54 protein-coding genes (1 of these 54 only partly in view) are annotated in these 57,318 nt (G+C 68.5%); 21 read left to right on the forward strand and 33 right to left on the reverse strand.

The genetic code is table 11. The features are described from left to right. Window positions 1-415 precede the first annotated feature (415 nt). From EBN03_RS33925 to EBN03_RS31665, 3 genes are all read right to left on the reverse strand, one after another. Window positions 416-1,120: a hypothetical protein gene (locus EBN03_RS33925; protein ID WP_147471781.1), complete on the reverse strand. Its 705-nt coding sequence runs from the start codon at window positions 1,118-1,120 to the stop codon at window positions 416-418. 529 nt (window positions 1,121-1,649) lie between these two features. Further along, window positions 1,650-3,563: an RHS repeat-associated core domain-containing protein gene (locus tag EBN03_RS31660; RefSeq protein ID WP_158675799.1), complete on the reverse strand. Its 1,914-nt coding sequence runs from the start codon at window positions 3,561-3,563 to the stop codon at window positions 1,650-1,652. After that, on the reverse strand, window positions 3,560-4,792 hold the full coding sequence (locus tag EBN03_RS31665; RefSeq protein WP_158675800.1) for a HEAT repeat domain-containing protein: 1,233 nt from the start codon (window positions 4,790-4,792) through the stop codon (window positions 3,560-3,562). Before EBN03_RS31665 ends, EBN03_RS31660 begins: the two co-directional genes overlap by 4 nt. Before the next feature lie 314 nt (window positions 4,793-5,106). On the opposite strand from EBN03_RS31665, the gene EBN03_RS31670 reads away from it, so the two are divergent. Next, window positions 5,107-6,060, forward strand: coding sequence for a hypothetical protein (locus tag EBN03_RS31670; RefSeq protein WP_147471782.1), 954 nt, complete (start codon window positions 5,107-5,109; stop codon window positions 6,058-6,060). A 92-nt stretch (window positions 6,061-6,152) separates the two neighbouring features. Continuing rightward, window positions 6,153-6,767: a hypothetical protein gene (locus EBN03_RS31675; RefSeq protein ID WP_199743057.1), complete on the forward strand. Its 615-nt coding sequence runs from the start codon at window positions 6,153-6,155 to the stop codon at window positions 6,765-6,767. A 22-nt stretch (window positions 6,768-6,789) separates the two neighbouring features. Here the strand turns inward: EBN03_RS31675 and EBN03_RS31680 are convergent, their stop codons facing one another. Next, window positions 6,790-7,269, reverse strand: a complete 480-nt coding sequence (locus tag EBN03_RS31680) for a DUF4265 domain-containing protein (protein WP_233608770.1) — start codon at window positions 7,267-7,269, stop codon at window positions 6,790-6,792. A 169-nt stretch (window positions 7,270-7,438) separates the two neighbouring features. After that, window positions 7,439-8,824, reverse strand: a complete 1,386-nt coding sequence (locus EBN03_RS31685; RefSeq protein ID WP_122191856.1) for a hypothetical protein — start codon at window positions 8,822-8,824, stop codon at window positions 7,439-7,441. 631 nt (window positions 8,825-9,455) lie between these two features. On the opposite strand from EBN03_RS31685, the gene EBN03_RS34385 reads away from it, so the two are divergent. After that, window positions 9,456-9,620 (forward strand): hypothetical protein, encoded by a 165-nt coding sequence (locus tag EBN03_RS34385; protein ID WP_158675801.1) that lies wholly within the window; start codon window positions 9,456-9,458, stop codon window positions 9,618-9,620. 36 nt (window positions 9,621-9,656) lie between these two features. Here EBN03_RS34385 and EBN03_RS31690 read toward each other — a convergent pair whose 3' ends face one another. The 3 genes from EBN03_RS31690 to EBN03_RS35370 form a co-directional block, all read right to left on the reverse strand. Further along, entirely contained in the window at window positions 9,657-10,076 is a 420-nt protein-coding gene (locus EBN03_RS31690; protein ID WP_122191857.1) for a hypothetical protein, read from the reverse strand. 38 nt (window positions 10,077-10,114) lie between these two features. Then, window positions 10,115-10,483, reverse strand: a complete 369-nt coding sequence (locus tag EBN03_RS31695) for a hypothetical protein (protein ID WP_147471783.1) — start codon at window positions 10,481-10,483, stop codon at window positions 10,115-10,117. A 229-nt stretch (window positions 10,484-10,712) separates the two neighbouring features. After that, window positions 10,713-11,042 (reverse strand): ATP dependent DNA ligase, encoded by a 330-nt coding sequence (locus EBN03_RS35370; RefSeq protein WP_122191859.1) that lies wholly within the window; start codon window positions 11,040-11,042, stop codon window positions 10,713-10,715. A gap of 95 nt (window positions 11,043-11,137) precedes the next feature. Here EBN03_RS35370 and EBN03_RS31705 point away from each other — a divergent pair, with 95 nt between their 5' ends. The 3 genes from EBN03_RS31705 (at window position 11,138) to EBN03_RS31715 (ending at window position 14,847) form a co-directional block, all read left to right on the forward strand. Then, on the forward strand, window positions 11,138-12,664 hold the full coding sequence (locus EBN03_RS31705) for an ISL3 family transposase (RefSeq protein WP_122191860.1): 1,527 nt from the start codon (window positions 11,138-11,140) through the stop codon (window positions 12,662-12,664). 107 nt (window positions 12,665-12,771) lie between these two features. Beyond that, window positions 12,772-13,029, forward strand: coding sequence for a helix-turn-helix domain-containing protein (locus EBN03_RS31710; protein ID WP_122191861.1), 258 nt, complete (start codon window positions 12,772-12,774; stop codon window positions 13,027-13,029). Window positions 13,030-13,428: 399 nt separating this feature from the next. Continuing rightward, window positions 13,429-14,847, forward strand: coding sequence for a tyrosine-type recombinase/integrase (locus EBN03_RS31715; RefSeq protein ID WP_122191862.1), 1,419 nt, complete (start codon window positions 13,429-13,431; stop codon window positions 14,845-14,847). Between the two features lie 83 nt (window positions 14,848-14,930). On the opposite strand, the gene adh is transcribed toward EBN03_RS31715, so the two are convergent. Beyond that, window positions 14,931-16,448, reverse strand: a complete 1,518-nt coding sequence (gene adh, locus EBN03_RS31720; protein ID WP_122191863.1) for an aldehyde dehydrogenase — start codon at window positions 16,446-16,448, stop codon at window positions 14,931-14,933. Window positions 16,449-16,669: 221 nt separating this feature from the next. After that, window positions 16,670-16,906 carry a preprotein translocase subunit SecG gene (gene secG, locus EBN03_RS31725; protein ID WP_122191864.1) on the reverse strand — a complete coding sequence of 79 codons (237 nt, stop codon included), beginning with the start codon at window positions 16,904-16,906 and terminating at the stop codon, window positions 16,670-16,672. 169 nt (window positions 16,907-17,075) lie between these two features. Here secG and EBN03_RS31730 point away from each other — a divergent pair, with 169 nt between their 5' ends. Next, the gene (locus EBN03_RS31730; RefSeq protein ID WP_122191865.1) at window positions 17,076-17,642 is read left to right on the forward strand and encodes an META domain-containing protein; all 567 of its coding nucleotides are present in this window, start codon (window positions 17,076-17,078) and stop codon (window positions 17,640-17,642) included. A gap of 15 nt (window positions 17,643-17,657) precedes the next feature. Continuing rightward, window positions 17,658-20,117: a thiamine pyrophosphate-dependent enzyme gene (locus EBN03_RS31735; RefSeq protein WP_233608771.1), complete on the forward strand. Its 2,460-nt coding sequence runs from the start codon at window positions 17,658-17,660 to the stop codon at window positions 20,115-20,117. A 1-nt stretch (window position 20,118) separates the two neighbouring features. Here the strand turns inward: EBN03_RS31735 and EBN03_RS31740 are convergent, their stop codons facing one another. The 10 genes from EBN03_RS31740 to EBN03_RS31785 form a co-directional block, all read right to left on the reverse strand. Then, entirely contained in the window at window positions 20,119-20,325 is a 207-nt protein-coding gene (locus EBN03_RS31740) for a hypothetical protein (protein WP_122191866.1), read from the reverse strand. 141 nt (window positions 20,326-20,466) lie between these two features. Then, entirely contained in the window at window positions 20,467-21,252 is a 786-nt protein-coding gene (gene tpiA / locus EBN03_RS31745) for a triose-phosphate isomerase (RefSeq protein ID WP_122191867.1), read from the reverse strand. 1 nt (window position 21,253) lies between these two features. Continuing rightward, the gene (locus EBN03_RS31750; RefSeq protein ID WP_122191868.1) at window positions 21,254-22,468 is read right to left on the reverse strand and encodes a phosphoglycerate kinase; all 1,215 of its coding nucleotides are present in this window, start codon (window positions 22,466-22,468) and stop codon (window positions 21,254-21,256) included. Window positions 22,469-22,473: 5 nt separating this feature from the next. Continuing rightward, window positions 22,474-23,490 (reverse strand): type I glyceraldehyde-3-phosphate dehydrogenase, encoded by a 1,017-nt coding sequence (gap, locus tag EBN03_RS31755; RefSeq protein ID WP_122191869.1) that lies wholly within the window; start codon window positions 23,488-23,490, stop codon window positions 22,474-22,476. A 372-nt stretch (window positions 23,491-23,862) separates the two neighbouring features. After that, window positions 23,863-24,846 (reverse strand): DNA-binding protein WhiA, encoded by a 984-nt coding sequence (gene whiA, locus EBN03_RS31760; RefSeq protein ID WP_122191870.1) that lies wholly within the window; start codon window positions 24,844-24,846, stop codon window positions 23,863-23,865. Continuing rightward, the gene (locus tag EBN03_RS31765; RefSeq protein WP_122191871.1) at window positions 24,837-25,919 is read right to left on the reverse strand and encodes a gluconeogenesis factor YvcK family protein; all 1,083 of its coding nucleotides are present in this window, start codon (window positions 25,917-25,919) and stop codon (window positions 24,837-24,839) included. The genes whiA and EBN03_RS31765 overlap by 10 nt, the downstream gene beginning before the upstream one ends. Next, complete coding sequence (gene rapZ / locus EBN03_RS31770; RefSeq protein ID WP_122191872.1) at window positions 25,916-26,788, reverse strand: RNase adapter RapZ; 873 nt, start codon at window positions 26,786-26,788, stop codon at window positions 25,916-25,918. The genes EBN03_RS31765 and rapZ overlap by 4 nt, the downstream gene beginning before the upstream one ends. A gap of 101 nt (window positions 26,789-26,889) precedes the next feature. Further along, window positions 26,890-28,902, reverse strand: a complete 2,013-nt coding sequence (uvrC, locus tag EBN03_RS31775) for an excinuclease ABC subunit UvrC (protein WP_122191873.1) — start codon at window positions 28,900-28,902, stop codon at window positions 26,890-26,892. 67 nt (window positions 28,903-28,969) lie between these two features. Further along, a complete protein-coding gene (locus EBN03_RS31780) occupies window positions 28,970-29,341 on the reverse strand; it encodes a DUF4189 domain-containing protein (protein ID WP_122191874.1) in 372 nt (123 codons plus the stop codon). Window positions 29,342-29,470: 129 nt separating this feature from the next. Beyond that, window positions 29,471-30,673, reverse strand: a complete 1,203-nt coding sequence (locus tag EBN03_RS31785; RefSeq protein ID WP_122191902.1) for a winged helix-turn-helix domain-containing protein — start codon at window positions 30,671-30,673, stop codon at window positions 29,471-29,473. 156 nt (window positions 30,674-30,829) lie between these two features. Between EBN03_RS31785 and EBN03_RS31790 the strand changes: the two genes are divergently transcribed. Beyond that, the gene (locus EBN03_RS31790) at window positions 30,830-32,518 is read left to right on the forward strand and encodes an FAD-binding dehydrogenase (RefSeq protein WP_233608772.1); all 1,689 of its coding nucleotides are present in this window, start codon (window positions 30,830-30,832) and stop codon (window positions 32,516-32,518) included. Between the two features lie 82 nt (window positions 32,519-32,600). Here EBN03_RS31790 and EBN03_RS31795 read toward each other — a convergent pair whose 3' ends face one another. The 7 genes from EBN03_RS31795 to EBN03_RS31825 form a co-directional block, all read right to left on the reverse strand. Beyond that, the gene (locus tag EBN03_RS31795) at window positions 32,601-34,025 is read right to left on the reverse strand and encodes an amino acid permease (protein WP_122191876.1); all 1,425 of its coding nucleotides are present in this window, start codon (window positions 34,023-34,025) and stop codon (window positions 32,601-32,603) included. A 107-nt stretch (window positions 34,026-34,132) separates the two neighbouring features. Continuing rightward, window positions 34,133-34,669 carry a DUF4333 domain-containing protein gene (locus EBN03_RS31800; protein WP_158675802.1) on the reverse strand — a complete coding sequence of 179 codons (537 nt, stop codon included), beginning with the start codon at window positions 34,667-34,669 and terminating at the stop codon, window positions 34,133-34,135. 108 nt (window positions 34,670-34,777) lie between these two features. Continuing rightward, the gene (locus EBN03_RS31805; protein WP_233608773.1) at window positions 34,778-35,239 is read right to left on the reverse strand and encodes a PH domain-containing protein; all 462 of its coding nucleotides are present in this window, start codon (window positions 35,237-35,239) and stop codon (window positions 34,778-34,780) included. A 5-nt stretch (window positions 35,240-35,244) separates the two neighbouring features. Next, complete coding sequence (gene ribH / locus EBN03_RS31810; RefSeq protein ID WP_122191879.1) at window positions 35,245-35,724, reverse strand: 6,7-dimethyl-8-ribityllumazine synthase; 480 nt, start codon at window positions 35,722-35,724, stop codon at window positions 35,245-35,247. Between the two features lie 34 nt (window positions 35,725-35,758). Continuing rightward, window positions 35,759-37,015: a bifunctional 3,4-dihydroxy-2-butanone-4-phosphate synthase/GTP cyclohydrolase II gene (locus EBN03_RS31815; RefSeq protein ID WP_122191880.1), complete on the reverse strand. Its 1,257-nt coding sequence runs from the start codon at window positions 37,013-37,015 to the stop codon at window positions 35,759-35,761. 126 nt (window positions 37,016-37,141) lie between these two features. Then, window positions 37,142-37,768 (reverse strand): riboflavin synthase, encoded by a 627-nt coding sequence (locus EBN03_RS31820; RefSeq protein ID WP_122191881.1) that lies wholly within the window; start codon window positions 37,766-37,768, stop codon window positions 37,142-37,144. 161 nt (window positions 37,769-37,929) lie between these two features. Then, a complete protein-coding gene (locus EBN03_RS31825) occupies window positions 37,930-38,616 on the reverse strand; it encodes a type 1 glutamine amidotransferase domain-containing protein (RefSeq protein ID WP_122191882.1) in 687 nt (228 codons plus the stop codon). Between the two features lie 623 nt (window positions 38,617-39,239). On the opposite strand from EBN03_RS31825, the gene EBN03_RS31830 reads away from it, so the two are divergent. Next, complete coding sequence (locus EBN03_RS31830; RefSeq protein ID WP_233608774.1) at window positions 39,240-39,575, forward strand: hypothetical protein; 336 nt, start codon at window positions 39,240-39,242, stop codon at window positions 39,573-39,575. A 43-nt stretch (window positions 39,576-39,618) separates the two neighbouring features. Here EBN03_RS31830 and rpe read toward each other — a convergent pair whose 3' ends face one another. Beyond that, window positions 39,619-40,281 (reverse strand): ribulose-phosphate 3-epimerase, encoded by a 663-nt coding sequence (gene rpe / locus EBN03_RS31835; RefSeq protein WP_122191903.1) that lies wholly within the window; start codon window positions 40,279-40,281, stop codon window positions 39,619-39,621. A gap of 121 nt (window positions 40,282-40,402) precedes the next feature. On the opposite strand from rpe, the gene EBN03_RS31840 reads away from it, so the two are divergent. The 4 genes from EBN03_RS31840 to EBN03_RS31855 all read left to right on the forward strand — a co-directional run bounded on the left by EBN03_RS31840 (window position 40,403) and on the right by EBN03_RS31855 (window position 44,620). After that, the gene (locus EBN03_RS31840) at window positions 40,403-40,816 is read left to right on the forward strand and encodes an ATP-binding protein (protein WP_233608775.1); all 414 of its coding nucleotides are present in this window, start codon (window positions 40,403-40,405) and stop codon (window positions 40,814-40,816) included. 149 nt (window positions 40,817-40,965) lie between these two features. Then, the gene (locus tag EBN03_RS31845) at window positions 40,966-41,733 is read left to right on the forward strand and encodes an RNA polymerase sigma factor SigF (RefSeq protein WP_199743060.1); all 768 of its coding nucleotides are present in this window, start codon (window positions 40,966-40,968) and stop codon (window positions 41,731-41,733) included. Window positions 41,734-41,832: 99 nt separating this feature from the next. Beyond that, complete coding sequence (locus EBN03_RS31850; RefSeq protein ID WP_199743061.1) at window positions 41,833-43,899, forward strand: NAD(+) synthase; 2,067 nt, start codon at window positions 41,833-41,835, stop codon at window positions 43,897-43,899. A 31-nt stretch (window positions 43,900-43,930) separates the two neighbouring features. After that, entirely contained in the window at window positions 43,931-44,620 is a 690-nt protein-coding gene (locus EBN03_RS31855; RefSeq protein WP_122191886.1) for a class I SAM-dependent methyltransferase, read from the forward strand. 22 nt (window positions 44,621-44,642) lie between these two features. Here EBN03_RS31855 and EBN03_RS31860 read toward each other — a convergent pair whose 3' ends face one another. Both EBN03_RS31860 and EBN03_RS31865 read right to left on the reverse strand, forming a co-directional pair. Further along, window positions 44,643-44,984, reverse strand: coding sequence for an MmcQ/YjbR family DNA-binding protein (locus EBN03_RS31860; RefSeq protein ID WP_122191887.1), 342 nt, complete (start codon window positions 44,982-44,984; stop codon window positions 44,643-44,645). Between the two features lie 83 nt (window positions 44,985-45,067). Next, window positions 45,068-45,769, reverse strand: coding sequence for a helix-turn-helix domain-containing protein (locus EBN03_RS31865; protein ID WP_122191888.1), 702 nt, complete (start codon window positions 45,767-45,769; stop codon window positions 45,068-45,070). A 227-nt stretch (window positions 45,770-45,996) separates the two neighbouring features. On the opposite strand from EBN03_RS31865, the gene EBN03_RS31870 reads away from it, so the two are divergent. Genes EBN03_RS31870 through EBN03_RS31900 form a run of 7 tightly spaced genes read left to right on the forward strand, consistent with a single transcriptional unit; the run spans window position 45,997 to window position 54,150 of the window. Further along, entirely contained in the window at window positions 45,997-48,042 is a 2,046-nt protein-coding gene (locus EBN03_RS31870; RefSeq protein WP_122191889.1) for a dipeptide ABC transporter ATP-binding protein, read from the forward strand. 1 nt (window position 48,043) lies between these two features. Continuing rightward, window positions 48,044-48,907 (forward strand): ABC transporter permease, encoded by an 864-nt coding sequence (locus EBN03_RS31875; RefSeq protein WP_122191890.1) that lies wholly within the window; start codon window positions 48,044-48,046, stop codon window positions 48,905-48,907. Between the two features lie 7 nt (window positions 48,908-48,914). Further along, window positions 48,915-49,913: an ABC transporter permease gene (locus tag EBN03_RS31880; RefSeq protein WP_122191891.1), complete on the forward strand. Its 999-nt coding sequence runs from the start codon at window positions 48,915-48,917 to the stop codon at window positions 49,911-49,913. Between the two features lie 41 nt (window positions 49,914-49,954). Then, window positions 49,955-51,529, forward strand: coding sequence for an ABC transporter substrate-binding protein (locus EBN03_RS31885; RefSeq protein ID WP_199743059.1), 1,575 nt, complete (start codon window positions 49,955-49,957; stop codon window positions 51,527-51,529). Between the two features lie 4 nt (window positions 51,530-51,533). Beyond that, window positions 51,534-52,361, forward strand: a complete 828-nt coding sequence (locus tag EBN03_RS31890) for an N-acyl homoserine lactonase family protein (RefSeq protein WP_122191892.1) — start codon at window positions 51,534-51,536, stop codon at window positions 52,359-52,361. Further along, on the forward strand, window positions 52,358-53,068 hold the full coding sequence (locus EBN03_RS31895) for a hypothetical protein (RefSeq protein WP_122191893.1): 711 nt from the start codon (window positions 52,358-52,360) through the stop codon (window positions 53,066-53,068). Before EBN03_RS31890 ends, EBN03_RS31895 begins: the two co-directional genes overlap by 4 nt. Next, on the forward strand, window positions 53,065-54,150 hold the full coding sequence (locus EBN03_RS31900; protein WP_122191894.1) for an isopenicillin N synthase family dioxygenase: 1,086 nt from the start codon (window positions 53,065-53,067) through the stop codon (window positions 54,148-54,150). Before EBN03_RS31895 ends, EBN03_RS31900 begins: the two co-directional genes overlap by 4 nt. Here the strand turns inward: EBN03_RS31900 and EBN03_RS31905 are convergent. The 3 genes from EBN03_RS31905 to def all read right to left on the reverse strand — a co-directional run. Then, entirely contained in the window at window positions 54,122-55,864 is a 1,743-nt protein-coding gene (locus EBN03_RS31905) for an RsmB/NOP family class I SAM-dependent RNA methyltransferase (protein WP_267899324.1), read from the reverse strand. The genes EBN03_RS31900 and EBN03_RS31905 overlap by 29 nt on opposite strands. Before the next feature lie 144 nt (window positions 55,865-56,008). Beyond that, a complete protein-coding gene (gene fmt / locus EBN03_RS31910) occupies window positions 56,009-56,932 on the reverse strand; it encodes a methionyl-tRNA formyltransferase (RefSeq protein WP_122191896.1) in 924 nt (307 codons plus the stop codon). Continuing rightward, window positions 56,932-57,318, reverse strand: the 3' portion of a protein-coding gene (def, locus tag EBN03_RS31915) for a peptide deformylase (protein ID WP_122191897.1). Its footprint extends 195 nt past the window's final position; only the last 387 of its 582 coding nucleotides appear in the window; the start codon falls outside the window, past its right edge; the stop codon is at window positions 56,932-56,934. Before def ends, fmt begins: the two co-directional genes overlap by 1 nt.

Here is a 57,318-nt window from a genome sequence, read left to right on the forward strand (position 1 = left end):
GAACAGCCAAAGCGTGTACAACCCGTGTACAAAGAACCGAAACGACGAACAGGCAGGGCCAGTGAAACCGGCCCCACCTGCGTCGATACGTCGGGCTGACAGGATTCGAACCTGCGACCCCTTGACCTAGAAACAGATTCCCGGCGTATATCCCAACGATTCTCAATATGCACCACCAACTGTGATTATAATGGAATTGCATGGCTTCCCGTTTCCCGTTGCAGCCCATCGATTCTCCGTCAAACCGTGTACTGCCCGTGTACTTGGGCATGTGCGCATCGGTGTCACGCCGCACCGTGATGACGCAGAACCAGGCAGCAGCCGCGGCACCGGCGCCTAAAATGAGGACGACATCTATGCGGCGCTCTTGAGCACCCTGGATCTCCAGGCTCACGGACCCGAACGCGGACCGGGATCAGCAGTGCCACGCCTCACGGCCGGTCACCGAAGGAGCGAGGCAGCCAAAGGGCACGACGCCTACATCGCTGATTCGATAGGCGGACTTGGCATCCGGATTCAGGCAATAGAGGCCTACCTGGTCCATGCGGCAAGTCGGTCCGTTTCGGGTCGTCACCGTGCTTCCGTAGGGGAGCCGGTTGCCTGGGCCGTCCACCTCCCAGGGGGCTGGGCTGCCACTGTACTCGCCGATCTCGACTTTGCTATTCACCGCTTCGACGACGTTGGCCTGCCAAGGCAGGCGGGACTGTTCCTGGGGGTCCGGTGGGGGCTTCTGCAGGTCGACCCCGCACAGGAGGCCTGCGAGCGCAATGCATTTAATCTTGCCGCTGGGGCTCTGGAAGGCGATGCCGCTGGGGACTATCTGCACCGCGCCGGCCGGGTCGTAACCCCCAGTGTCCGTTGCGGTATCCGGGACTACTGCCTTCAGCGCACCTTTCTGATAGCCAGTTGGGTCGACTTGGATTCCAGCGTTGATCCAGGTAGTCACATCCGCGAGTGATGTTCCGGGTCCGGGTGCTGCGACGGGATCCGCACTACCGCTGAGCGAGGGTACCGACGCCACCGTCACCGGACTGCCAGTCGGCGTACCGTCCGGGCGGCAGGCCGCAAGTGTAGCCAACGTCAATAACCCGAACATCCCTGCCCGCAGTTGCTTCCACATACCATGATCCCCTGTCTGATTTGACATCACCTTACCGGACCTAACTGCCGTCGACCTCGAATTGATGCGCCAGATGGGTGACCCCTTGGGCATCAAGCCTATTGCTCAACTCGAACATTCCAGGCGCCTATGGATTTCGACAGCGCCAGCAGCTCGCCACCTGACATACGCCCCCGGCCATCCATCGAGCTTGCACCACCATTCGAATCGCATCACAAATAGAATCGGCGGGGTGGCGTCACAGTCCTGAATGCACTAGAACCGGGCACCAAGTTCAGATATGCGTATATCGAATCCAAATTACCCAACCCACTCCTTCGAGAGAGCCACACCTTCCAACAGCTCGAATTAGTCGAACCCTGCAGAATAAGGGTCATCCCGCCCTGGAAAGCCTGCCGAGGCGAGAGCGCCATATCTGCACACTCGATGACGCAGCAACAGCCCCGCCAGCTCAGGCCTGGACACTTGCCACTCGTGCCCCCGCAACGACGCAACCAATCCTGGCTATCACAGATAACCAATTACGAACCTACTCTGTAATAATCTCGTACCCAACCAAAGGCAAGTTCATTCCGAGTATCCTACCCATGCCGACAACGATTTTGAGCCAGGTTAATTGATTGAGGATGTTTTTTTCATCCGTAAAAGTCATCAAATACCGAGTCCACAACGGGCCGTCCCCCGGAAGGAATGCATCGTAAACAGGAATACCGTTCGAGACAGCTTCGTCCAGTGTGTTATGAGCAAGCCCGTAAAGCCCGCCACCATACGATGGTTCGGCCATCGCAACGTCTGCAGCGTCTCCCGGAAGAGCGCCCGCGCTGGCGGCTGCGGCGGCTGCGGATGCCATTTGCGCCAGTGCAGCCACCCCGGAGTACACGCTGAGAGCACCCATCGCCATTTCGACGATATCGCCCAGAACCTCCAAAGGACTGTTCGCCTTGGGGAGTGCCAGCAGCCCGTGGAAGAACGCCGCGGCCCCGCCGATGATTTCGAAACCTGCTGCTATCGCGGGCTGTCCAGCCAGCGTCGCCACGAGAGCGCCGATACCGCAGGCGAACGAGATGATGCCGAGCCAGTCGGTGTCGCGTCCGGTGGGGTCGTTGGCGTTGATCGGGTCGCCGTAGGTGTACTGGTAGCCGTTGGCAGACCCACCGGCGACGGGATCGGCCTGCAGGAACCGGCCCAGACTTGGCAGATAGGTACGTGCCCCCATCTCGATGTATTGCTGGCCACCACTGTGTTCGATCGGCAAGCCGTTGCCGCCCTGCCAGCCCAGGTCCATGCCACCCTGCTCGGTTTGCGGCATCGCGATGTCACCGATAACACCGGTGGTCGGGTTGATGTCCTGACCGTACGGGTCGTACACGTGGATCGGGCTGACCGTTCCACCCGAATTATCCGTAGTGAACAGGACATTGCCGCGGATGTCGGGGTAGGACCAGTTGCGGACCTGGCCGACGGCGTAGGACTTCGACAACACCACGCCACCGGGCAACGGCAGCACACGCTGCACGTTGTCGCTGAGACCGTTCGGGACCAGCACCAGTGACGGGCTGCCACCACCATCGGTGTAGCCGTAACGGGTCGTACCGGTCGTCGAGCCCGTCAGGGTTCGCTGCAGGATCCGGCCGCCGGCGTCACGGGTGTAGGTGATGGTGGTCCCCGACGCGGTCGTGGTGCTCAGGTGACGACTGGCCGCATCGTAGGCGAGGGTGTCGCCGCCGATCTTGGTGGTGTCACCGTAGGCATCGTAGGTCGGTGTTCCCCCGCTGCTCGACGACACCAAACGGTCGGTGTTGTCGTAGCAGTACGTCGTCGTGGTCGCGGCGGCGCCGTCCTGGCTGTCGCTGAACGACGTCCGGTTCGTGTCGGCACCGGCGGCAGTGTTCTGCCCGCATCCGCCGGTGGGGGCGAACCCGTAGGTCAACTGGTGGTGCGGTACCGTCGCCGCGACGAGCCGGCCGCCGGCGTCGTAGGTGTAGGAGTCCGATGCCAGCTGGGTTTGGGTTGTGCCGCCGGTGTAGATCCCTTCGTCGGTGATGCGGTTGTTCTGCGACCGGGTCGCCTTCGACAGGTAGTCGAACGCCGGGCCCTTCCACTCCAGGCTGGTCAGCGCTCCGGTGTTGTTACGCTGCGGCGCCGTTGCCGATGTGCCGTTGCTGTAGGTGATCCCATTAGCCTGACCGGCGGCGTCGTAGGTCACGGTGGCTGCGGTGGAGTAGTCCAGCGCGACCGTCTTGAGACGGCTGGCGTTGTCGAAGGTGTATTCGACCTCGCTGCTCAAGCCGGAGCTGTTCGTGGTCGCCGCCCGGATCAGACGACCGGACGTGTCGAACGTGTTGGCGGTCTTGATTCCGTTGGCGTCCTGATAGTTGGAGACCTGGCCCTGCAGGTTGCTCGTGGCAACCGTCGTGCCGCTGGTGCCGGCACCGTCGGTCACCGAGGAGCTCTGAGAGCTGGGCTGAGTGGGAAGGACCGGATCAGTACCGTAACGGCCTGTCCCAGACTGCAGCCGCCGGTCCGGTCCACCGCACATTCCCGATGTCCGGATTCGACTTCCCGACGGAGCGCGGCCAGGGCCTCGGACTCCGTTACAGGGGGCCGGTGAATCCGGCGGTCACCGATCCGGCCCAACGCCATTGACACCACTTCGCGGAACCGAGGCACCTCCAACAGTTCGGCTAGTTCGTCCGCATGCGCCCCGGTCAGTTCGAGGCTTGCGCATATCACGGCGGCGGCGGCCGATCCGACCTCCGCCACGTCGTCACCGAGCGCAGCCGCCAGAGGGCAGGACAGCCGCGAGGCTGCCGCGCGCCAGCGACGGATCGCTTGATGTGCCATCTCGACCGCGGCGTGTCGGCAGACCGGTTCGGGGCGGGCGAGTAACTGGGCAACCCACCGATAGCAATCCGATTCCCTGTCCTGCACGACCAAGGCACTCGCCCACAACTCGCCTGCCGACCATCGCAGCCTGCTACCAGGGCCGGCCAAACGCGCGCCGGCTGCGACCAGGTCTTGGACCAGGGCAGCCTCGGTAGGAACGAGTTCCGCAGCGCTGGCTGAGCGGGCGAAGGCAAGGCCCGCGCGCAAACGTACCGCCGGATCCGAGTCCTTCATGAGTGTCTGGACCAGGACCTGGCACGGGCATTCCTGGTGCGGGCAGCGAGTGCCGATCACAGCTTCGACAAGAGCAAGCCGCACAACCGGCTCGCAATCGGAACTACACACCAAGAGCAGATGTCTCGCACGATCGTGATCGGCAGCGGCGACCAGCCACACAGCCCGGCGCCGCACCTGCATGTCGCTGTCCGTGAAGCAGCTCTCGGCTGCCTCGACGAGGGCGCTTCGCCTGGAGTTCAGCGGCGCAAGATCGGCCAGCAACTGAAGCACGATGGAACGGACCCCAGGATCGGGATGTTCGACGAGCGCGAGCAAGTGTTCGGCGATCGGATGGGTCGGGTCGGAACGAAGCGCCTCGAAGATCCCGGATCTCGCGGACCCGTAGCCCTCACCGGAGGAGCTCTTCAGAGCAGTAGCGAGCCACGACTCGACAAGGTCGGTCGGCGACTGCGCCGACTCGCGGGCCGTCAACGGCCCTGGGCGAATCCGCCCTTCCGTGTATTCATGCCCTGGATACTCGCCGATCCGGTACCTGAAACGCAAGGGCAATCTACGGATCCAAGAGTCGGCGCCCGGAAAGCGTGCCCATGCACCCGATCCTGATACAGGCGGACACGCGGTAGCTATCGGGCAGCACAGCACGAGACGAGCGCGCGGCCCAGGGCTCGGATCGGCCGGCCCGGACTCCCGCACGGCGGCAATATTGCTCACTGTATCTAAGGGTAGTCAGGTGGTGTGAGGAGTGACTGGCGCCGCACTCGCGACGAACGCAGGGCTCAGCACGCGCGCGCACCGTGTCGACTGTTCCGGTGCGGCCAGGGGAAAGGCGTTCGGGCAGTGGTGTTTTCCTTTACGTTGTGGTGGTGAGCAACGAACGTCCGAAGTACGCGGTGATACCGGCGCCCAAGGGGCGTCTCGAGCCGACGGATCTTGTTATCGCCAAGTTCTTGGGCGCACCGTCGCGGCGGTGGACTGAATTTGTCGCGGAGAACTTCGTTTACATTGCCGCAGAACCAGGTTCGCGAATATGGGTCGACGAGTGCTGGGTCGACAACGAGTGGGCACTGTGCGCGCGGTACCGCGACCAAGCCGACGAAGCCTTCGGGATGCGGGTGGTCGACCTGCACGTTCCTCGGGAGCCGAGCACACTGTCGGACCCGCTCGTCCGGGGTGGGCGACATGCTTCGGCGCGGTCGCAGGCCAGGCACCTGCTCGACGGGGTACCGGATGACGGCCAGGACGTGGTTGTCGGATGGACCGAGCAAGACGGTCGCCGCTGGTGGGGAATACCACCGGCGGCGGGCTGGCCCAGCGTACTCGAGCCGGCCAACAACGTGGCCGCCTTCAGCTGGCCCCCGCCGCGCCATCCGCACCGCAGGACCACCGATGCGCATCGGCGCCTCGCGCAGACTTTCGCTGCGATCGAGTCTCCCCGCTGGTCCGAACGTGCCTTGTCGGCCTGTCTGAATTCTCTCTTGATCAGCCACACGGCAGCGCGCATCGCCGTCGAAGACGCTTGGGCCGAGGACGAGTGGACCTTCGCCGTCGTCTACCAGGACCCGTGGCACGATGTTGCCCGCCGTATCGGGTTACGTCGCTCGACCTACGAGCGCGACAGCAACACGTTCTACAAGATGCAGTATGGAGGCGGGCTTACCTGTCCTCCGGACCCGACGCGTTTCGGTCAAGACGTCGCGGAATGCGACATCGGCGAGCCGCTCGGCACGATCGCTGAACATCTGCGAGCCGACGCCAACGGCATCCACTGGTGGGGAGACCGCCCATTACAACCTCCCCAAGGTCCTGTGGCACACTGATCCGCCCACATCCGCAGTGCGCCCCGCCGAACACGAACTCGCGCGCATCAACGACCGGATTCCACACGACATCACCTTGTCCGCACATCGGCATGAGCGGACGTTCTACGACGGGCAACTTGCCCGTTTTGGAGGGGCGCCGGTACGGCCAGGCGCCGGGTTCCGCAGATGAGGAGGACAGGGTGGCAATCGGGCGACTGGTCGACGGTCAGGTAGATGTTCACTACGGCCAGATCTATGTCCACAGCGACCCGTCGAGCCCCGGTTCGGAGCTGCCAGAGTCCTTCGCTGGTCAGAGCGGCGGGCTCTGCGGTGCGGCGGTACCCGGCGCGCTCCTTCTCATGACCGGGCTGCATACCGGCAAGGTCGGATTCACTGTCGAGGTGCTCGATCAGGCTCCGGCGCTGGACCCGGAATGGGAAGACGTGGTGGAAGTTTCGTTCCGCCCGAGGTCTGATTCCAGCGAACTGGTCGAATTCTTACAGCAGAATGCCTGGACGCTGGACCTGGCGGAGGTCGACTATCGGGTTCGGTACTGCGCACGTGGTATGGATGCCGGCCGCGAGGCCGACACCAGAGTGGATGACGAACCGCCGGTCGACTGCTACCTCCTACAATTCTGGCCTGCCCCAGCCGAACCGGATCGAGTAGTGCGGCAGACCTCGGACGCGGCTGCCTACTGGCACGAGTACGCGCGCGGATTGTGATGTGACGCCGCCGCCGGTCCGATCAGTCAGCGGCGCGCCACTCCTCGGAAATACAGCCTTCCTCGTAGTCCCACCGTCCGCTCTGCGCGCCTTGAATGACGAGTTGCTTCACCGCGCGGATGTCGGCATCGGCCGGCACATGCAGGGCGACCAGATTGAACCGCTTCAGTCCCTCGCCTTCGACTCTCAACGGTGCGAACGCATCCAACACGGCCTGTCGCTTCTGCGCCGAATCGCCGTCGCCATAAGGGACGATGCGGATCGTGCAGTTCTCGGAGTACTCCACGGCCTCCCTGACCCATAGGAGGCCGTCATCGTCGGGAACGACACGCACCACGTCCCCGGCAGAGAACCCCTGAACGAAGAAGGGGATGTTGTCCAACTCGACGAGGTCCTCATCGCGCGTGATCGCCCACATCGTTTCGACTCCGACCGGCGGCCAATTGTCCCCATCCTGAGGCAACTCGAATCCCACCCGCACTCGAGCAACATCGTCGGCCACTGTTGTCTCCTTCACGCTGCCGACAGCCCGTCAGGTTGTCGCGGAGATCAGTCTGCCTCACTCGTCCGATCCATCCGTACCACTCGGCCGGACCGGTGCCGCTGACCTCGCCGCCAAGAATCACCGGCCGGCGTCCCGCCCACCATGGACAACGATCCGCCCGGTCTCGTCAATCGTCCGTGCCGACGAGCAAGGTGACAGTCTCCGCCGCCCGGTCGATGAGAACCAGTTCGCAGAACCCGACGTGTACATCCCCGTAGTCGTGCACCGCATCCGGTGAGAGCGGCCCGAGCACGTAGTGGCTGGTTGCCGTCCGAGTCGGCGCGTAGACATGGGCCTCGAGTCGTTCCCGAAAGCGCGCCGGCATCTCGTCGACGTCACCTGCCCACTCATCGAAGACTTCGATAGCGCGATCCACGTCGACCTGCTGGTAGGTGTCCGGTCCGATGCGGTGACGCCACCACTTTCCATGCAATGACTTCGACTTCGCGGCCGAGTCGGGTCCCAAGTAGTCGTCGCCGAACTGCGGATGGGCAATCAACGCGGCCAGGATCATCCGGTCGGCGATCGCCTCCGACTGCAGCCGGAAGTGCTTGGTGTGAACCCATTGGCAATCGTGCGCAAAGACACCTCCGTCGTACTCCGAGAAGTTCGTGAATTCGAATCGCAGGTAGTCGAGCGCCACCGGCCGGTCTGCCACGTCCTGTCGCCGAACCGACTCCGCCGGGCGCGGATAGCCCGCTTCCCGACCATACTGGATCAATGCGTCGACCCGATCGCCCTCGCGCAACTCGAGGACATCCCGTAACGCGACGTCAGCCAAATGGAACCATGCCGGCGATCCGTCGGCGCGGGTCAGGCTTCCGGTGCCGTTTCGGATGTTCCAGCGGTGAATCGTGGCCGATTCCAGCACGGCATCCGGCTTTTCCTTGATCCATCCGTCGTCGACGGACGGGGTGCTGTCGTGGACGACAAACTTCCGCTCGACGGATGTCACCTGATAGTGCTGGGCCCGCAGCGCCGCGACCAGTGCCGCACATCTGGCGGCTGCGACGTCGTCGCCGACGAACCGGCAGCGCTGGGTGACGATCCGTTCGATCTGTCCGTCGGTACGGAGCTTCCGGGTATCCGTCGACAGGTGTGCTGTGTGCGCCATGGCGAGATCCGCGAGACCGTCTGCCTCCGTGGTGCCGGGGAGCAACAGTTCGATGTGGTGTTCGAAGTAGTAGAGCTGCCCCAGCTCCCGCGCCGCAGCTTCCGATTCCGGCACCCCGACCGTCTGTGGTGTCGCCCCGATCTTGATGCGCGCCAACGAAATACCTATCGCACGAACGTCTGCGACCAGTGCGAAAATCGATTCGCGAACCGCGGTAAAGTCACCCGTCGCCGACCAGATCAGCATCGGCTCATCTGGCACCCGTCCTCGGTCCAGCATTATGCGCGCGAACTCGAGCCCACGCTCGGCCGCGAACTCAGCCAGACGATCCGCGTCGGCGGGCTGCGTCGTCAGCTCGGCTTCGAATTCCCCGTGAAAGATGGGTGCCGGTTTCCACACCGAGCCATCCTCGCAAACTCGGCCGGGGCCAGCCGCGCCGGATCAGGACAAATGCTGTCCCGTCAGGACATCCTCTGCGTGACGATTTCAATCGCTGTTCGAAGACCCCGAGAGCAGTGGTTCTGAGCTCTTTGCAGAACCCGGTCTGTCAGCCCGATACTGCTGGTGGGTTGGCGCGTTCGATGCCGCTGACCTCGCCGCCAAGAGAATCGCCGGACCGGCGTCCGGCCCGCCATCGACAACGATCCCAGGTCCCTCACCGGGGCTGACACCTCATGGGCGCTGTACTGGCACGATACGGACCACCGAGCCGGCCACCCTGCGTCGAGCTGTAGTGCTCTATGCGCGTCCTTGGAAATCACTGCGGGAACTGCCAACTCGGTCCAACAACAAGAGTGCGACCACAACGGATCACGGCTCATCGGCACCGCGACATACAACCTCACATCGTCGGTCACGCGGCGCGGAACGCATAGATTGGTGACACCCACGTTGGAAAAACGGTGACAGATGTCGTGATCAGGCCACCGCATCCGCGCGCTCAACCGCACCTCGCGGTGACAGATATGGTGGTCAGCCACAGGAGAGTCGTTGCAGGTAGAGGCGATTCTGTCCGGAACCATCCCCTGCGGTGCTGCGTCCAACCGGTATGGACATCGACGAGGACTGGATCGACCGGCAGGCCCTGATCGACGCGGACCCCGACCCCGACGACCCGCAGGTCTGGGCAGACCAGCGATGGGTCCGCCAGCTGCTGCGCCGATACGGCGACCTACTCAGATCCCAAGGCCAGTAGGTGATTTCGTCGTGCCAGGGGTAGTGCCAGGCGGCGTTATCCGGCCGTCTCGCGCTCGGCCAGGAACTTGTCGAGCACGTCGAAGAGGAACTCGAGGACCTGCGATTCCTGCTCGGGTGTGAGAGCCTCGGCGAGGTCGCGATCCGGCAGCACGATCGATTCGATCAGCGCCCACCACGCGAGGCTGCTGTGGTGGCCGAGGTAGTTGGCCATCAGCCACTCGCGGAAGCCGTCGAGCAGCGGCCGGCCGTGGCGGCCGGCCGCCGCGTCGTAGCCGTTGAGGAAGTTGATGACGCTGCGCACGTCGGTGCGGACGATGTACATGCCGCTGCGCTTGGCGAACAGGGCGATGAACTCACGCTCGGTGAGATCGTTCGGATCGGTCACCACCCGGCCGTTGACCGTCAGTTGCTGCTGTGGCCCGTAGGTCGTGCGATCGGAGCTCTCCTGTACCACTGGTTCACCTTCAGTGTTGTACCTGTTTCCGCCGGGGATCAGTTGGATGGGATCAGCAGAGGCGTGGGTGCATCCTGTGGCTGTTCCTGCACTTCTTCGGCGTCGACGGGGACGATTTTCGCGAAGCAGGGCCACAGTGTCGGCGTCTTCAGGGCAACGGTCGTGTGTGGATCGGCCACCACGCTGAAGGGGATCTTCGGCGGCATCGGAGCGGCCGAGACAAGCGGAGGGAGCGTCCTGGGGTCCTGCGGCGGGCATTGTGCGGTGGCGTGGATGACATACGGCTGGTCATTGTCGTTGGTGCACTGCAACGCGTAGTTGCACTGCACACCCGGCGCGAGGTCAACCGGCGTGTAGGGCGAGCCCGAGGAGGAGCCGTCGGCGGCCGCGGTTGTCGCCACCTCCACGGGGCCTACCAGCGCCAAGCCCCCGAGGGCGAGAATTCCTGCTGTGGACCGAAATCGCATGTACGTTCCCCCTGGCCCGGTGGTTGTCCGGCCCATCCAACTCATCGAAATATCAAGCGCCACAATGGCAGCGCTACAGGCTAGCAGGCTGGACCGACCTCGATCCACCTTGCTCCCGCCAAGGTGGGGCAGTGCCGAGCCTTCTCACCAGCCGCAATGACATCTGATCCTATAAAGACACTTTGACCTGTTCGGGAGCCTTGTCGGTACGAATGCCCCGGAAACTGGGATGCCTTAGCACACCGGCGAACTCGCGGTACTCGACCTCGGCGACGATAACCGGGTCGACCCACCACACGGACCGGCCGACAATCGCCGGAGGTGGTTCGTCGAGCGGGCAGGCCTCGCGTCGGATCTGGTCGAGAGCCGCCCGGATCGCTCGCCGCGCATCGACAGTGAACCCTGTTCCGACACTGCCGATCCCGCGCAGTCGCCCGTCCGGTGTGTGGCCAGCCAGAACGAGCGCGCCGAATGTCGCTGCGTTGCCGTTCCCGGGCACCGCCCCGACGACGACGGCCTCCGGGGAGTGTCGGGATAACGGGTCTGGCGCACTTTCGGTGGTGGCCGACGGGTCGTTGACGGCACGATGCCTCGATGGATGTGGCGGATGTTGCTGTGGGGCGTGTGTTTTCGGGTTTGTATCCGTTGGTGATCGACGGTGTGGTCGATGAGGGCCAACGGATCGTGGTAGCGGCCAGAACGGCGTCCGGTCCGGCCGAGTGTTCACGGTGCGGTGCATGGTCAGTTACGGTTCACAGCTACCACTATCGGACTGTCGCTGACGTGCCGTTGGACGGGCGCCCGGTCGTGATCCGGGTGCGGGTGCGGCGGCTTGTCTGTCCGACATCGCTGTGCTGCAGGACATTCCGTGAGCAGGTTCCCGGCGTGCTCGAACGCTACCAGCGCCGCACCGCCCGGCTGACCGGCCAGGTTCGGGTGGTCGTGCGGGAGCTGGCCGGCCGCGCTGCGGTCCGGCTGCTGGCGGCGCTGCCGGTGCGGCTGTCTCGTCATACCGCGGTGCGGATCCTGCTGGGTATCCCGCTGCCGGCGCAGCCGGTTCCTCGTGTGGTGAGCGTGGACGACTTCGCCCTGCGCCGCCGCAACCGTTACGGCACCGTCGTCATCGACGCGGTCACCCATGAACGGATCGACGTTCTCGGTGACCGCAAGTCCGAGACTCTCGAAGCATGGCTACGCGCCAACCCGAACGTCGAGGTCGTCGTCCGGGACGGTTCGAATACCTACGCCGAAGCGATCCGCCGCGCGCTGCCCCGCGCACTGCAGGTCAGCGACCGCTGGCACCTGTGGCACGGCCTGGCCCGATCGGTGAGAGACGTCGTTGCCGCGCACGGCCGATGCTGGGCCGCCGCCGGCCCGAAACGACAGACGCTGGTCCGGGAAACCACCACGCTGCAACGCTGGCATGCGGTGCACAACCTGCTCGATCAAGGCGTCGGTCTGCTAGATTGCTCACGGCGGCTGGGATTGTCGCTGAACACGGTGAAACGGTATGCCCGCGCGGCAGAACCGGATCAGCTGCGCCTGCCGCCGCAATACCGGGCCTACTTGGTCGATCCGTATCGCGACCATCTTCGCCGGCGGCGCGCCGAACAGCCCGGTGTCCCGGTGCTGCACCTGTTCCACGAGATCAAAGCCCTCGGCTACACCGGCGGTCTCAACCTCCTGCACAAATACCTCAACCAGGGCCGCGCCGAAACCGAGCGGATCACTCCTTCGCCGGGGCGGCTGACCTCATGGATCCTGACCCGGCCCACCGACCTGCCCGCCGGCCGGAAATCCCACCTGGACGAACTCGTCGCGGCCTGCCCTGAAATGACCGACCTGTCCCGCCTCATCGGTGAATTCGCTGCGATTCTGACCGAGCGCCGCGGCAGCGACCTCGACGGCTGGATGAAGCAGGTCCGTGAGGCCGGGCTGATCGAGCTCGGCCCATTCCTACGCGGGCTCGACCAGGACCACGACGCCGTGGTCGCCGGTCTGACTCTGCCCTACAACAAAGGGCCGATCGAGGGCGTCAACACCAAAACCAAGCTGATCAAGCGACAAATGTATGGGCGGGCAGGATTCGAGCTACTCCGGCACCGGATCCTGCTGGCCTGAGGCGACCACCGAAAGTGCGCCAGACCCGGTCTTCTTACAGTCCCCAATGCCGGTACCCTGGTCTGTGCGAGGGACTGACCGGATGATATGCCCGTCAGGAGCCTGCCATGGCCAAGCACCTACGCACACCACACGAGGACGAACCGACCGGTTCCGAGAACCCGGCACAGCACCTACTGGAGAATCCGACCATCTCGGTACCCGACGCAGCTCGACTGCTCGGCATCGGGCGCTCCACAGCCTACGCCGCAGTGAAGACCGGTGAGCTCCCGGCCATTCGGGTCGGGCACCTCATTCGAATTCCATCTCGGTGGATGCGCAAAATACTCCACCTCGAGTCTGACCCGGATGAAGATCCCAGGTAACGGCATGGCAGGACCCCATCCGCGGTAGCTCTCTGCGCCAGCCACTTCCAGTCCTCCATCGGCACTGCCTTATGCCATAGACGATCTTGGACTCATAAGGCGCGAGCGCCGGAGCCGGCACCCACGACAGCGGAAACCGCACTCCGCCGCCTTTATCCCATCGACGGCGTCACACCCTCCATGGTGCTGATTCATATCCGTATCTCCGCCGCAGAGCACGGTGCCCACAAGGCCTGACACGAAACGACCCACGGGACCTCGATTCGATCCAGCCCATTGGGCCGTCGGCACGCCGAGCTCGCAACGGGCCAGTACCTGGGCTCGTGCCGTCTAACGATGCGTCGTCCCCATTTGCACCTCCGCCTCGTATCAATCTTCCACTACGACAGCAGGATCGATATGCCCAAGAACAGTCTCTTCTACCCGTACGAAGATCCCGAGCAGCCCAAGAAAACTCGCCGCAGCGAGCCGATCAACAAACGCACAGCCAGGAACGGGAACGTCACCTATACGTTCCAGGTCGACGTCGGCACCAAGCCCGATGGCACTCGCGACCGACAGCGATTCACCTACCGGACACTGACCGAAGCGCGACGCGAGTATCGCAGGATCACCTCGGAAGTCGCCGCCGGACGATACGTGAAAATCACCGATGCCACGGTAGATGAAGCATGTGAGCAATGGCTGAACGGGCGGCGCGGTCTCCGCCGGAACTCGATGCGGACCTACCACAACGATCTCAAGCCCGCCCGGCGCCAGCTCGGCGGCCTCAAACTGGCCAACCTCACCAAAAAGGACGGCGACGACCTGGTGACCTGGATGCTCAGCGAAGGCCGACGCTCCCGCAGGAACTTCCGCCCGAACAGCCTCCTGTCGCAGGTAGCCGACCTCATCGCGCAACACCCGGAAGGGATCACCGCACAAGAGATCCGGGCGGCATTCCCCGGAAAACCTGCTCATGCCACTACCTGGGCGTTGGTCAAGGCCGGCCGCGCGACCAGACTCCGGCGGGGCGTGTATGCCCCCGCTCACCCAGCAGAGACAGTCGGCGGGGTAAAGCCTGTTACCGTGCGATCCACATTGACCGCCCTGAGCATGGTGGTCCAGTCCTATGTCGATCAAGGAGCACTGCCGCGGAACGTAATCTCGCTGGTCGAGCGCCCCAGCGATGACCTCACCGACGACGACAACGAGCTGAATACAAAGTCGTGGAATATTGCCGAGATCAACACCTTTCGCGAGTTCGTCGCCGATCATCGCCTGGCCGCGTGCTGGATCATGTCCACCTACGGACTACGTCGCTCCGAAGTGCTCGGGATGCGCTGGACCCGGTTCGACGACACCTCAATGCAGATCCGCCGAGCCAGAACGACTCTCGGCAAGGAAACCGAAGAAAACCTGCCGAAGTCACGCCGCAGCAAACGCGACCTCCCGCCACCCGCCGACTTGGCCGCAGCACTGCGCGCATTGAAACTCCGGCAGCAGGCAGAGTGTCGGGAGCTGGGTATCCCCTGGTCCGACGATCGACTGATCGCGGTCCATGAGGACGGCACCCCCATCCCGCCGGACTGGTACTCCCTGGAGTTCCAGCGGCTGCGCAGCCGTGCCGGGCTGCGACGAATCCCGTTGAAGGGACTGCGGAACACATCGGTCTCGCTGATGCTCGCATCAGGAGTCCCGGTCCACATCGTCGCAGCCTGGCACGGCCATGACCCCTCGATTTCACTGTCAACCTACAGCGCGGCACAGCCTGAGGACCTCGAGGCGGCCGCGGCGACCCTGTTCGATCAGGGCTCGGACCCAGCCCACCGCAGCTAGGCACACTCTTGGCACACTGGCCCGGTTTCGACCCTGTCCAGGGCCCGCCGACACGCCCCGAAAACCCTTCCTGACCTGGCGAATCAGAAGAATCCGAGCTTCTTCGGAGAATACGAAACCAGCAGATTCTTCGTCTGCTGGTAGTGGTCGAGCATCATCGCGTGGTTCTCGCGGCCGATGCCGGACTTCTTGTAACCGCCGAAGGCGGCGTGTGCGGGGTAGGCGTGGTAGCAGTTCGTCCACACCCGGCCCGCTTTGATGCCGCGGCCCAGCCGGTAGGCGGCGTTGATGTCGCGGGTCCACACGCCGGCGCCGAGGCCGTAGAGGGTGTCGTTGGCGATCGCGAGCGCCTCTTCGGGAGTGTCGAAGGTGGTCACCGAGACGACCGGGCCGAAGATCTCCTCCTGGAAGATCCGCATGTCGTTGCGGCCGGCGAAGATCGTCGGCTCGACGTAGTAGCCGCCGGGCAGGCCCTCGACCTTGCGGGGGCCGCCACCGACGAGGACCTCGGCGCCCTCCTTCCGGCCGATGTCGAAGTAGGACATGATCTTTTCGTACTGGTCGTTGCTGGCCTGGGCGCCGATCATGGTGGCGTCGTCGAGCGGGTCACCGCTGACGATGGCCTTCGTGCGCTCGATACAGCGCGCCATGAACTCGTCGTAGATCGACGAATGCACCAGTGCGCGTGAGGGACACGTGCACACCTCGCCCTGGTTGAGGGCGAACATCACGAAACCCTCGATCGCCTTGTCGAGGAATTCGTCGTCGGCCGCCATGACATCGGGCAGGAAGATGTTCGGGCTCTTGCCGCCGAGCTCCAGGGTCACCGGGATGATGTTCTCGCTGGCGTACTGCATGATCAGCCGGCCGGTGGTGGTCTCCCCCGTGAACGCCACCTTCGCCACCCGCGGGCTGGACGCCAGCGGCTTACCCGCCTCGACACCGAATCCGTTGACCACGTTGACGACTCCGGGCGGCAGCAGATCCGCGATCAGCTCCACGACCTTCAGGATCGAGGCCGGAGTCTGCTCCGCGGGTTTGAGGACCACGGCGTTGCCCGCCGCCAGCGCGGGTGCCAGCTTCCACGTCGCCATCAGGATCGGGAAGTTCCACGGGATGATCTGACCGACAACACCCAGCGGCTCGCGGAAGTGATAGGCGATGGTGTCGGCGTCGATCTCGGAGATACCGCCCTCCTGGGCACGCACCACACCGGCGAAATACCGGAAATGATCCACTGCCAGTGGCAGATCCGCGGCCTTGGTCTCCCGGACCGGCTTGCCGTTCTCCCACGTCTCGGCCACCGCCAGCGCCTCGAGGTTCGCCTCGATCCGGTCGGCGATCTTGTTGAGGATGTCGGCCCGCTCGGCGACCGGTGTGGCACCCCAGCCGTCGGCGGCACGGTGCGCGGCGTCGAGTGCCAGCTCGATATCGGGGGCGGTGGAACGCGCTACCTCGCAGAAGGTCTCACCGTCGACCGGCGACGGGTTCTCGAAATACTGTCCCGCCACCGGCGCTGTCCACGCACCGCCGATGAAATTGTCGTAGCGAGTAGCGAATTCGACGATGCTGCCGTCCGTACCGGGCTTCGCGTAGGACATGACCGACCCTCCTTGTGGGATACCGCTGGTCGCCACGCCGTCCGGACGTGACCTGCACCACTATCCCACCGCCACGGAAATGTCCGGGCGGAACATTCTCGGCGCGGCCGAACCTCGCCACTGTTCCGCAGAGAGGGAGGGTCACCGGCCTCCCATCGGGGGCCGAAAGACCACGGGAGTGCCGGAACCTGTCCGGCACTCCCGCGGCTGGTGTTCGGTGATCAGTGCGAGAACTTGATCTGCAGGCCGATGCCGAGGATGGCGATCAGCCAGATGGTGCCGGTGAAGACGGTGATCCGGTCGAGGTTCTTCTCGACGACGGTGGAACCGGACAGGCTGGACTGCACGCCGCCACCGAACAGGCTGGACAGGCCTCCACCCTTCGCCCGGTGCAGCAGCACCAGCAGCACCAGTAGCAGGCTGGTGATCACCAGGAGGATATCCAGGAACATGCGCATGCTCGACAGCTTATGCGGTCCGCGGGGCCGGTTCGCTACCGGGTGAGCCGCCCCGGCGGGCCCCGACCCGCCCCGTCCCGCGCGCCGAACGACCACCTGACCGGGACGCCGCCCGAGCGCCCTGCGCGCCAGCCGGGAACACGCACTTCCGGCCGGTAACATCCGCCACATGGCGGCCCACCTGCTGCGATGGTTCCCCCTGTTGCCGACCGCGCTGGTTGCCGCGGCCTGCTCGATACCGACCACCGCCGCACCGCCGCCGGCCGTGGGCCGGGCCGTCGCCGGACAGCTGCACGCGTCGGCCGCCGATCCCGGCGCCCCCACCGACCCGCTGGGCAACCCGTTCGGCCCGCCCGGTCCGCCGGCCCCGCTGCTCGGCACGCCCTGGGTGGTCGTGACGGTCCTGAACGCGCGCGGCGGCGATCACGACCCGGCACTCGCGCAGGTCCGGCCGACTCTCACCATCACCCCCGGCGGCGCCGTGTTCGGCAATGCCGGATGCAACCGGCTCACCGGCGACGCCCGCATCGATCCCGTCGGCCCGGCCGAGGACCACACGGCGCGAATCGTGTTCCGGACCGCCACCACCAGCCGGTGGTGTGGCTCGGCGGTGCTGGCGCTGGAAGAAGAGGTGCTGCGCGCGCTGCGCGGACCGGTCGAGGCCGTGACCGGCCCCGGCACCCTGACCCTGCGCAACCTGGCGGAGCACACTGGTCTCACACTGCGTGCCGAATAAGGAGCGCCGACCGCCATGACCGACGACCGCGAAGCGATGCTCGACCTGTTCTTCCGCAACGCGGTCAAGGGCGCGGTGTCCGGCACCCGGGTCACCGATGTCGATGCCGCGGTCGCGGGCCGCCCATGGACGACCGGTCAGCTGTGGGAGCTGTACGAGGCGCAGGCCACCAGCCGACACCTGGACCTGGCCGCCCGGCGGCTCACGGCCGCCGGTTCGGGGTACTACAGCATCTCCTCGGCCGGCGGGGAGGGCGATGTGGCGGTGGCGGCCGTGTCCCGGGTCACCGATCCCGCACTGCCGCACTATCGTTCGGGCGCCTTCTACGTGGAACGGGTCCGGCGGGCCGGTTCCGGGGATCCGGTCCGCGACCTGCTGCTCGGGGTGGTCGCGGCGGCCGCGGACCCGATCTCGGGCGGCCGGCACAAGGTGATCGGCGACCGGGCGGCCGCGATCGTGCCGACCACCTCCACCATCGCCTCCCATCTCCCCCGCGCGCTCGGGCTGGCGTTCGGCCTGGACCGCGCGGCCCGGCTCGGCCGCGCCACCGGCTGGCCACCGGATTCGGTGGTGCTCTGCGGATTCGGCGACGGTGGCGCCAACCACTCCACCGCGACCGGCGCGATCAACGCCGCGATCAATGCCGCGCACCGGCGGATTCCGGTCCCGGTGCTGTTCATCTGCCTCGACAACGGGATCGGCCTGAGTGTGCCGACCCCGCGCGACTGGATCGCCGCCGCCTACGCCTCCCGGCCCGGGCTGCGCTACTTCTTCGCCGACGGCTGCGATCTGCTGCCCACCCTGGACGCCGCGGCGGCGGCCATGGACTGGGTGCGTGGTCAGCGCCGGCCCGCGTTCCTGCACCTGCGCACGGTCCGGCTGTTCGGGCACGCCGGCTCCGACGTCGACTCCGCGTACCGGCGCCGCTCCGATATCGCCGATGACGTCGCTCGGGATCCGCTCACCGCCACCGGCACCCTGCTGGTCCGGCTCGGGGTCAGCGCGGACGAGGTCATCGACGCCTACGACCGGATCGGTGATCGGGTCGCGGCCACAGCCGCCGAGGTCGTCGACGCGGCGAAGCTGCGCGACCGCACCGAGGTGAGCGCGGTGATCGCGCCCCTGCACCCGGACCGGATCGAGCGCGACGCCGCCCGGCAGACGCCGCTACCGGCACCGCCTGCGCCGCAACGCATTACCGCGCCACCGGCACCGGCCGTCCGCACACCGGCACCCGCTGCCGCACCCACCTATCCCGACTTCGCCGCGCCGTTCGACGGCAGTTTCGGCGCCCGGCCGGATTCCCCGGCGTCCTGGTGGCCCGCGCTCGGCGCGACCGAACCGGCCATCGTCGCCATGCCCGAATCCGGCCCGGAAGTCGCCTTCGACTCCGCACCCGTCTACCACGCGCCCGCCGACCCCGAGGCCGCGGACGACACACCGGCAACCCTCGCCCAGGCGGTGAACCGCACGCTGCGGCAACTGCTCGATCGCGACGACGACCTGCTGGTCTTCGGTGAGGACGTCGGCCGCAAGGGCGGCGTGTACGGCGTCACCAAGGGCCTGCAGCGCACCTTCGGCGGCCGCCGCGTCTTCGACACCCCGCTCGACGAGCAGACCGTGCTGGGCGTCGCGCTCGGGACCGGGCTGGCCGGCTTCCTGCCGATCCCCGAGATCCAGTACCTGGCCTACGTGCACAACGCGCTCGACCAGATCCGGGGCGAGGCCGCGACCATGTCGTTCTTCTCCGCCGGGCAGTTCCGCAACCCGATGGTGGTGCGGATCGCGGCCTACGCCTACCAGAAGGGCTTCGGCGGCCACTTCCACAACGACAATTCCGTTGCGGCCCTGCGGGATATCCCGGGCCTGATCGTGGCGTCACCGTCGCGTCCCGAGGACGCGGCCGCCATGCTGCGCACCTGCGTGGGCGCTGCCCGGGTCGACGGCCGGGTGTCGGTGTTCCTGGAACCGATCGCGCTGTACCACACCCAGGACCTGTACGCATCCGGTGATCGAGAGTGGCTGTCCCCCACCGGAACCGGTCATGTCCCGGTCGGCCGCGCCCGCTGCCACGGCGACGGCAGCGACCTGACGATCGTCACCTTCGCCAACGGTGTACCGATGAGCCTGCGGGTGGCACAGCGGTTGGCGCGCCAGGGAATCCGGGCCCGGGTGCTCGATCTGCGCTGGCTCGCACCGCTGCCCGTCGAGGATCTGCTCGTTCACGCGCACGCCACCGGCCGAGTGTTGGTCGCCGACGAAACCCGGCGCAGCGGAGGGGTTTCCGAGGCGGTGGTCACCGCCCTGGTCGACGGCGGCTACCGGGGCGCGCTGAGCCGGGTCACCAGCGCCGACAGTTTCGGCCCGCTCGGACCGGCCTCGGCGACCGTCTGGCTGAGCGAAGACGAGATCGAGTCCGCCGCAATACAACTCATGTGGGATGTGACCGGCTCCGGCGGGCCCAGCCGACCCTGACTCACTGCGGCGGATCCGGTTCCCACTGCGAGGGCTCGGCATCCGGCGGCAGTCCCGCACGCAGCCGGTCGACGTGATAGGCGACCCAGGACGCCGCCAGCCGTTCCGGCGTCGCGTGGTACAGCTCCGCGAGATCGCCCAGCGCCCGCGCCCGGTCCGCGTCCAGCTCGATCACCACGCGCGCGGTCCGCCCGGATTCCGTTGCCATCCACCGATCCTCGCATCGCGCACCATCGCTGTCACCACAAGCGAGCGCGACCCCCGATCCGCACCACATCCCGGTGCCACGAAACGGCTCCGGCCCGGTACCGCGTGGTACCGGGCCGGACGACGTAGCGGCGTTCGCCGATCAGGGCAGCGGACCGCCCGCGGCGATCGCCGACATGGTCGCGAACTCGTCACCCTTGAGCGACGCACCGCCGACCAGCGCACCGTCGATATCGGGCTGCGCGAGCAGTTCCCCGACATTCTTCGCGTTGGCCGAACCGCCGTAGAGGATCCGCACGCCCGCCGCGGTGTCCGGGTCGGCCAGCTTGCCGAGCTCGGTACGGATGGCGCCGCACACCTCCTGCGCGTCGGCCGGGGTCGCGACCCGGCCGGTGCCGATGGCCCACACCGGCTCGTAGGCGATGACGATCTTCGAGATCTCCTCCGCCGTCAAGCCTTTCAGCGAACCACGCAGCTGCTCGAGGTTGTAGGCGACGTGGGTCTGCGCCTCGCGCACACCCAGCCCCTCCCCGATGCACACGATCGGGGTGAGCTCGTGCTTCAGCGCCTGCTTGGCCTTCGCCAGCACGATCGCGTCGTCCTCGTTGTGGTACTGCCGCCGCTCCGAGTGCCCGACCACCGCGAACGTGCAGCCCAGCTTGGCAAGCATGGCCGCGCTGATCTCACCGGTGTAGGCACCCGACTCGTGGGTCGAGACGTCCTGCGCACCATAGGTGATGAGCAGTTTGTCGCCGTCCACCAGCGTCTGCACGCTGCGCAGGTCGACGAACGGCGGGATGACCGTCACATCGACCTTCGCGAAGTACTTGTCGGGCAGCGCGAACGCGATCTTCTGCACCAGAGCGATGGCCTCGAGGTGGTTGAGGTTCATCTTCCAGTTGCCCGCGATCAAGGGCTTGCGCGCCATCTCATGCCTCCAGCACGGTCAGGCCCGGAAGTTCCTTGCCCTCCAGGTATTCCAGCGACGCACCGCCACCGGTGGAGATGTGCGAGAAACCGTCCTCGGGCAGGCCCAGGGTGCGCACGGCCGCGGCCGAGTCGCCACCGCCGACCACGGTGAACGCGCCCTTCGACGTGGCGGTCACGATGGCCTCGGCGACCCCGCGGGTGCCGTCGGCGAACTTCTCGAACTCGAACACGCCCATCGGGCCGTTCCAGAACACGACCTTGGCCTCGGTCAGCAGCGCCGAGAAGCGCTTCACCGACTCGGGACCGATGTCCAGACCCATCCAGCCGTCGGGAATCTCGGTGGCGGACACCACCTTCGACTCCGCGTCCGGCGCGAACTTGTCCGCCACCGTGATGTCGACGGGCAGATGCAGCACGTCGCCGTAGGTCTCCAGCAGCTGCTTGCAGGTGTCGACCATCTCGGCCTGCAGCAGCGAGGTGCCCACCTCGTAGCCCTGCGCGGCCAGGAAGGTGAAGCACATGCCGCCACCGATGACCAGCGTGTCCACCTTCGGTGCGAGCGCCTCGATGACCGCCAGCTTGTCGGAGACCTTCGAGCCGCCCAGCACGACCGCGTACGGCCGCTCCGGGTCGGCCGTCAGCTTGCGCAGCACGTCGACCTCGGCGGCGACCAGGTTGCCCGCGTAGTGCGGCAGCAGCTTCGCCACGTCGTACACCGACGCCTGCTTGCGGTGCACCACACCGAAACCGTCGGAGACGAACGCGCCGTCCTCGCCGACCAGTTCCACGAGCGCGGCGGCCAGCTTGGCCCGCTCGGCGTCGTCCTTGCTGGTCTCGCGCGGGTCGAACCGCACGTTCTCGACCAGCATGACGTCACCGTCGGTGAGGCCCTCCGAGCGCGACAGCGCGTCGTAGCCCACCACGTCGCCGGCGAACTGGACGTTGCGGCCCAACTCCTCGGCGAGACGCACCGCGACCGGCGCCAGCGAGAACTTCGGGTCCGGCTCGCCCTTCGGGCGGCCCAGGTGCGCGGTGACGACCACCTTGGCACCGGCCTCGGCCAGCGCCTTGATGGTCGGCACCGAGGCCACGATGCGGCCCGCGTCGGTGATCACCCCGTTGTCGTCGAGCGGCACGTTCAGGTCGGAGCGCACGAGCACGCCCCGGCCCTCGACGCCCTCGGCGAGCAGGTCTGCGAGTGTCTTGACTGCCATGCGGGTCAGAGGGACTTGCCGACGAGGCCGATGAGGTCGGCGAGACGGTTGGAGTAGCCCCACTCGTTGTCGTACCAGGAGACGACCTTGACCTGGTTGTCGATCACCTTGGTCAGCGGCGCGTCGTAGATCGACGAGTGCGGGTCGGTGACGATGTCGGTCGACACGATCGGGTCGTCGTTGTACTTCAGGATGCCCTTCAGCGGGCCCTCGGCGGCGGCCTTCATCGCGGCGTTGATCTCCTCGATGGTGGCGGGCTTCGCCAGCGTCGCGGTGAGGTCGGTGACCGAGCCGGTCGGGACCGGCACACGCAGCGCGTAGCCGTCCAGCTTGCCCTGCAGGTCGGGCAGCACCAGGCCGATGGCCTTGGCCGCACCGGTGCCTGTGGGCACGATGTTCAGGGCAGCGGCGCGGGCGCGACGCAGGTCCTTGTGCGGCGCGTCCTGCAGGTTCTGGTCCTGGGTGTACGCGTGCACGGTGGTCATCAGACCCTGCACGATGCCGAACTCGTCGTTGAGCACCTTGGCGATCGGGCCCAGGCAGTTCGTGGTGCACGACGCGTTGGAGATGATGTTCTGGCTGCCGTCGTACTTGTCGTCGTTGACGCCCATGACGATGGTGATGTCCTCGCCGGAGGCCGGCGCGGAGATGATGACCTTCTTGGCGCCCGCGGCCAGGTGGCCCTTGGCCTTCGCGGAGTCGGTGAAGATACCGGTGGACTCGACCACGATGTCCACGCCCAGCTCGCCCCACGGCAGCGCCGACGGGCCTTCCTTGATCGCCAGCGCCTTGACGCGCTGCTCGCCCACCACGATGGTGTCACCGTCGACGGAGACGTCCTGCGGCAGCCGACCCAGGATCGAGTCGTACTTCAGCAGCGTCGCCAGGGTGTTGATGTCGGTGAGGTCGTTGACCGCGACGATCTCGATATCCGTCTTGCCGACCGCCTTCAGCGCCTCGACCGCGCGGAAGAAGTTGCGTCCGATACGACCGAAGCCGTTGATACCTACCCGGACAGTCACGTTATCGCTCCTCAGCTCTCCAGCGGAATTTCGCTCCGATGCGAATTCCACCTTAACGGCACACCATAGCGTTCCCGGACACGGCCCTGGGCCTCGTAAGACAGCCGTGACCTGTGAAGCTCACAACGTTGCGAGACGGTGAACCGGCTCAGGTCACGGCACCGGGCCACTGCACGTTGCAACAACAAGCAATGCACCGGGTTCGGCGGACCGGTCGGTACCGGACAGGCAAGCAGGCGGTATCGACCGGGCAAGCTCGGATGCCGAATACCGCAGCGGCACACCATGAACCGCAAGCGCGGGCACCGCCGAGCGGCCGACGGCCCGCCGCTGCCGGGGCAGTGACGGGCCGTCGTGGTGGGTAGCTATCGCTCAGGCGTCCTCGAGCAATTCGGCGGTGACCGCCGATTCGGTGTCGGGGATCCCGAGTTCCTTGGCGCGGCGGTCCGCCATCGACAGCAGGCGCCGAATGCGGCCGGCCACAGCGTCTTTCGTCATCGGCGGCTCGGCCAGCTGGCCCAGCTCCTCCAGCGACGCCTGCCGGTGCTGCACCCGCAGCCGGCCGGCGGCCGCCAAGTGGTCGGGCACCTCGTCGCCGAGGATCTCCAGCGCACGCTCGACCCGGGCGGCCGCGGCCACCGCGGCGCGCGCCGAGCGGCGCAGGTTGGCGTCGTCGAAGTTCGCGAGCCGGTTCGCGGTGGCCCGGACCTCGCGGCGCATCCGCCGCTCCTCCCAGGTCAGCCGGGTGTCCTGCGCGCCCATCCGGGTCAGCAGGGCACCGATCGCCTCACCGTCGCGCACCACCACCCGATCGGTGCCGCGCACCTCGCGGGCCTTCGCCGAGATGCTCATCCGGCGGGCGGCACCGACCAGGGCCAGCGCGGCCTCCGGACCCGGGCAGCTCACCTCCAGCGCCGACGAGCGGCCCGGCTCGGTCAGCGAACCGTGGGCCAGGAACGCGCCCCGCCACGCCGCCTCGGCATCACTGATGCTGCCGCCGACCACCTGAGCCGGCAGGCCGCGGACCGGCCGGCCGCGCACATCCAGCAGCCCGGTCTGGCGGGCCAGCGCCTCGCCCTCCTTGGAAACCCGCACGACATAGCGGGACGTGCGGCGCAGGCCGCCCGCGCCCAGCACATGCACGTCCGAGCCGTAGCCGTACAACTCGAAGATCTCGCGCCGCAACCGCCGCGCGATCGACCCCATATCGACCTCCGCCTCGACGATGACGCGGCCGCCGACGATGTGCAAACCACCGGCGAACCGCAACAATGCCGACAATTCGGCCTTGCGCGAACTCACCTGGGACACGCTGAGCCGGCTCAGCTCGTCCTTCACCTCGGCTGTCATCGCCACGAGACGCGCTCCTTCCCGCCCAATGCGGACCGTACGTGCTCGGTCATCTGCCGTCCTTCTGCTCGAAGTCCTGCCAGCTCCGGCCGAGGTTGCCGAATCACCTGATCCAGTGCGGCGGCGAGCTTTCCAGGATGGTGCCGGTCGGTGCCCGCCTCGGCGACATCGGCAAAGGTTACTCGCGCGCACAACTGTTCGGCAGCTCTTGCCAGATGTTCGCGTTCCCTACCCTCGGGTACGGATCCGGAATCGACCACCACCTGGTCGACTTCGAAATCCGGTGCGTGCTGGGACAATACATGCAGGTGCCGCTCGGCGCTGAATCCCGCCGTTTCGCCCGGTTCCGCAGCGAGATTGAGAACCAGGATCTTTCGCGCCCGGGTGTGTTCGAGCCCGTCCCGCAACGCGGGCACCAGAACGTGCGGAATGACGCTGGTGAACCACGATCCCGGGCCCAGCACCACCACGTCGGCCGCCTCGATCGCCGAGGTCGCCGCGCTGCTGGCCGGCGGATCGGACGGGATCAACCGGACCCGGCGCACCTTGCCCGGCGTGGTCGCCACCGCGACCTGCCCGCGGATACACCGGCTCACCCGCGGATCCGCCTCCAGCCCGGAAACGTCGGCCTCGATGGTCAGCGGCGTGGGCGACATCGGCAACACCCGGCCGGTCACGCCCAGGATCCGCCCGGCCTCGGCCAGGGCCGCCTCCGGGTCGCCGAGCACCTCGGTCAGGCCCGCCAGGATCAGATTGCCGACCGAATGCCCGGCCAGTGCCCCCGAACCACGGAACCGGTGCTGCACCGTGCGCGCCCAGACACCGTCGGTGTCGTCGGCCAGCGCGGCCAGCGCCATCCGCAGATCGCCGGGCGGCAGCAACCCCAGTTCCGCCCGCAACCGGCCCGACGAGCCGCCGTCGTCGGCCACCGTGACCACCGCGGTGATTCGCGACGTCAGTCGCCGCAGGGCAGTCAACGTGGCGTACAGCCCGTGCCCCCCGCCCATGGCCACGATCGCCGGCCCGCCGGCGTCGCTCCCGTCGGTCGCGGCCCCCGCCGCGATCTCGTCCGGGATCATTCGCGCCCCAGATCTCGATGTACCACGCGCACCTTGTCATCCGCGTCGCGCTCGGCGAGCAGGTCACCCAGCGCCTCCGACATCGCCACACTTCGGTGTTTCCCGCCCGTGCAACCCACGGCGACGGTCATGTATCGCTTCCCCTCTTGCCGGTACCCGGTGATGGTCAGGTCGATCAGCCGGCCACAGGTCTGCAGATATTCCTGTGCGCCGGGACGCGAGAGTACATACTCGCTGACCACCGTGTCCTGTCCGGTGTGTTCCCGCAATTCGGGTATCCAATGCGGGTTGGGCAGGAACCGCAGGTCGAACACCATGTCCGCGTCCAGCGGCAAGCCGTACTTGAAGCCGAAGGACTGGATGGTGATCTGCAGCGGCTGGGCCGCGCCGTCACCGTAAGCCTCCTCCAGCTTCCGCGCCAGCTGATGCACCGACAGCGTGGTGGTGTCGATGACCAGATCGGCGGCGGTCTTCACCCGCGACAGCTGCGCCCGCTCGGCGGCGATATCGGCCGACAGGGTGCCGTCGGCGTTCTCCCCCTGCAGCGGATGCTGTCGGCGCGCGAAACCGAAGCGGCGGATGAGCACCGTGTCGGAAGCCTCCAGGAACAGCACCCGGGTGCGGATGCCCTGCCCGCGCAACTGCTCGGTGACGCCGGACAGGTCGCCGGTGAAGAACCGGCTGCGCACGTCCATGACCAGGGCGAGCCGGGTAATCTGCGGGTCGGTCTCGGCGCCCAGCTCCACCAGCCGGCCGATCAGCTCGGGCGGCAGATTGTCCGCGACGTACCAGCCCAGATCCTCGAGGACGCGCGCCGCGGTTCCGCGGCCGGCGCCCGAGAGCCCGGTGACGATCACGACTTCGGTCATGAGAGCATCCTGTCCTCTTCTCGAGCTCCTCGGGCCGCGCGGCCGGACCCGACCGTACGACACCCACGCGAAACCGACGTAACCAATCGAGGTCGGCCCGGTTACCCGGGCGTCGACGAACTCGCGTCCTCACCGAGCGCCGCGAGCACAGCCTTCGCCGTCGCCACCCCGATACCCGGGACCTCGGTGATCTGCTCCACCGTAGCCTCCCGGATCCGGGCCACCGAGCCGAAGTGCGACACGAGGGCGGTTCGCCGGGCTTCGCCCAGTCCGGGCACGGTGTCCAGCGCGGAGGCCGTCATCCGCCGGGAGCGCTTGCTGCGGTGGAAGGTGATGGCGAAGCGGTGGGCCTCGTCGCGCACCCGTTGCAGCAGGTACAGCGATTCGCTGTTGCGGGGCATGATCACCGGATCGGGCTCACCGGGTACCCACACTTCTTCGAGCCGTTTGGCCAGGCCGATCACGGCCACATCGGTGATGCCGAGCTCGTCGAGGACCTCCGCGGCCGCATTCACCTGCGGCGCACCGCCGTCCACCACGTACAGGTTGGGCGGATAGGCGAAGCGACGCGGGCGCCCCGTCTGCGGATCGATGCCGGGCAGGCCGGGTTCGGTGTCGCCGGATTCGGCGGCCGCCGCGTCCGCGTCGGCGGCGGCGAGATCGCGGCGCAGCCGCGCGAACCGCCGCCGGGTCACCTCGGCGATGCTGGCCACGTCGTCGGATCGGCCGCCGCCGGCGGCCTCCTTGATGGCGTAGTGCCGGTAGTCGGACTTGCGGGGCAGCCCGTCCTCGAACACCACCAGCGACGCCACCACATCGGTGCCCTGTACGTGGCTGATGTCCACGCATTCGATACGCAGCGGCGCACTGTCGAGGTCGAGCGCGTCCTGGATGCCCTGCAGCGCCGCCGACCGGGCCGTCAGATCGCCGGCCCGCTTGAGCTTGTGCTGGACCAGTGCCTCGGCGGCGTTGCGCTCGACGGTCTCCATGAGCGCCTTCTTGTCGCCACGCTGCGGCACCCGCAACTGCACCGCCGAGCCGCGCAGCTCCGAGAGCCAACGGCCGACCTCGGCGGCGTCGTCGGGCAGGGCGGGCACCAGCACCTCGCGCGGCACCGCGGTCGCCGCCTCCTCGCCCACCGAGCGCTCCGCGGCGGCCACCTGTTCGCCGTAGAACTGGGTGAGGAACTGTTCGACCAGGGCCGGCACCTCACCGGACTCCAGATCGACGGCGTCGCCGGACTTGTCCACCACCCAGCCGCGCTGCCCGCGCACCCGGCCGTCGCGCACGTGGAAGATCTGCACGGCCGCCTCGAGTTCGTCGGTGGCGAAGGCGATCACGTCGGCGTCGGTACCGGTGCCCAGCACCACGGCCTGCTTCTCCAGCGCCCGTTCCAGCGCGGCCACGTCGTCGCGCAGCCGCGCGGCGTTCTCGAAGTCCAGCTCCGCGGCGGCATCGGCCATCCGGCGCTTGAGTTCGCGCACCAGCCGGTCGGTGCGGCCGGCGAGGAAGTCGCAGAACGCCTCCGCGATCGCGTAGTGCTCGGCGGCGTCCACCCGGCCGACGCAGGGCGCGGCGCACTTGTCGATGTAGCCCAGCAGGCACGGGCGACCGATCTGGTTGTGGCGCTTGAACACTCCGGCCGAACAGGTGCGGACGGGGAACACTCGCAGCAGCAGGTCGACGGTCTCGCGGATGGCCCAGGCGTGCGCGTAGGGGCCGAAGTAGCGGACGCCCTTCTTGCGGGCGCCGCGATAAACGAACACCCGCGGGAACTCCTCGTTCATGCTCACCGCGAGCATGGGGTAGCTCTTGTCGTCGCGATAGCGGACGTTGAACCGCGGGTCGAATTCCTTGATCCAGTTGTATTCGAGCTGGAGGGCTTCCACCTCGGTGGACACCACGGTCCACTCCACCGACGCCGCGGTGGTGACCATCTGGCGGGTGCGCGGATGCAGCGAGGAGACGTCCGCGAAATACGAATTCAGGCGCGACCGCAGGCTCTTGGCTTTGCCGACATAGATGACCCGGCCGAAACCGTCCCGGAATTTGTAGACGCCGGGCTCGACGGGAATGGTGCCGGTTGCCGGCCGGTAGGTCGCGGGATCTGCCACGCATCCAGGTTAACGACGGGCACCGACAAAGCCGCGGGCGCGGATCGGAATCCGCGCCCGCCGCCGATCAGGAGTGACCCGAGGTGCACACCCACGCGATGATGTTGCCGCCCGCCACGTTCTCGGCGGTGCCCAGGTCGTCGCCGGTGCCACCGGAGTACCGGTCACCGTTGTCGGAGACCGCACCGCACCCGTTGCTGAAGCTGGCCACGATGGTGCAGTCGGAGTTGCCGCACTCGTCCAGCGCACGCTGCTCGGCGCTGCTGCTGTCGTCGTAGTCCCAGGACTTGCCGACATTGCCGTGGCTGTCCACGGCGATGGCGCCGTAGTACCAGCCGTCGGCCTGCGCGGCACCGGCCCCGACCAGACCACCGGCCAGCAGCAGACCGGCGGTACCGCCGACCACCATGCGACGGCCGCGCGAAATTGTTCCCGTCATCGGATTTCCTCCCGAATTTCTGTTCCGTGTCCGCTCCGCTCCCCCGACCGGACGTCCACAGGGTACTCGCAGGAATCCCGCAATCCAATCGAGTTACCGCCCACCCGATTTCGACCGGAACAGCGGCCGTCACCCGGCCCGCAACCGGGCGGCTAGATCGCCCCGTTCACCGATCTCGACGGTGTCGAGCTCGAGCCAATCCGCCAGCCGCCGTAGGGAATCCGCCAGATCGGCGGCGACTTCGGCTGTGCCGCAGTCCGGCTCGGCGAACGCGCCCGGCACCAGCAGCCGGCCCGTGGCCCGGTCGGCCCGCACGTCGACCCGGGCCACCAGCCGGTCGCCGGACAGGAACGGCAGCACGTAGTACCCGTGCACCCGCTCGGCGGCCGGGGTGTAGATCTCGATCCGGTAGTGGAAGCCGAACATGCGCTCGGTGCGCGGGCGGTAGAAGACGAGCGGATCGAACGGGCACAGCAGTGCCGTGCCCTCGATCCGGCGTGGGGTGCGCGCGGCCGGATGCCGGTAGGCCGGCTGATCCCAGCCCGCCACCGACACCGCTTCCAGCTCCCCGGCGGCGACCAGTTCGGCCAGCGCCGGGGCCGCCTGCGCACTGCGCAGCCGGTAGTAGTCGCGCAGATCCGCGGCGGTGCCGACGCCGAGCGCCGCCGCTGCCTTGAGCATCAGTTCCCGTACCGCGTCCGGTTCGGCCACCGTGCGGGCGCGGATCGCGGCCGGCAGCACCCGCTCGGTCAGGTCGTAGTAGCGCTGGAAACCGACCCGCTTGTCGACCGACAGCTCGCCGACGGCGAACAGCTGCTCGCACACCACCTTGGTGTCGCTGTGGTTCCAGCCCCAGTGATCCTTGGCGCGCGGACCGCCGAGCTCGAGCGCCCGCTCGATCTCGGCCGCGGTGCTGGGCCCGCGTTCGGCGATCACCGCCAGCACCGCCGTGGGCAGCCCCGGGTCCCGTTCCAGTACCTTGCGGGCGCCGCCCCAGCGGCCGTGCCCGTATTCGGCCATCCGCCAGCGCAGCAGCGGCCAGTCCTCGATCGGGACGAGTGCCGCCTCGTGGGCCCAGTACTCCACCAGCCGCCGCGGCCGCCGCGCCCGGTGCGACCAGGCGGCCTCGTCGACCAGCGCGCGGTCGTAGGCGCCGAGGCGGCTGAACACCGGCAGATAGTGGGCGCGGGTCACCGCGGTCACCGAGTCCAGCTGCAGCAGCCGGGTGCGCTCGAGCAGCCGGTGCACCGCGCCGCGGGACGCGGCGGCCGCGGGTAGCTTGCCGAAACCCTGTGCGGCCAACGCGGTCCGGCGCGCCGCGGCGGCGGTCATCCGGTCGGCGCCGGCCCGCGCCCGGCCGACGGTGGTGGTCGTGGTGGTCACCCGGGAATGGTGACAGAAGGCACCGACAAGTCGCCGGGGCTGTCGGCGCCGTCTGTTACCTTCGCAAAATACGACAAGCCGTACCCCCGGGAGCTGGAGGAATCCGTGACGGAATCGTGGACACCGGAGGTCATCGTCGTCGGTGCCGGTCTGGCCGGCCTGGTCGCGACCTACGAGCTCACCCGCGCCGGGCGGCGGGTCCTCGTCCTCGACCAGGAGAACCGCGCGAATCTGGGCGGGCAGGCGTTCTGGTCGCTGGGCGGACTGTTCTTCGTCGACAGTCCCGAGCAGCGGCGCACGGGGATCAAGGACTCGCTGGAGCTGGCGTGGCAGGACTGGCTGGGTTCGGCCGGTTTCGACCGCGACGACGAGGACCAGTGGGGCCGCCGCTGGGCGCGCGCCTACGTCGAGTTCGCCGCCGGGGAGAAGCGGCAGTACCTGCATGATCTGGGTCTGCGGGTGATTCCCGCGGTCGGCTGGGCCGAGCGCGGCGGTGCGCTGGCCGACGGCCACGGCAATTCGGTGCCGCGGTTCCACATGACCTGGGGCACCGGCCCGGAAGTGGTCCGGGTGTTCGCCGAACCCGTGCTCGCCGCGGAGCGAAAAGGCTTGGTGCGCTTCGCGTTCCGGCATCGGGTCGACGAGCTGATCGTCGAGGACGGTGCGGTCACCGGTGTGCGGGGCAGTGTGCTGGTCCCCACCGAACTGGGGCGCGGTTCCGCCTCCCCGCGAGACGTGGTGGACGAGTTCGAGTTCCGGGGCGCGCCCGTGCTGGTCAGCTCCGGCGGCATCGGGCACAACCACGAGCTGATCCGCCGCAACTGGCCCGAGCAGCGGCTGGGCCAGGCCCCCGCCACCATGATCTCGGGTGTCCCGGCCTACGTTGACGGCCGCATGCTCGCCATCACCGAGGCCGCCGGCGGCCGGATCGTGAACCGCGACCGAACGTGGAACTACACCGAGGGCATCCACAACTGGAACTCGATCTGGCCCGATCACGCGATCCGGATCATTCCCGGCCCCACCTCGCTGTGGTTCGACGCCATCGGAAAGCGGCTTCCCGCACCGTGTTTCCCGGGTTTCGACACCAACGCCACCATGAAGGCGATCCTGGCCCACGGCCACGACTACTCCTGGTTCGTGTTGAACCACACCGTGATCGCCAAGGAGTTCGCGCTCTCGGGCTCCGAGCAGAACCCGGACATGACCGGCAAGGACCTGAAGCTCGTGCTGAAATCCCGTGCCGCGGGCGGTGCTCCGGGCCCGATCGAGGCGTTCCTGAAGCACGGGATCGACTTCGTCACCGCCGACAACCTCACCGACCTGGTGACCAAGATGAACGCGCTCGCCCGCCCCGCCCACGACGGCACCACCCCGGTACTGGACGTGGCGGATCTGGAGCGGCAGATCGTCGCCCGCGACCGCGAGGTGACCAACGCGTTCACCAAAGACGCTCAGCTGCAGGCGATCAGCAATGCCCGGCGCGGGCTCAGCGACCGGCTCACCCGGGTGGTCGCGCCGCACCGGCTGCTCGACCCGGCGCACGGCCCGCTCATCGCGGTGCGGCTCAACATCCTGACCCGCAAGACCCTCGGCGGCCTGCAGACCACCCTCGACTCCCAGGTCGTGCGGCCCGACGGCACGCCGTTCCCCGGTCTGTACGCGGCGGGCGAGGTGGCCGGCTTCGGCGGCGGCGGCGTGCACGGATACAACGCGCTGGAAGGCACGTTCCTGGGCGGCTGCATCTTCTCGGGCCGGGCCGCGGGGCGCGCACTGGCCGCGGCGGTGCGGTAGCGGCGCAGCCGACCACCCGGCCGGCGAGTGCACGGCCGGATCGATGCTGCCCGGCTCGGCCGATCGGCGCCGACTCGGCCGGTCAGTGCAGCGGCGGAGCCGAGATGCCCATCGCCGCGACCCGGTGCCGCACCGCGAACCACCCGCCCACCAGCGCCGGGACCAGCACCACCAGGCTCGCCACGGTCCAGGTGCCGACGGGGTGGTCGAAAGCCATGAGCACCAACACGATTCCCAGGAACGCCAGCGTCGCGATCCCGGTCCAGGGTGCGCCCGGCATCCGGAAGTCGGGCCGCTCGATCTCCCCGCGCCGCCACAACCGCCACATCTGCAGCTGACAGGCCACGATCGTGGCCCAGGACGCGAGGATACCGAGCGCGGCGATATTCAGCACGATCTCGAAGGCCTCCGAGGGGACCACATAGTTGAGGCCCACCCCGCACAGCGCGATGCCGCTGGTCAACAGGATGCCGCCGTAGGGAACACCGAAGCGGTTCATCCGCGCGGTGAACGCCGGGGCGCTGCCGCTCATCGCCATCGAGCGCAGGATGCGGCCGGTGGAATACAGCCCGGAGTTCAGGCTCGACAGCGCGGCGGTCAGCACGACGAAGTTCATGATCGAACCGGTATGCGCCACACCCAGTCTCGAGAAGAAGGTGACGAACGGGCTCTCGTGTTCGGAGTAGGCGGTGTACGGCAGCAGCACTGCCAGCAGCAGCAGCGACCCCACGTAGAAGACCGCGATCCGCACGATCACCGCGTTGATCGCCCGCGGCAGGATCTTGCGCGCGTCCTGCGTCTCCCCCGCCGCGGTGCCGACCATTTCCACCGCGGCATAGGCGAACACCACCCCGGAGGTGACGGTTACCAGCGGCAGCAGCCCGGTCGGGAACCAGCCGCCGTGCGCCGAAACCACCGACAGCCCGGTGGGTTCGGTGCCCACGTGCCCGCGGGCCACCAGGAACACCGTGCCGATACCGATGAACGACAGCAGCGCCACCACTTTCACCAGCGCGGCCCAGAACTCGATCTCCCCGAACAGCGACACCGACATCATGTTGGCGGCCAGCACGACCAGCAGCGCGGTCAGCGCCATCGTCCATTGCGGCAGGTGCTGGAAGGCGCCCCAGTACTTCAGGTAGGTGGCGATGGCGGTGCTGTCCACGATCCCGGTCATCGACCAGTTCAGGAAGTACATCCAGCCGGCGACGAAAGCGGCCTTCTCCCCGAAGAATTCGCGCGCATACGACACGAACGAGCCCGAGGACGGCCGGTGCAGCACCAGCTCACCGAGCGCCCGCAGGATCAGGAAGACGAACGCGCCGCACAGCAGGTACACCAGGAACAGCCCCGGCCCGGCCTTGGCGAGCCGCCCGCCCGCGCCGAGGAACAGGCCCGTGCCGATCGCGCCACCGATCGCCATCATCTTCACCTGCCGCGGATGCAGGCCCTTGTGATAGCCGGCGTCCTCCGCTTCCAGGCGTGCTTCCCGCTGAACGTCGGTCATGACCACTGGCCCTTCGCGATCGGTGGAACGCGACAACTACAGACGAGCCTGCGGCACCGGTGAACGGCGGGACTCCGCAGTGTTCCCAGGCTAGCCCGGGCGCGGACTCAGCTGTTGGGGATGGACAGCTGGAAGGCGGGCTTGTCGCCGCTCACCGACGACACGCTGAGCGAGACCTTCACGGTCTTGCCGGTCGAATCGGTGACCACACAGGGACGCACGCTCGCGGGCGCGGCCTTCTGCAGGCCCACGCACGCCACCTTGGTCGCGTCGGCGTCGGTGAACATCTTGTACAGCGTGGCCACATTGGCGTTGGCGTCGGCGACGCTGATCATGGGGTCGACGAAGGCCGCGTTCAGGTCGGCGTTGCCGTCGTGCACCTTGGCGACGGTGACGGTGGCCGGCCAGGCCGTCCCGGCGCCGTCGGTGATCGTGCACTTCACCGCGGAACCCTCCTGCGCGACGACGGTTCCGTCGCAGGTGCCCTTCGGCATCGCCACCCCGGCGTACTGCTGGTACAGGTTCGTCAGTGCGGGCTGCAGGTTCTGCGCCGGAATCTGCGCGGGCGCCGAGGAGGAGGACGACGAGCACCCCGCGAGCAGGATCGGCAGAGCCGCCACGGAGAGAAGCAAGCCACGACGCATGGACACAACACCCTTCGAGTGTCGGGCGGCCGGCGACCGCCCGGAATCGGATCTGTGCAGTGCTATCACACTCGTGCCCGCTGGTGCCATCGGATCGGACCGACCGGCCTATTCCGTGCCCGTGTAGTGGGCACCCAGCTTCCGGAAGGTCGCCATCGCCTGAGCCGCGTACTCACCGTCGTTGGCGCGGATCGCCATCAGCGGCGCGTATTCGTCACCGACCAATTCGAGTCGCGCCCAACGCTTCTGCTCCGGGAAAGACACCCCGCGGATGTCGGGCCAAGCGAACAGGTCGGTGCCCGCGAGGTTGCGCACCTCGACACCGCGCGCGCCGACGCGGACCCGTGGGCGGGCCAGGACCAGGACGCCGCCGGCGATGAGCAGGCCCAGCAGCACGACCGCGCCCTGGTCGGCGACCCGGAAGTTCACGCCGGTGGTCTGGTGCGAGCTCAATAGTCCCGCGACCAGGAACGCGACCGCGATCAGCGCGGCGACGATCCGGATCCGCAGCGTCGCCCGCCGCGGCCGCACCACCAGATCCCAGTCGCCGGTGGTCTGCTCGGTGGCCACCGCGCTCACACCGCCGCCCGCAGGGCGCGCAGGGTGAGGGCGGCGTCCAGGGCCGCCGCGCACGCCTGTTCGCCCTTGTCCTCCACCGAGCCCGGCAGGCCGGCGCGGGCCAGCGCCTGCTGTTCGGTGTTCACGGTGAGCACGCCGTTGGTGACCGGGGTGCCCTCGTCCAGCGAGACCCGGGTCAGCCCGGCGGTCACCGCGTCGCAGACGTAGTCGAAATGCGGTGTCTCACCACGGATCACGACGCCCAGCGCCACGACGGCGTCGTGTGTGCGGGCCAGCGTCTGCGCCACCACGGGCAGCTCCATCGCACCCGCGCAGCGGACCATGGTGATCTCGGCGACGCCGGAGGCCTTCGCCGTGCGCTCGGCACCGGCGACCAGGGCGTCGCAGATGGTGGTGTGCCAGCGGGAGGCGACCACGGCCAGTTTCAGGTCCTTGGCTTCGGTGAGCGCGAAGGTGGGAACGCCGGTGCCACTCATGAATGTTCCTTTCCGGCCGCGTCCGCGCGGCAGGTCACTGTGCCGTTTCGCCGAGGTCCAGGTCGTCGAGCCCGACCAGGTCGTGGCCCATCCGATCGCGCTTGGTCCGCAGGTAGCGCAGGTTCTCGGCGTTGGCGCGCACCGGCATCGGGACCCGTTCGGTGATCGAGAGGCCGTAGCCGTCGAGGCCGACCCGCTTGGCGGGGTTGTTGGTGAGCAGCCGCATCGAGCTGATGCCGAGGTCGACCAGGATCTGGGCGCCGGTGCCGTAGTCGCGGGCGTCGGCGGGCAGGCCGAGTTCGATATTGGCGTCGACGGTGTCGTGCCCGTCGTCCTGCAGCTGGTAGGCCTGCAGCTTGTGCATCAGGCCGATGCCGCGGCCCTCGTGCCCGCGCATGTACAGCACGACGCCGCGGCCTTCCTTGGCCACCATCTCGAGCGCCGCTTCCAGTTGCGGGCCGCAGTCGCAGCGCAGCGACCCGAACACGTCACCGGTGAGGCACTCGGAGTGCACGCGCACCAGCACGTCGGAGCCGGAGCCGTCCGGCCCGGCGATGTCGCCCATGACCAGGGCGACGTGCTCGACGTCGTCGTAGATGGTCTTGTAGCCGACGGCCCGGAACTCGCCGTGCGGGGTGGGGATGCGGGCCTCGGCGATCCGGTCGACCTGCTTCTCGTTCTTGCGGCGCCAGGCGATCATGTCGGCGATCGAGATCAGCGACAGCTCGTGTTCGTCGGCGAAGATGCGCAGCTCCTCGGTGCGCGCCATATCGCCTTCGTTCTTCTGGCTGACGATCTCGCAGATCACGCCGGCGGGCTCGAGGCCGGCCATCCGGGCCAGGTCGACCGCGGCCTCGGTGTGGCCGGGGCGGCGCAGTACGCCACCGTCCTTGGCGCGCAGCGGGACCACGTGACCGGGCCGGGTGAAGTCGCCGGCGCCGGCCTTCGGGTCGGCGAGCAGCCGCATCGTGGTGGCGCGGTCGGCGGCGGAGATTCCGGTGCTGACGCCCTCGCGGGCGTCGACGGCGACGGTGTAGGCGGTGCCGTGCTTGTCCTGGTTTACCGCGTACATGGGCGGCAGCGCGAGACGGTCGCAGTCGGCGCCGGTCAGCGGCACACAGATGTAGCCGGAGGTGTAGCGGATCATGAACGCCACCAGCTCCGGGGTGGCTTTCTCGGCAGCGAAGATGAGGTCGCCCTCGTTCTCGCGTCCCTCGTCGTCGACGACCACGACCGCCTTACCGGCGGCGATGTCGGCGATCGCGCGTTCGATGCTGTCGAACCTGGTCACGTCTGTCTGTGCTCCATCTCGAATCGGCTGTTCCTACAGTACGGCGTGCCGTTCGCCCTATTGTCGGGCGGCACCACTGCCCTACTGCCGGGCGCGTCCCGCCCAGTGGCCGGACGCGTCCGTGCGCTACTGCTGGGTGGCGTCTCCGCCGCGCTGCTGCAGCCGCTCGACGTACTTGGCGATGATGTCGACTTCCAGGTTGACGACCGTCCCCACCGGCGAGGCGCCGAGGGTGGTGAGTTCCTGGGTGGTCGGGATCAGCGATACCTCGAACCAGTCCCCCTGCCCGGGCTCGGCACCGAGGCCGGAGACCGTGAGCGAGATGCCGTCGACGGTGATCGAGCCCTTCTCGACGACGTAGCGGGCCAGCCGGTCGGGCAGCGAGACCCGGACCACCTCCCACTTGTCCTGCGGGGAGCGGGACAGCACGGTCCCGGTGCCGTCGACGTGTCCCTGCACGATGTGACCGCCGAGCCGGCTGTCCACCGCGGCCGCGCGCTCGAGGTTGACGCGGGCGCCGACACCGAGCCCGCCGATGCTGGACCGGTTCAGCGTCTCGCCCATGACGTCGGTGGTGAAGGCGTTTCCGTCCACGACGTCCACGACGGTCAGGCAGACACCGTTGACCGCGATCGAGTCGCCGTGTTTGGCGTCGGAGACGACCACCGGACCGCGAATGGTGAGGCGAGCCGCGTCGCTGCTCTCCTCGGCCGCGACGATCTCGCCGAGTTCCTCGACGATCCCTGTGAACATGTGCCCGCGTCTCCTGTTCTGCTGCCTGGTCCGGTGCCCGCGCTCGCTGGTCCGGGCGGGTGGGCGCTGCCCTCACCGTGCGCCAACCATCCGGTCCGCGGCATTGTTCCCGGACGACGGCCGGGCCCGGCTACCGAATTCGCCCGGTTTCCCCGGTCAGGTTAGCTCAGCCGCGCGGCGATCTTCTGCGCAGTCTCCTTGGCGGAGCCGGGGTTCTGACCGGTGATCAGGTTGCCGTCGACGACGGTGTAGGAGACGAAGGGCAGCATGGCCTTCTCGTAGTGGGCGCCGCGTTTCTTCATCTCGGCCTCGGCGTTGTAGGGCACGAGTTTGTCGACTCGGGCGAGAACTTCCTCCTGCCAAGCGAATCCGGTGAGGTTGCGGTCGGCCACGAGCAGCGAGCCATCGGAGAGGCGGGTGTTCAGCAGTCCGCAATAGCCGTGGCAGACCGAGGCGACGATGCCACCGCGTTCGAAGATCTCGCGGGTGATGCGCTGCAGCCCGGCGCTGTCGGGGAAGTCGTACATCACGGCGTGGCCGCCGGTGAAGTAGACGGCGTCGAAGTCGGCGGCGTCGATGTGGTCGGGGTCGGCGGTGTTCTCGAGCAGTGCCATGCGCGCCGGGTCGGCCCGCCACGCCTTCGCGGTCCGGCCGTAACTGGGGAACTTCAGTGACCGCGGTTCCAGTGGCACGTGCCCGCCCGCGGGGCTGACGAGGGTCTGTTCGAAGCCGTGTTCTTCGAAGACCTGCCAGGCGTGGGTGAGTTCGGACAGCCACAGGCCGGTGGGATGCGACGGGTCGTCGTAGTGCCCGACATTGGTGACGACGTTCAGAATGCGCTTGGTCATGGTAAAACCGGCCTTCCGGGATGGTCGAGGGCTGTGTGCGGCGACTTGACCGGCACTTCGGTCAAGGGCCCTGAAAAGTTCTCACAATCGATACCGGAAAATACATCGATGTCATTCGAGAAACTATTCGGTAAACAGGACCGCTGCTCCGACAAATTTGTCGTATCGTGCATTTTCGAGACCCGATCGGCCTCGCTTGCAACCACTCCGGTAATCATCCCGCCCGTAGCGGCCGGATAGTAGTACCCACCGGACGACGCGCTCACACTACAAGCTTGCGTCGCCGCCGGGTGGGCCGCAGAATTGTTACGAAGTCGTCTTTTCCGAGCTCGAGTTCCGCCCGACGCCGTCCGGTGCAGAACATTCCGCACCACGCCGTCGTCCCAGTTCGAGCACCCGCCGAGAAGCCACCACCAGCTCCCCGGACCGAGAGGTGATACCCGCACGGGTACGCATTGCGCGCCCGCCGACACTCCTGAGAGGTATGCGTGACGACATTATTCGATTCGACACTGGAGGTTCGCTGTGTTCAATATCGCCGCGAATTCCATCTCGCGGCATCGATCGACCCGGCGTCACGCCACATTTTGTTGGAGATAGGCCCACGTTTCGGCGCGATCACCATGCCGGCCGAACTCGGCGAGCGGGTGCAGCAGCGGCTCACCGACACCGGAATCGCCGGGCCGGTCGTGCACCATCCGCGCGCCCGCCGCTGGACCTTCCTCACCCTCGCGCCGCGCCCGGGCACCCTCACCAAGGCGGTCACCGCGGAACTGTTCCGGCTGTACGCGACGGTGGCGTGTCCGGGCAGTCAGGTGGTGCTGCCGTCCGCCGACGACGAGCGCACCGGCTACCGCACCTGGGTGCAGGCACCCGAGACCGCCGACACCGTGCCGGCGCTGGAAGAGGTCCTGATCGCCACCACCGCGGTCTGTGGCCGCAAAGTCCCGATGCACTGACCGGCCGGTCCCGGGGGCGCCGCCCCGGGACCCGCGCGGACGGCTAGACCAGCCGCTTCTCGGCGTCGGAGGCCAGCAGCCGCAGCTTCTCCACGGTCGCCGACGGGTCGGCGGTGCCGTACACGGCCGAACCGGCCACGAAGCAGTCCACGCCCGCCTCCGCGGCCTGCTCGATGGTGTTCATGTTGATGCCACCGTCGATCTCCACGACCAGCCGCAGCTCACCGGCGTCGACCAGGTTGCGCACGATGCGCGCCTTGTCCAGCACCTGCGGCATGAACGACTGCCCGCCGAAGCCCGGTTCGACGCTCATCACCAGCAGCGTGTCGAAGTGCTTGAGGATCTCCAGGTAGGGCTCGATCGGGGTGTTCGGCTTCACCGACAGCCCCGCCTTCGCGCCCGCCGCGCGGATATCGCGAGCGACCGCGACCGGGTCGTCGGTGGCCTCGGCGTGGAAGGTGACGTTGTACGCGCCGGCCTCGGCGTACGGCGGCGCCCAGCGGGCCGGGTCCTCGATCATCAGGTGGCAGTCGAGCGGGATGTCGGTCGCCTTCAGCAGGCTCTCCACGATCGGGAGTCCGAGCGTGAGATTCGGCACGAAATGGTTGTCCATGACATCGACGTGCAGCCAATCCGCGGTCGCCACGGCGCGGGCTTCGTCTGCGAGCCGGGCGAAGTCGGCGGACAGGATGGACGGTGCGATCATCGGCGACGGCCGGTCGAAATGCGAGTGCGAGGTGGACACCGCCGCAGTGTAGCCGGGGGCCCGAACGGCCGATCGACGGTTGCCGCTCCCCGAAGTGGGTAGCCTTCTTAGCGTGATCAACATGTCGGCGGAACCTGGACTGCGCGGCGCGCCGGTCGAGATCGGGGTGGCGGCCGCGGTGTCGCAGTTGCCCATCGTGCGCGGCCTGGCCGAGACCCTGGTCCTGCTCAGCGATTTCACTCTCGACGAGGTGGCCGATATCCGGCTGGCCGTCGACGAGGCGTGCTCGACCCTCATCGCGCTGGCGGCGCCGGATTCGACGCTGTGCTGCCGGTTCGTGGTGGGCGAGCAGGAGTTGCTGGTGCGGGTGTCGGGGGTCGCGGCCGTGACCGGACTACCGGATCAGCACAGCTTCGGCTGGCATGTGCTGCGGACCCTCACCGACGAGGTGTTCGCCACCCAGGATCCGTTCGACCAGGCCAGCGCCGGATATCCCACCACCGTAGAGTTCCGGCGGGTCCGGGGGAAGATCTAGTGGTCGACGACAGTGGGCTCCCGCCCGCCGCATCCGTTCCACCCGAGCCCGGAAAACCGCACACCGAAGACTCGCGCCACGTCCGCGACCAGGACGAAACGGATACGGCCGCAACCGAATCCGAGGACGCCGAACTCGACCAGGAAGAGATCCGCACGGTCACCACGGCCGGCGGCTACGACGACGTCGCGGACCTGTTCACCAAGCTGGCCGGGACGACCGAGCCGGACGCGCGGGCCGCGTTGCGCGCGCAGCTGGTCCAGCGCTGCATTCCGCTGGCCGACCACATCGCCCGCAAGTTCAGCGGCCGTGGCGAGCCGTTCGACGATCTGACCCAGGTCGCGCGGGTGGGCCTGCTGCACGCGGTGGACCGTTTCGACATCAGCCGCGGCAACAACTTCCTGTCCTTCGCGGTGCCGACCATCATGGGCGAGGTCCGCCGCTACTTCCGCGACAACACCTGGGCGATGCGGGTGCCGCGGCGGGTCAAGGAGACCCATCTCCGCATCGGCGCCACCGTGGACGCGCTGTCGCAGCGGCTGGGCCGATCCCCCACGGCGAAGGAGATCGCCGCCGAACTGGACATCGATCCCGACGAGGTGACCCAGGCGGTGATCGCGGGCAACGCCTACCAGCCCACCTCCATCGACGCCGTCTCCAGCGGCCGCGACAGCGACGCCTCGCTGCTGGACACCTTGGGCGCCGAGGAATCCCAGTTCGACCGGGTCGAGGAGTACATCGCGATCCGGCCGTTGCTGGCCGGCCTGCCCGAACGGGAGCGCCGCATCCTCACCATGCGGTTCTTCGAGTCGATGACCCAGACCCAGATCGCGCAGCGGATGGGCATCTCGCAGATGCACGTGTCGCGGATCCTGGCCAAGACCCTGGCCCGGTTGCGCGAACAGTCGGAGCGGTAACGGGTCACGGAGCCGGCCGTGCTGCCGCCGGAACCGGAAGTGGTTCCGGCGGCAGGTAGATTTGCTCTTCGGAAACCGACCATCGACGCCGAAGGGGACATCTTGCTGCCGTTCGACTCGCTGTACCGGCACGGATTCGCCCGGGTGGCGGTTGCGGTGCCATCGGTCCGGGTGGCCGATCCGGCCTACAACGCCGAGCAGACCCTGGTCCTGGCCCGGCAGGCCGCCGCTGCGGGCGCGGTGTTGACGGTGTTCCCCGAGCTGGGCCTGTCGAGTTACACGGCCGACGATCTGTTCCAGCAGGACGCGCTCGACCACGGCGTGCGCGCGGCGCTGGAGCGGATCGTCGCCGAGAGCACGGAGATCGACACCGTGCTGGTGGTGGGCGCGCCGGTGCGGGCGCAGGGCCGGTTGTTCAACTGCGGCATCGTCATTCGTGACGGCCGGGTGCTGGGCGCCGCGCCGAAGAGCTACCTGCCGAGCTACCGCGAGTTCTACGAGAAGCGCCAGTTCGCCGCCGCCCGTGAGGCTTTGGCGGACACGGTGACCATCGCCGGTCAGCAGGTGCCGTTCGGCGCCGACCTGCTGTTCGAGGCGGCGAACCTGGACGGCTTCACCTTCCACCTGGAGATCTGCGAGGACGGCTGGGTTCCGTTGCCGCCCAGCGGTTTCGCCGCACTGGCCGGGGCCACGGTGCTGGTGAACCTGTCGGCCAGCAATATCGTCGTCGGCAAGGCCGACTACCGGCGCGAGCTGTGCGCCTCGCATTCCGCGCGCTATCTGGCCGCCTACCTGTATTCCGCGGCCGGGAACGGGGAATCGACCACCGACATGGCCTGGGACGGGCAGGCGCTGGTCGCCGAGAACGGTCAGATCCTCGCCGAGGGTGAACGTTTCGCCGACCACCCGCAGCTGGTGACCGCTGATGTCGATCTGCAACGACTCGCCGCGGACCGCATGCGGATGACCAGCTTCAACGACACGGTGCACGACCACCAGGACCGGCTGCGGCAGTTCCGGCGGATCTCGGTGCGGCTGCCGGTCCCGGCGCACGCCGTGCCGCTGCAACGCGAATTCCAGCGCTTCCCATACGTTCCCGCCGATCCGGCGGTCCGCGACCGCCGGTGCGCCGAGGTGCACCACATCCAGGTCGAGGGCCTGGCCACCCGGCTGGCGGCGACCGGCTCACAGCGGGTGGTGATCGGGGTGTCCGGCGGCCTGGACTCCACGGTCGCGCTGATCGTGGCGGTGCAGACCATGGACCGGCTGCGCTTGCCGCGCTCGAATGTGCTGGCCTACACCATGCCCGGCTTCGCGACCAGTTCGCGCACGCTGGGCGACGCGCATCGGCTGATGGCCGCGCTCGGCGTCACCGCGCACGAGATCGACATCCGGCCGTCCTGCCTGCAGATGCTGCGGGACCTGGGACACCCTGCGGCGGACGGGGTTCCGCAGTACGACGTCACCTTCGAGAACGTGCAGGCCGGGGAGCGCACCTCGCACCTGTTCCGGCTGGCCAACCACCACAACGCCATCGTGATCGGCACCGGGGACCTCTCGGAGCTCGCGCTGGGCTGGTGCACCTACGGTGTCGGCGATCATATGTCGCACTACAGCGTCAACGCCTCGGTGCCCAAGACACTGATCAAGTACCTCATCGCCTGGTCTGTGCGGACCGGTGAGCTGGGCCCGGAGGCGGGTGTGGTGCTGTCGTCGATCCTGGCCACCGAGATCTCCCCCGAGCTGATCCCGACCGACGGGGACGGCGATCAGCCCGGCCAGAGTTCGGAGGCCACGGTCGGCCCGTACGAACTGCAGGACTTCCACCTGTACTTCCTGCTGCGGTTCGGCTATCTGCCCAGCCGCATCGCCTACCTGGCCTACCGGACCTGGTCGGACCGCTCCCGCGGCTCGTGGCCGGACCTGCTGCCCGAGCAGGACCACCACGAATACGACCTGGCGACCATCAAGCACTGGCTGGCGGTGCTGCTGCGGCGGTTCATCCAGACCAGTCAGTTCAAGCGGTCCGCACTGCCCAATGCCCCGAAGGTCGGTTCGGGTGGTTCGCTGTCGCCGCGCGGTGACTGGCGGGCGCCCAGCGACGCGGTGGCGACGGCCTGGCTGGACGAGCTGGAACGCAACGTGCCCGACACGCCGGAGCGTTGACCGCCGCCGGGTCGAGTGCTTACCTGGTCCCATGACGGATCCCGGGATGCTGGATTTCGACGACGTCTATCGCGGTACCAGCCCACTCGGGCCGGGCGCCGCCGCACCGTGGAGTATCGGTGAACCGCAGCCAGAGCTCGCCGCCCTCATCGAGCAGGGCGCGATCCGCGGCGAGGTCCTCGATGTCGGGTGCGGGGAGGCCGCGTTGTCACTGGAGCTGGCCGGCCGCGGTTTCACCACCGTGGGCCTGGACCTCTCCCCCACCGCGATCGAGCTGGCCCGGGCCGAGGCCGCCCGCCGCGGCCTGACCACGGCCTCGTTCGAGGTCGCCGACATCAGCGATTTCACCGGTTACGACGGCCGCTTCGACACCATCGTCGACAGCACGCTGTTCCACTCCATCCCGGTCGAGGCGCGCAAGGGCTACCAGGAGTCGATCCTGCGGGCCGCCGCGCCGGGCGCCCACTACTACGCGCTGGTCTTCGACCGGGCCGCGCTGCCGGACCCCACCGGCCCCGGCCCGAACCCGGTCACCGCCGAGGAGTTGCGTGCGGCCGTCGCGCCGTACTGGACGATCGACGAGATCCGGCCGGCCCGGATCCACGCCAATTTCAGTGCGGCCGTCCTGGATTCACCGAACGCCCCGAAGTTCGCCGGGATCGAACGGGTGTCGGGCGATCGCATCACGCTGCCCGCCTGGCTGCTCTCGGCCCACCGCTAGGACGGCGACAGGGCGGCGGCACTCATTCGGCGGCGCCGTCGGCCAGGCGGCCGGGTGCGGCCAGGCGCCAGGAGTCGAGCACGATGGCGGCCAGCTCGTCCGCGTCGTCCAGCGCCGCCAACCGCACCCGCACCCACGCGTTGTTCGCCTCGTGCGCGGCGATCCAGAATTTCTCCGGCTCGGCGACCACCAGTTCGTCCCGGTCGAGGATCGGGCAGCGCACCGCCATCGAGGTCTCGTCCTCCGGCAGGGTCAGAAACAGCTTGCCCGCCACGCGGAAGATCGGCATCCCCCAGGCGAACTGCTCCGAGGTCTCCGGTAGCGACAGAGCCAGCGAGCGAACGGCTTCGGCGGTGACACTCATCCCCCGATAGTGCCAGCCGGGTCGGACAGGCCGACCGGCCGGCGGCCCGCCGCCGACCCCGGCCCAACCGCCGCGCCGAAATATCATGCGCCATCGGAGAATTCGATGCCGCAGGCCGAAAGGAACGCCCGCGCCTGCGCCCGCACCTCCGCGAGTTCGCCGGGCCGGCCCAGCATACGGATGATCGCGTCGGGGATCGCCCGCACCGCCCACTCCGGCGCGTCGCCCTCGTCCGAACGGATGTCGACGACGGTCTCCACGAGCCGGAACGGCAGCACGATCGCGGCGGACACGCCGGTCGCCCCGGATCGGTCCACCGTCGCGGCGGCCAATGTCTCGTACTGCCTGCGCAATTCGTCGCGGCGCAGCCGGAAACGGCGGAAGCGTTCGGTGCGCAGCTCCGGGATCGCGTACAGCGCGGCGGTGTTCCAGCGGGCGGCACACAACTGCCACACGTCGTACCAGGCCAGCGCGTACAGCCGGACCACGGCGGGAACCGCTTCGGTGCGCAGCCGCTCCGCCAGCGGCGCCGGTACCGCAACGGTTTCGGCCAGCAGCGCGTCGAGAATATCTTCCTTGGCCGCGAAGTGGTGGTACAGCGAAGCCTGGCGAATACCGACCGCGTCGGCCACCGCCCGGGTCGAGGTGTTGCCGTAGCCGTTGGCGGTGAACAGTTCCGCCGCCGCGTCCAGGATTTCCGCCCGGGCGGTTCGCCCCTGTCGGCGCCGCTGCTCGAGCCGGGGCCGGCCCGGGCCCACCCCTGTCGTCTCAGCACCTGCGGTCATGGCATCAAACTAACCCGGCGATGCCGGTGCGCGCCGCCGTGACCAGGCGATCCGGCACCGGAACAGATTTCTGTCACCCGACAGAAACATCCGCAAACCAGAAGTTACCCGGCGCAGCACGATCGACACCCGTACGTCACCGAATCGGACACACAGCGGGAAAAACTGTCAATCGACAGGGTGGCCCGGAACGCACCGGCCGCATCCATCAATTGCCGGAGCACGAGATGAGCACTGCGACAACCGATACCGAGCGGTTCTCCGTCGCCGCGGATACACCGGGGTCCGAACAGGTTGCGGCCGTGACGGATCTACGGGTGACGTTCCGGCGGGACCGCCGCGACGTCCACGCCCTGCGCGGTGTCACGCTGACGGTGCGCCGCGGCGAGATCCTCGGCCTGGTGGGCGAATCCGGGTCGGGCAAGAGCGTGCTCGGCACGGCCCTGCTCGGACTGCTGCCGGCTGCCACCGCCACCGGCACGGTCCGGGTCACCGGAACCGACATGCTCGGCGGCGACCCGGCCGCCCTGCGTCGGGTGCGCAGACTCGATCTGGGTGCGGTGTTCCAGGATCCGATGACCTCGCTGAACCCGACCATGCGGATCGGCGCCCAAGTCACCGAGGCAGCCGGCAGCAGCGCGGAAGCCGAACGCCTGCTCGCCGCGGTCGGCATCCCCGACCCGGCGCGCCGGATGCGCAGCTTTCCCCATCAGCTCTCCGGCGGGCTGCGCCAACGGGTGATGATCGCGATGGCGATCGCCGGGGACCCCGAACTGATCGTGGCCGACGAGCCGACCACCGCCCTCGACGTCACCGTGCAAGCGCAGGTGCTGGCTTTGTTACGCGGCATCTGTGACACCCTCGGCTGCGGCATCCTGCTCATCACCCACGACCTCGGCGTCGCCGGGCAGATCGCCGACCGGATCGCCGTCCTCTACGCGGGCCGCATCGCCGAGATCGGGCCCGCCGCAGCGGTGCTCACCGACCCGGCCCACCCCTACACCGTCGGCCTGCTGCGTTCGCGGCTCACCCTGGACACCCCCCGCGGGGAGCCGCTACCGGCGCTGGCCGGCGCGGTCCCGAGCCCGGTCACCCCGCTACCCGGGTGCGCCTTCGCCCCGCGCTGCGAACGGGCGGTCGACACCTGCGCTGTGATCCTGCCGGATCCGCTGCCGACCACCGCGAATCGGACGAGCGCCTGCCCGGTCCCGCCCCCGCCCGCGGCGAGCGCGGCCGCAGCCGCTTCGGATCGGCCCACCGATCCGGCCCGAACGACCAGCTCGGTGCCGCAAACCCCAGCCGACCCGACTCGGCCCCGACCGACCTCGGACCCGAGCGCGCCGGAACCCGCTGCACCACTGGACATTCCGCCCGCCGCGAAGCTGCACGACGTCACCAAGGTCTTCACCGGCGGCGCCCTGCGCGGGCGGCAGCCACTGCACGCCCTGCGCCGGGTCTCGCTCACCGTGGCCCCGGGTGAATCGCTGGCCATCGTCGGCGAGAGCGGCTGCGGGAAGTCGACGCTGCTGCGGATCATCGCCGGGCTGGAACGGGAGTCCGGTGGCACGGTCTCCGTCGCGGGGCGACCGCAGCTGGTCTTCCAGGACGCCGGCGCCTCCCTGACACCGTGGATGTCGGTGGGCGAGTTGATCTCCGAGCGACTGCGCGGCACCGGCGCGAGCCGCACCGAACGCCGGGCTGCGGTGCTCGAGTCCCTGCGCCGGGTCGGGTTACCACCCGAGGTCGCCCGGGCCCGGCCCGCCCGGCTGTCCGGCGGTCAGCGCCAACGGGTCTCGCTGGCGCGCGCCACCGTCGTACCACCCTCGATCCTGCTGTGCGACGAACCCACCAGCGCCCTGGACGTGTCGCTCGCGGCGTCCGTGCTGAACCTGATCGCCGAACTGCGTGCGGAGCTGGGCATGTCGGTGGTTTTCGTGACCCACGACCTCGCGGTGGCGCGCGTCGTGGCCGATCGGATCGCGGTCATGTACCTGGGCCGGATCGTCGAGATCGGACCGGCCGACCAAGTGGTCGCCGCCCCGGCGCACCCGTACACCGCGGCGCTGATCGCCTCGGTCCCCGAACTCGGCAAGGAGCCGGCCCCCACCGCCGGTGAACCGGCGAGCCCACTGGATCCACCCACCGGCTGCGCTTTCCACCCCCGTTGCCCGATCGCGATCGCGGCCTGCGCGGACCCACTGCTGGACGTCCGCACCGAGGGACGGCCCGGCAGCACGCACCAGGTGGCGTGCATCCAACGAAAGGCGAGCTGAGATGGCTGTCACCGTGCCCGGCGGGGGCATCACCCGCGATCGGCTGGCCGCGGCCCTGCCCGCGTCCCGCACCGAACTGCTGAACTGGCTGGGAGTTTCGCTCCCGCTGCTGGTGACCGTGATCGCGCTGGCGGTGCCGCTGCTGGCCCCGCACGCCCCGCTGGTGCCCGCCGGCGCCCCGCTGCGGGCGCCGGGCACCGACGGCTTCCTGCTCGGCTCCGACAGCATCGGCCGCGACATCCTCAGCCGAGTCCTGTACGGCATGCGCGCCAGCTGGTTCGCCGCCCTCGCCGTGGTCGCCGGCGGACTGCTGATCGGCGGGCTGATCGGGCTCATCGCCGGTGCGGCCGGCGGGTGGGTGGACGCGGTGCTGATGCGGATCACCGACGCCTTCCTGGCCCTGCCCGCGCCGGTACTGGCGGTGGCCCTGGTGGCCGCGCTGGGCCCCGGATTCGCGCACACGCTCGTGGCCGTCTCGATCGTCTGGTGGCCGTTCTACGCACGGCTGGTCCGTGGCGATGTCGCCCGGCTCGCGGCCCGGCCGCACCTCGAGGCCGCGAAACTCGCCGGAACCGGACCGATCCGGCGGGCGGTGCGGCACCTGCTGCCCGGTGCGGTTCCCAGCGCCTTGGTCGCGGCGAGCATGGACCTCGGCACCCTGATCCTCACCCTGGCCTCGCTGTCGTTCCTCGGGCTCGGACAGGCCGCTCCCGCACCGGAACTCGGCGCCGACGCCGCCCGCAACCTCACCTATTTCCTGCAGCAGTGGTGGCTGCCGGTGATGCCCGGCATCGCGGTCGGGCTGCTCGCCCTGGTCGGCAATGTCGCCGGCGACTGCCTGCGCAATCTCGTCAAGACCCGATAGGAGTCCGATGCGTACCTTCGTCCTGTCGCGGATCGCGTCGATGCTGGCCATCCTGGTCGGTCTCACCGCCGTCATGTTCGCGCTGCAACGGATCTCGCCGCTGGATCCGGTCCACGCCCAGCTGGGCGCGCAGGCTTCCCGGGAGGCGATCACCGCCCGGCGCCACGTCCTGGGCCTGGATCAGCCGATCCTGGTGCAGTTCTGGCACTATCTGCTCGGCGCCGCGCACGGCGACTTCGGGGTCTCCTACCGTACGCGCCGGCCGGTCGGAACCGACCTGGCCAGCTATGTGCCGGCCACCGCGGAACTCGCGCTCTACGGCATCCTGATCGCCCTCGTGCTCGCGGTGTTGCTGGCGCTGGGCACCACCCTGAGGTGGCCGGGTGCGCGGCTGCTGCGAGCGGCGCTGTTCCTGGGTGCCTCCACTCCCCTGTTCCTGCTCGGCATCGTCGGGCTCATCGTGTTCTACCAGCAGCTCGGCTGGCTGCCCGCCAACGGCCGCAGTTCGCTGGCCGGGGCGCCGACCGGCCCGACCGGACTGTTGACCGTCGACGGGCTACTGGCCGGCCGGTTCGACGTGATCGGCGACGCGCTGCGCCACCTGGTGCTGCCCGCGACCGCGGTCGCGATCGGGCCGGCCGTGGCGATCGGCCGCGTGCTGCGGTCCAGCCTGCTCGACGATATCGACAGCGACTACGCCCGGACCGCGACCGCCAAGGGCCTCACCCCCGCCCGGGTACTGGTGCGGCACGTGCTGCGCAACTGCGTCGGGTCGGCACTGTCGATGACCGGTCTGCAGGTCGGGTTGATGTTCTCCGGCGTCCTGGTCGTCGAGCAGGTCTTCGGTTGGCCGGGGCTCGGACAGTATGTCGCGCAGAGCATCCCGGTCGCCGACTTCCCCGCGGTCGCGGGCGTCGCACTGCTGCTCGGCGCGTTCTATGTCGTCCTGAACACGGTCGTGGACCTACTGCAGGCCGCCGCCGACCCGCGCATCGCCGCCACTTAGCCCCCTTCCTCCGTCTCCGCCTCGACCCCTCAGGAGCCCCTATGAGAATCCCCCGCCGTCACCTCGGTGCCCTCGTGATCGGGACAGCGCTGATGCTGGCCGCGACCGCGTGCGGCGGCAACAACACCCCCAACGCCGCCCCGACCGACCACACCCTGCACCTGTCGTTCCTGCAGGACCCGGGGCAGCCACCGGACCCGGACGTGTTCTACGCGGCGCAGGGTCTGCTGCTCACCACCAACACCTACGAGGGTCTGCTGCAGTTCGCCCCCGGCACCGACAAGGTGCAGCTACAGCCACTGCTCGCCACCTCCTGGACGGCTTCCCCGGACAACAGGGTGTTCACCTTCCAGCTGCGCCAAGGCGTCACCTTCCACGACGGCACCCCGTTCACCGCCGCCGCGGTGAAGGCGTCGTTCGATCGCCGGCTCGCGGTGAACCAGGGCCCGGCCTACATGGTCTCGGAGGTCGATTCCGTTACCACCCAAGGCGATTTCGGCGTCACCATCACGCTGAAGTCCCCCAATTCGGCCTTCCTCGACTACCTCGCCTCGCCCTACGGCCCGCGCATGATGAGCCCCACCGGCCTGGCCGCCAACGCCGGAACCGACAACGACCAGACCTACCTGACCACCCACGATCTCGGCACCGGCCCCTACACCCTCACCGACGCCCGGGTCGGCGCCCACTACGGTCTGGCCGCCTATCCCGGATATTGGGGCAACAAACCGTATTTCACCACCGTCGACCTGCCGGTGATCACCGACACCTCCGCGCAGCAGCTGCAGTTCGACAACGGCGGGCTCGCCGCGATCATGCACGACCTGCCGTCCTCGGCGGTCGCTTCCTACATCGGCAACACCAAGTATTCGAACTACTCACTGCCGTCGATGATGTCGGACTACCTGTACCTGAACCCGCATCATGGGTTGTTCGCCGACCAGGCGGCCCGCCAGGCCACCCAGCAGGCGATCGACGTGGCACAACTGGTCCAGCAGGCGTTCTCTGGACGCGGCAAGGTGGCCCCACAGATCTACCCGCCCAACATGATCGGCCCGGAGTTCGCCCAGCAGCAGATCCCGCACGACACCGCCGCGCTCACGAAACTCGCCGCGACGCTGCCCGCGGACAAGAAGTCGATCACCATCGGCTACGACTCCAGTAACCCCGATAACCTGTTGGTGGGCAATCTGATCCAGGCCCAGCTCGCCACCGTCGGTATCACCGCGACCGTCCAGGGATACCCCACCGCGCAGATCTACTCCTGGATCGGCACCGACGCGGCGCAGGCCCCGGACATGCTGGCGCTGGCCGGCTGGCCGGACGCGCCCTCGCCCTACACGTGGGGGCACATCAGTTTCGACCCGGACGGTGGCCTGAACTACTTCGGTTGTGCCGCACCGGATGTCACCGCGGCACTGAACACCGGGAAGGCGAGCGGCGCCGATCGGGCGTTCTCCGACGCCGCCGAGAAGGCGTCGGCGACCGGATGCTGGCTGAACATGGTCGACATCGACGACTTCATGGTCGCGCAGCCGTGGTTGAAGGGCGTCGCGGAATCGCACATCGTCTCCGAGCCGAACACGCTTCGGCTGGCCTCGCTCTCGGTCGGGTGACCCGATGACGACACTCGTGCGGCCGGCGGGTGCCCGGCGGATCGTCCTGCTGACCCTCGGCTATGAGGAACTGCCCAAGGCCATTTCGGTACACGGTGCCGCGCCGCACGAGCGGTTGCGGGAGCCTACCCCCGGTGTGCTGATCCAGACCAACGGCGGCTGGGTCCTGCTGGACACCGGATTCAACACCGCCCTCATCCGCGATCCCGCCCTGTACCGCCGGTTCTATCCCAATATCGAGTACATTCCGGTGCTGCCCGGCCCCGGCGAGCCGATCGAAGAGTCGTTGCACGACATCGGGATCGACATCGACGACATCCACACGGTGGCGGTCAGCCATCTGCACCACGACCACGCGGGCGGGCTCAAACTGTTCGCCGGCCGGGTCCCGGTGCACGCCCAGCGCCGGGAGCTGGAGTACGGGTTGTCCAACCATCCCGATCCCGAGCACCACGCCATGGCGCGGATCGACTTCGACGATCCGCGCATCGACTGGCGGCTCGCCGACGGGGACGCCGAGATCGCTCCCGGAGTACGGGCCGTGCCCACCTACGGTCACACTCCGGGCCACCAGAGTTTCGTGGTGGAACTCGACGAGTCGGTGGGCGGTGGCGGTTTCGTCTTCGCCTTCGACGCGGCCGACCTCACCGAGAACATCGAGCACGAGCTCGCCATCGGCGGTTACATCGGCGTCGAGGCCCAGGAGACGGTGGAACCCATTCGGCGGCTCAAGAAACTCGCCGCCGACCACGGCTACCCCCTGATCCCCGGCCACGATCCGCACGCCTGGCCGTATTGGACCGAACACTTTCGTGAGCGGTTCGGGCAATGACGAGCATCGAGACGCTGGACTGCGCGGGCCTGTGGCAGCGGACCCTGCTGATCGAGCCCGGTGGCGCCACCGACACCACCACCGATGTGCGCTGGCTGCAAGCGAACTCCCGGTTCGTCGACCTCCGCCGGCCGGCCCGCCGCCCCGGCTTCGCCGACCTGCGCGGCGCCGCCGGGCTGGCGGATCTGCCTGCGGCGCACCGCGACTGGCTCGACGCCCAGGACGGTTTCGCCGGTCTGCTCACCCGGGACGGCGACCGCTTCCACTGGGGACGACAACTGGCCCTACAACCGCCCGGGCCGCACCCGGACGAGGGGCGGATGCGGCGCGAGGGCGCGGTCATCGTCGAGACCGGGATCCACGCGGACTACGTCGAACACTGGACGCACAGCCCTCTCGAACCCGGATCACCCTGCTGGGCACTGGAACTCACCGGCGAGGACGGCTCCGGAACCGCCCTGCTGCTGCGGGCCGGGGACCGGTTCGGGTGGGCCGCCCGCAGCGCCGGGCTCGTTGAACTGGCCCTCGGCACCGTCACCGGCGACACCTGGACGATCACCGACTCCGCACTGCCCTGGCGAGAAGGCGATCACCTGGATCCGTTCCGAGCCGACGGGGCGGTACACACTCACGACCTCGACCGCGACGGCCACGGCTGTGTGCGCCGCTGGCAGGTCATCGACACCGAAGGAGATCCCACGCTATGAGCGGACTCACCTCGTTCACCTCCGTCCCCGTCGTCGACATCTCCGGCCTGCGCTCCGGCGAACCCGCCGACCGAGCCGCGGTGGCCGCCGAGATCGGCCGGGCCGCACGCGAAGTCGGCTTCTTCTACATCAGCGGCACCGGGCTGGACCCGGCGCTGTTCGACACCATGCTGGCCGCCACCGAGGAGTTCTTCGCCCTGCCGCTGGACCGCAAGATGGCCTCCTATATCGGGCTGTCCAGCTGCCACCGTGGCTACGTGCCCACCGGGGAGGAGGGCGATCACAGCCCCGGCAGCAAGCCGGATCTGAAGGAGGCCTTCGACACCGCGCTGGATCTGCCGGCCGACGATCCGGACCACCTGGCCGGTAATCCGATGCTCGGGCCCAATGTGTGGCCCGAGCTGCCCGGCTTCGCCGAGGCGGTCACCGCCTACTACCAGGCCGTGCTCGCGATCGGCCGGGACCTGTTGGGGGCCTTCGCGATCGCGCTCGGCGAAGATCCGGACACGTTCCTGCGGTTCGCCACGAAGACCCCGAGTCAGCTGCGCCTGATCCACTATTGGGAGGACCCCGCCGCCGAGGACGTCCAGGGCATCGGCGCCCACACCGATTTCGAGTGTTTCACCCTGCTCAAACCCACCGCGCCCGGCCTCGAGGTGCTCAACGGCGCCGGCGAGTGGATCGACGTGCCGCCGCTTCCCGACACGTTCGTGATCAACGTCGGCGACATGCTGGAGCTGTGGACCAACGGCGAGTTCGTCGCCACCACCCACCGGGTCCGCAAGGTGACCGAGGAGCGGTACTCGTTCCCGCTGTTCTTCAACGTCGACTACGACACCGTCGTCGCACCGCTCCCCCAGTTCGCCGACACGGACGGTCCGCGCCGGGCGCCCCTGCGCGCGGGCGAGCACCTGTTCGCCCAGACCGCCCAGATCTTCGCTTACCTGCGGAAACGGCTCGAGTCCGGCGAGCTGGTGCTGCCGGACGGCTCGGTCGGAGTCGGCACGTTCGGCCAGGGCGCCCGGCTGCAGCCGCCCGCTGGCGGGTTCGCCCCTACCGAGGCTTCCGCAGCGCTGCCATGAACATGGCGTCGGTGCCGTGCCGGTGCGGCCACAGCTGGGCGCTCGGGCCCTCGCCCAGATCCGTTACCCCGGGCAGCAATTCGCGGGTGTCGAGCTGTTCGGCGCCGCAGTGGCGGACGAAGTCGGCGACCACGGAGACCGTCTCCGCCAGGTGCGGCGAGCAGGTCGAGTAGACGACGACGCCACCGGGACGCACGAGTTCCCAAGCGGCACTGAGCAACTCGCGCTGCAACACCGTGAGTTCGCGAACGTCGTCCGGGGTGCGGCGCCAGCGTGCCTCGGGGCGGCGGCGCAGTGCGCCCAGCCCGCTGCACGGGGCGTCGACCAGGATTCGGTCGTAGCCGGGAGTCAGGCCACTGTCGCGGCCGTCGACGACGTGCACCGTGACCGGGGCGTTGCGGGTGGTCTTGCGGACCAGTTCCGCCCGGTGTTCGGACGGTTCGACCGCGTCGACGTGGAAACCGTCGATCTCGGCCAGGGCGCCCAGGAGCGCGGCCTTCCCGCCCGGACCGGCGCACAGGTCAAGCCACCGGCCCTGGTCCGGGCCCAGCAGCGGGGCCCGGGTGAGCGAGAGCGCGACCAGCTGGCTGCCCTCGTCCTGCACCGCCGCCATGCCCTCGCGGACCGGTTCCAGCTGCCCGGGATCGCCGCCGTCGAGATAGACCGCGTACGGCGACCAACGCCCTTCCTCGCCGCCGGTGACCAGCGCGAGTTCCTCCGCGGTGATATCCCCGGGCCGGGCGATCAGGTGCACGGCCGGGCGCTCGTCGTCGGCGGCCAGCAGCGCGCCGAGCTCACCGGCTCGCTCACCGAGCGCGTCGGCGAAGGCGTCGGCGATCCAGATCGGGTGCGCGAACTCGAAGGCCAAGTGCCCCACCGGATCCGCGGGCGCCAGCAACTCCACCCAGCCCTCGGCGTCGCGTTCGCTGGCCCGGCGCAGCACGGCGTTGACGAATCCCGCACGGCCGGGACCGAATTCGGCGGTGGCGAGCCGCACCGAGGTGTCGACGGCGGCGTGCGCGCCGACCCGGGTCCGCAGCAGCTGATACACGCCGAGCCGCAGCACATCCAGGACCGGGCCGTCGATGTCGTGCAGCGAGCGTCCCGCGCACTCGCCGATGATCTCGTCGAGAATGCCCAGCGACCGGCAGGCGCCGTAGGTCAGTTCGGTGGCGAAGGCGGCGTCGCGGCCGCTGATCTTGCGTTCCCGCAACAGCGCCGGCAACACCAGGTTCGCGTACGCGTCGCGCTCCCGGACCGCGCGCAGCACCTCGAGTGCGGCCTCGCGGGCCGGATCGACACCACTGCCAGCGGACCGGGCTGGACCGCCGTGCCGCTGGCGCTGGTCACCGCCGGACCGGCCGCCACCGGCACCGCCGTGCCGCTTCCCGCCACCGGAACCCGTTGCGCCTCGGGTTGATCCGCGCTCACCACCGCCGGAACCGGCACGACCACCATCGCCCCGGCCGCCCGAGGCGCCGGACCGCCCGGTAGACGCGCCCCGATCACCGGCCGCACCGGCACGGCCGCCGCCGGATCCGCGCTTGTCGCCCGAAGCGCCGCGCGGACCACCCGCCCGGCCTTCGCGCCCGGCACCGCCGCTGCCGGCGGGACGCCGGTCGGCCCGCCCGGCACCGTTGCGTTCGGGCCGCCCCTCCGCGGCGCCGCGCCGACGCGAATCCCCTTGCCCGCGTGAACTTTCCTCGCGACTCATCGCTGCACCTCACTCATCGCGCCACCGTGCCCGCACCGTGGGCTGTACACGAATCACCCTGTCCGAGTGAGCTTTCCCGGCCGCTCGTCGCCACACCACGCGCCGGCTGGGGCCGGTCGGCAGCACCGCACATCGCCGCTCGGCTCACTCCGCCACCGCGCCGGGCTCCAGCCGGGCACCGCGTGCCCAGTCCAGTGCGTTCATCATCTTCTTTCCCTGCGGCTGCAACTGCAGCAGCCGAACCGCGGTCGTCCCGGTACCGACGAACACTCCCGACTTGCGCACCTCGATCGCATGCGCGGGCAGCACCTCGTCCGTCAGCTCCACGGGCCCCAATTTCACTCGCTTACCGTCGATCTCGGTCCACGCGCCGGGCGCCGGGGTGACCGCGCGGATGCGGCGGTCGATCGCGAGAGCCGGCTCGTCCCAGCGGACCCGGCCCTCCTCGGCCTCGATCTTGGGCGCGTAGGACACGCCCTCGGTGCTCTGCGGCACGGCCACCAGCGCGCCCGCGGCGATCCCGTCCAGGGTCGACTCCAGCAGCTGCGCACCGGTTTCCGCGAGCCGCCCCAGCAGGTCACCCGAGGTATCACCGGTTTTCACGGTCTCGGTCACGACACCGAACACCGGCCCGGTGTCCAATCCGGTCTCGATGAGAAACGTCGAGGCACCGGTGATTTCGTCGCCGGCCAGGATGGCGGCCTGTACCGGCGCGGCACCGCGCCAGGCGGGCAGCAGCGAGAAGTGCAGGTTCACCCAGCCGTGCACCGGAATGTCGAGCGCCTCCTGCCGCAGCAGCGCGCCGTAGGCGACGACCGGGCAGCAGTCGGGCGCGAGCTCGCGCAACCGGTCCAGGAACTCCGGCTCCGACGGGCTGCGCGGGGTGAGCACCTCGATGCCGTGCTCGTCGGCGAGCCGGCCGATCGGCGAGCGGGTGACCTTGCGACCACGGCCGGAGACCGCGTCGGGCCGAGTCACCACGGCCACCACCTCGTGGTTCGGCGATTCGATCAAGCGGCGCAGCGACGGGACGGCCGGGTCGGGAGTGCCGGCGAAAACGACGCGCATCAGCGAGCCCGCTCCGCGATCGCGGCGCGCCGGTAGTCGTCGACCTCGTCGGCCGTCATCACCGTCTTGCCGGCCGCGAACCAGCCCGATTCCCGCACGTCCTTCATTGCCGAGCGGCGCTGTACCTTGTCCAGCCGGTCCAGGAACAGCACCCCGTCGAGGTGATCGGTCTCGTGCTGGGCCACCCGCGCCAGCGTGCGCTCGGCGGTGAACTCGACCGCCTTGCCGTACATGTCGACACCGGTCACGCGCACCTTGAACGCCCGGTCGACCTCGTAGCGGACACCCGGAATCGACAGGCAGCCCTCGAACCCGTACTGGCGCTGCTCACCGAGCACCGTCACCACCGGATTGACCACGTGCCCCGCCTGCCCGAACCGGTCGCG

The organism is Nocardia stercoris, assembly GCF_003696265.1.
Taxonomy (GTDB): Bacteria; Actinomycetota; Actinomycetes; order Mycobacteriales; family Mycobacteriaceae; genus Nocardia; species Nocardia stercoris.

Coding starts and splice junctions, on each gene's coding strand:
- EBN03_RS31870 (WP_122191889.1), top strand. CDS start 45,997: ATGAGCACTGCGACAACCGATACCGAGCGGTTCTCCGTCGCCGCGGAT.
- EBN03_RS31705 (WP_122191860.1), top strand. CDS start 11,138: ATGGATGTGGCGGATGTTGCTGTGGGGCGTGTGTTTTCGGGTTTGTAT.
- EBN03_RS31840 (WP_233608775.1), top strand. CDS start 40,403: ATGTCGGCGGAACCTGGACTGCGCGGCGCGCCGGTCGAGATCGGGGTG.
- EBN03_RS31830 (WP_233608774.1), top strand. CDS start 39,240: ATGCCGGCCGAACTCGGCGAGCGGGTGCAGCAGCGGCTCACCGACACC.
- rapZ (WP_122191872.1), bottom strand. CDS start 26,788: ATGACCGAAGTCGTGATCGTCACCGGGCTCTCGGGCGCCGGCCGCGGA.
- EBN03_RS31675 (WP_199743057.1), top strand. CDS start 6,153: ATGAGCGGACGTTCTACGACGGGCAACTTGCCCGTTTTGGAGGGGCGC.
- EBN03_RS31900 (WP_122191894.1), top strand. CDS start 53,065: ATGAGCGGACTCACCTCGTTCACCTCCGTCCCCGTCGTCGACATCTCC.
- EBN03_RS31890 (WP_122191892.1), top strand. CDS start 51,534: ATGACGACACTCGTGCGGCCGGCGGGTGCCCGGCGGATCGTCCTGCTG.
- EBN03_RS31895 (WP_122191893.1), top strand. CDS start 52,358: ATGACGAGCATCGAGACGCTGGACTGCGCGGGCCTGTGGCAGCGGACC.
- adh (WP_122191863.1), bottom strand. CDS start 16,448: ATGTCCTACGCGAAGCCCGGTACGGACGGCAGCATCGTCGAATTCGCT.
- EBN03_RS31710 (WP_122191861.1), top strand. CDS start 12,772: ATGGCCAAGCACCTACGCACACCACACGAGGACGAACCGACCGGTTCC.
- EBN03_RS31780 (WP_122191874.1), bottom strand. CDS start 29,341: ATGACGGGAACAATTTCGCGCGGCCGTCGCATGGTGGTCGGCGGTACC.
- secG (WP_122191864.1), bottom strand. CDS start 16,906: ATGCGCATGTTCCTGGATATCCTCCTGGTGATCACCAGCCTGCTACTG.
- EBN03_RS31860 (WP_122191887.1), bottom strand. CDS start 44,984: ATGAGTGTCACCGCCGAAGCCGTTCGCTCGCTGGCTCTGTCGCTACCG.
- EBN03_RS31855 (WP_122191886.1), top strand. CDS start 43,931: ATGACGGATCCCGGGATGCTGGATTTCGACGACGTCTATCGCGGTACC.
- EBN03_RS31820 (WP_122191881.1), bottom strand. CDS start 37,768: ATGTTCACAGGGATCGTCGAGGAACTCGGCGAGATCGTCGCGGCCGAG.
- EBN03_RS31765 (WP_122191871.1), bottom strand. CDS start 25,919: ATGATCCCGGACGAGATCGCGGCGGGGGCCGCGACCGACGGGAGCGAC.
- EBN03_RS33925 (WP_147471781.1), bottom strand. CDS start 1,120: ATGTGGAAGCAACTGCGGGCAGGGATGTTCGGGTTATTGACGTTGGCT.
- EBN03_RS31825 (WP_122191882.1), bottom strand. CDS start 38,616: ATGACCAAGCGCATTCTGAACGTCGTCACCAATGTCGGGCACTACGAC.
- EBN03_RS31795 (WP_122191876.1), bottom strand. CDS start 34,025: ATGACCGACGTTCAGCGGGAAGCACGCCTGGAAGCGGAGGACGCCGGC.
- EBN03_RS31750 (WP_122191868.1), bottom strand. CDS start 22,468: ATGGCAGTCAAGACACTCGCAGACCTGCTCGCCGAGGGCGTCGAGGGC.
- EBN03_RS31905 (WP_267899324.1), bottom strand. CDS start 55,864: ATGAGTCGCGAGGAAAGTTCACGCGGGCAAGGGGATTCGCGTCGGCGC.
- EBN03_RS31740 (WP_122191866.1), bottom strand. CDS start 20,325: ATGGCAACGGAATCCGGGCGGACCGCGCGCGTGGTGATCGAGCTGGAC.
- fmt (WP_122191896.1), bottom strand. CDS start 56,932: ATGCGCGTCGTTTTCGCCGGCACTCCCGACCCGGCCGTCCCGTCGCTG.
- EBN03_RS31800 (WP_158675802.1), bottom strand. CDS start 34,669: ATGCGTCGTGGCTTGCTTCTCTCCGTGGCGGCTCTGCCGATCCTGCTC.
- tpiA (WP_122191867.1), bottom strand. CDS start 21,252: ATGGCGCGCAAGCCCTTGATCGCGGGCAACTGGAAGATGAACCTCAAC.
- EBN03_RS31880 (WP_122191891.1), top strand. CDS start 48,915: ATGCGTACCTTCGTCCTGTCGCGGATCGCGTCGATGCTGGCCATCCTG.
- EBN03_RS31715 (WP_122191862.1), top strand. CDS start 13,429: ATGCCCAAGAACAGTCTCTTCTACCCGTACGAAGATCCCGAGCAGCCC.
- EBN03_RS31865 (WP_122191888.1), bottom strand. CDS start 45,769: ATGACCGCAGGTGCTGAGACGACAGGGGTGGGCCCGGGCCGGCCCCGG.
- EBN03_RS31885 (WP_199743059.1), top strand. CDS start 49,955: ATGAGAATCCCCCGCCGTCACCTCGGTGCCCTCGTGATCGGGACAGCG.
- EBN03_RS31875 (WP_122191890.1), top strand. CDS start 48,044: ATGGCTGTCACCGTGCCCGGCGGGGGCATCACCCGCGATCGGCTGGCC.
- EBN03_RS31735 (WP_233608771.1), top strand. CDS start 17,658: ATGACCGACGACCGCGAAGCGATGCTCGACCTGTTCTTCCGCAACGCG.
- ribH (WP_122191879.1), bottom strand. CDS start 35,724: ATGAGTGGCACCGGCGTTCCCACCTTCGCGCTCACCGAAGCCAAGGAC.
- EBN03_RS31730 (WP_122191865.1), top strand. CDS start 17,076: ATGGCGGCCCACCTGCTGCGATGGTTCCCCCTGTTGCCGACCGCGCTG.
- rpe (WP_122191903.1), bottom strand. CDS start 40,281: ATGATCGCACCGTCCATCCTGTCCGCCGACTTCGCCCGGCTCGCAGAC.
- EBN03_RS31785 (WP_122191902.1), bottom strand. CDS start 30,673: ATGACCGCCGCCGCGGCGCGCCGGACCGCGTTGGCCGCACAGGGTTTC.